This is a genomic window from Flavobacterium piscis, from assembly GCF_001686925.1.
In the GTDB taxonomy this organism is placed as follows: domain Bacteria; phylum Bacteroidota; class Bacteroidia; order Flavobacteriales; family Flavobacteriaceae; genus Flavobacterium; species Flavobacterium piscis.
In genome coordinates this window covers 57,672-115,342 of sequence record NZ_LVEN01000046.1, presented here as the reverse complement: position 1 = coordinate 115,342, position 57,671 = coordinate 57,672, and the positions used below count along the sequence as shown (strand labels likewise).

Below are 57,671 nucleotides of genomic sequence, written 5' to 3'. Positions count from 1 at the left end.
GAAGCTGCGACAACATTTTATCCGCTTTGGGCAAAAATAAGCACGCCTGAACAAGCAGAGATTTTGGTAAAAAAGGCACTCCCAAGATTTAAAATGAAAGGTGGAATTGCCGGAAGTACCAAAGAATCAATCGCTGAATTAGATCACAATTCGCCAATTCGCCAATGGGATTATCCTTTTGGCTGGGCGCCGCATCAAATGCTTTTGTGGGAAGGATTATTGAATTATAATTTTCATGAAGAAGCGCAAGAAATGGTCTATCGCTGGCTTTGGCTGATTACCAGAAATGCCGTTGATTATAACGGAACGATTCCGGAGAAGTTTGATTTATCGATAAGTTCACACAAAATTTTCGCAGAATACGGAAACGTAGGAACCGAATTTGATTTTATAACCGAAGAAGGTTTTGGCTGGATGAACGCCTCTTACCAATACGGATTGACGATTTTAGAAGATAATCTAAAACAAAAATTATCAGATTTAGTTGATCCTGAGGATTTGTTTTAAATAGCCACAGATTAAACGATTTTCACAGATTGTACTAGTTTTCAAATAATAAACCCGACAGGTTTTTTAAAATCTGTCGGGTTTATTGTATGTTAAATTTTTTTGCCACGAATTTCACGAATTTCACCAATTTAATTAGGATAAAAATTCGTGGAGATTTGTGAAATTCGTGGCAAAAAAAAATTCTAATCCTTTTAATCTGTGGCAAAAACTTACACTTTTCTTCCCATTAAATTCTCTCCAAAAGTCCTTAAAATAGCTTTCTTTTCTGCATTAAGATCCATTTTTTCTAAAGTTTCAAAAGCTTTAAAAGTATACATTTCTATAGCATCCTGTGTCGCTTTTGAAGCACCCGATTCATTAAAAATTGTTTTTGCAGTGGCTATTTTCTCCGTATTATCATCTAATTGTAAACTGAATAATTTTTCTAGTTCAAAAGCTTTTTCAGCTGATGAAAACTCGCGGGCTTTCAGGTATAAATAGGTTTTTTTATTCACCATAATATCGCCGCCAACTTGTTTTCCAAAAGTTTCAGGATCTCCAAAAGCATCCAGATAATCATCCTGAAGCTGGAAAGCCAATCCTAAATTCAACCCGAAATCATAAATAAAATCAGCTTCTTTTTCAGTGGTTTTCGCTACAATGGCACCCATTTTCATGGCTGCGGCAACTAAAACAGCTGTTTTGTATTCGATCATTTTCAGGTATTCCGGAATGGTAACATCGTTTCTTTTTTCGAAATCGACATCCCATTGTTGTCCTTCGCAAACTTCAAGAGCAGTTTTACTGAACAACTTTGCTAAATCTCTAAAAACGGTTGGTTCGTATTGTTCAAAATATTGATAAGCCAGAATCAGCATAGCATCTCCGGAAAGAATTCCGGTATTCAAATCCCATTTTTCATGTACTGTTTCCTGTCCTCTCCGCAAAGGCGCATCATCCATAATATCATCGTGAACCAATGAGAAATTATGAAAAACTTCAACTGCCATTGCTGCAGGAAGTGCTACTTTATAATCAGTGTCAAAAACTTCTGACGCCATTAAAGTAAGTACAGGGCGCATGCGTTTTCCGCCAAGACCTAAAATATATGCAATGGGTTCATAAAGATTTTTGGGCTCTTTACTAATGCTTTGTTTTTCTAAATAATGGATAAAAAATTCCTGGTATTGGCTAATATCGTGCATAAAATATAATCTGAATTGCGAGCTCCAAAGATACGATTCATTATGAATTATTCTTTCTTAAAGTTTTAAATGACAGTTTCCACCTCAAAATGACCACAAAACCTTTAATTATTAGGGAGTTGAAATTATTTTTGAAAAAACTTGGAAACTTTTTTGGTGTTTAGAGTTTCCTGTCTATATTTGCATTCTTAATTGGAAACTCTGAACACTGTAAAAGTTTCCGTTGGAACTTTTAATGATTTATAAATTCACTAAAATCAAATATTTATGAAAACAACATGGACCTTAGATTCTAGCCAATCAGATGTTTTAATTAAAATGAGACATTCGATAATTGCTTACATGGGAGGAACTACAAATAAATTTGATGGTTATGTGAACATCGAAGACAATGAAATTGAAGATGCATCGGTTGAGTTTTCTTTAGATATCAATAACAAAAAGGATAGTTTTCAACAAATCGATACCTACTTACAACTTCAGGACTTTTTTGATGTAAACGAACATCCGATCATTAGTTTTAAATCGACTTCTTTTCAAAAAATAAACAATAATATCAATTTCTTTAAAGGCGATTTAACCATAAAAGATGTAACCAGAGTAGTAGAACTTGATGCTGAGTTTATTGGAGTTAACACTTATAATGGCGAGAAAAAAGTTGCTTTTGAAATAAAAGGAGATATCAAACGTCAGGATTTTGGTTTAGATTATAATTCGTTCAATCATAACGGAGGTTTAGCTTTAGGAAAAGATATTAAACTGATTGCTAATTTAGAATTCAGTATATAATCTTACATAATGAATAAATTAATGTAAAATTATTACAAATGTTACGGAAACTATTTTTCTGATTTTAGTTTCCTAAGTATATTTGTAATACAATTTGAAAATTAAGATGAAAGAGAAAATTATATCAAAAGCAAGTGAGTTATTTTTAAAACTTGGTTTTAAGAGTGTTACGATGGACGATATAGCAGGTGAAATGTGTATTTCGAAAAAAACCATTTATAAATATTTTTGTAATAAAGAAGTTCTGATCGAAGAAAGTACTTCGACCGTTCATCAACAAGTACATGAAGTTATTGACACTATCGTTGCGAAAGACTATAACGCTATTCATGAGAATTTTGAAATTAGAGAGATGTTTCGTGACATGTTTAAAAATGCAGCGGACACTTCGCCTCTTTACCAGTTAAAAAAACATTATCCTGAAATCTATCAAAATATAATGACGCACGAGATAGATCAGTGCAACCATTATTTTAGGGATAATATTTTAAAAGGAATCAATGAAGGTTTGTACAGACCGGATTTGAATATCGATTTATATGTAAAATTTTATTATACCCTGATTTTTCATATTAATGAAACTACTATCTCAGAAAGAGAAGCACAAAAAATAGAATTAGAAGCACTGGAATACCACACAAGAGCTATGGCAACTGAAAAAGGAATACTGGAATTAGAAAAACAACTTAAAAAAATTACAATTTAATCATCAATCTATGAAACGAATAATTCTTATATTTTTGTGTTCAATTGGCTTGTCTGCCAACGCACAAGTCAAAACACTAACCCTAAAAGATGCAGTTGTATACGCGCTTGAAAACAAAGCCGATGCAAAAAAAGCAAAATTACAGGTTGAAAATAGTGAGTATAAAATTCAGGAAATACGTTCAAGAGCGTTGCCTCAGATTTCTGCAAACGGAAATTTAACTTACAATCCTGTAATTCAGACTACAGTTATTGACGGAGCAGGATTTGGTGCGCCGGGAACTACGATTCAGGCAGCATTTGGTCAAAAATGGACTTCAACTGCAGGGGTTTCATTGACTCAGACAATCTTTGATCAATCTGTTTTTACAGGATTAAGAGCGGCAAGATCTACTCGTGAATTTTATCAAATAAACGATCAGTTGACTGAAGAGCAGGTAATAGAAAGAGTGGCCAACAATTACTACTCAGTTTACGTACAGCGTGAAAGATTGGTTTTATTAGATAGCAGTTATGTTAATACGACTAAAGTTCGTGACATTGTAAAAGGACAATTTGATAACGGTTTGGCGAAAAAAATTGACTTAGACCGTATCGTAGTTAAAATGTCGAATATTGATACAGAACGTCAGCAAGTAAAAAATCAAATTACATTACAGGAAAATGCTTTGAAGTTTTATATGGGAATGCCTATTGAAGCTCAAATCGAGATTCCAAAAGAAGAATTTGAAGTTGTTCCTGCTGCACTAACCGAAGTACCAAACACAGAAAACAGAACAGAATACCTTCTTTTGAAAAAACAAGAAGAGCTTTTAGTGTACAATAAAAAAGCTGTTGAAGCAGGATATTATCCAACACTTTCTTTATCTGCTGGTTACAATTATATTGGTCAGGGGCCGCAAATGCCTTGGTTTGCAAAACCATCAGATGGTGTGTATTGGTCAGATTTCTCTGCAATTGGGTTAAATCTACATGTGCCAATCTTTACAGGATTTGGAACTCGTGCCAAAGTAAGACAAGCCGATGTAGAAATCAGATCGCTTCAGGAAGATATCAAAGACACGAAACTTTCGCTTGATTTAGATTACAGAAATGCAATGGCTCAAATTGATAATAACCTTATTACTATCAATAATCAAAAAGAAAATATGCGTCTGGCGATTGAGATCTTAAGCAATACAAAAAACAATTACCTTCAGGGATTAGCATCATTAACAGATTTGTTAGATGCTGAAAATGCATCACTTGAAGCTCAAAATAACTATACCAGAGCAGTCTTGAATTACAAAATTGCCGAAGTAGCACTAATCAAATCAAAAGGCGAACTTAAAACTCTTATTAAATAACTAAACAAAATGAAGAAAACTATTTTAACAATCGTAATCATAATCGCAGCACTGGGTGTGATTGGATATGTCTTAAATAATAATAAGAAAGAGAATAAAGAAAAAACAGATATCGTAGCAGAAAAAAATGCTGCAGTTTCAGTAAAAGTATCTCCTGTAAAAACAGAAGAAGTTTCATTGGATTTCGTTGCAAACGGAAATTTCCAGCCTATTCAACAATTGACTTTCTCTGCTGAAAAATCAGGAAAAGTAATTAGTGTTTTGGCTAAAGAAGGAGATTACGTAAAAGTAGGTCAGACTTTATTGACAATGAGAGGTGATGTAATCAATGTAAGCGCACAACAAGCTCAGGCTGTTTACCAAAATGCAAAATCTGATTACAGCCGTTACGAAAATGCTTTTAAAACGGGTGGTGTTACAAAACAACAATTAGATCAGGCAAAATTAGCATTAACCAATGCGCAGTCTAGCTTAACACAAGCCAACATTAATGTTGGAGATACAAGAGTAAAAGCTCCTATTAGCGGATTCATCAACAAAAAATACATTGAGCCGGGATCTATCTTGACTGGAATGCCAGCAACTGCTTTGTTTGATATCGTAAACGTTTCTAAATTAAAATTAGTAGTTACAGTAAACGAAAATCAGGTTGCAAGTTTAAAAGTTGGAAATACTATTAATGTAACAGCAAGTGTTTATCCTGATAAAACGTTCTCTGGAAAAATTACTTTTATTGCTGCAAAAGCAGATGAGACTTTAAATTTTCCGGTTGAAATTGAAATTACAAATAATGTAAACAACGACCTTAAAGCGGGTATGTACGGAACGGCAAACTTTGCATCAAACCAACAAAAACAACAACTTATGGTTGTGCCAAGAAATGCTTTCGTAGGAAGTGTGAGCAGCAACGAGATTTTTGTAGTTGAAAATGGTATTGCAAAATTAAGAAAAGTAACTGCAGGAAGAATTTTAGGAGATCAGGTGGAAATTATCAAAGGATTATCTGACGGAGAAACTGTAATTGTTACAGGTCAAATTAACTTACAAGACGGTAATACTGTAGAAATTATTAAATAATTTAAAGCATTAAGCCAGACGCCATAAGCATTGAGCTTATTGCCTAAAGCCTACAGCCTAAAGCAAAATATATGAAATTAGCCGAAATATCCATAAAACGTCCGTCGTTGGTAATTGTATTGTTTACAATTCTAACACTTGGTGGATTGTTTAGCTACAGCCAGTTAGGCTATGAGCTGATCCCGAAATTTGAACAAAATGTTATTACCATTTCTACAATTTATCCTGGAGCTTCTCCAAGTGAGGTAGAGAATACCGTAACCAAGAAAATAGAGGATGCGATTGCATCTCTGGAGAATGTAAAGAAAATTGACTCGAAATCTTACGAAAGTTTATCTATTGTTTCGATTACATTAACATCAAACGCAAAAGTCGATTTCTCTCTAAATGATGCACAGCGTAAAATAAACGCGATTATTAGTGATTTACCGGACGATGTAAAAACGCCGGCACTAACCAAGTTCTCGCTGAGTGATTTACCAATTATGACATTGGGTGCCAACGGAAAAATGGACGAAGCAGCATTTTATGACTTAATTGACAAAAAAATTGCTCCTATTTTATCCCGTGTACAAGGTGTTGCTCAGGTAAATATCATTGGTGGTTCAGAACGTGAAATTCAGGTGAATCTTGATGCGATAAAAATGCAGGGTTATAATTTGTCTGTGCCTCAAGTACAACAAACTATTTTAACCTCAAATTTAGATTTCCCAACAGGAAACGTTCAGACCCGTAATCAAAAAATATTAATTCGTTTAGCGGGTAAATATAAAAGTGTTGAAGAATTAAGAAATTTAGTAGTTTCTTCTCAAAACGGAATTCAGATTCGTTTAAGTGATATTGCAGATGTTCAGGATACTCAAAAAATTGCTGAAAAAATATCACGTGTAGATCAAAAAAGTGCCATCGTTTTACAAATTGTAAAACAATCTGATGCGAATGCCGTAGCGGTAAGTGAGCAATTATTAAAAACAATTGCAGTTCTTGAAAAAGATTATAAAGTAAATCAGTTAAAACTTGAAGTTGCAAAAGACAGTACTGTTTTTACTCTTGAAGCTGCAGATTCTGTAGTACACGATTTATTAATTGCGGTAGTTTTGGTAGCATTTGTAATGTTGTTCTTCCTACACAGTATTAGAAACTCGTTGATCGTAATGGTTTCTATTCCGGCATCGTTAATTGCTACTTTTATTGGTATTTATTTAATGGGATACACTTTGAACTTAATGAGTTTATTAGGACTTTCTCTGGTGGTAGGTATTCTGGTCGATGATGCGATTGTGGTCCTCGAGAATATTTACAGGCACATGGAGATGGGTAAAAGTCGAATTCGTGCCTCTTATGACGGAACTGCCGAAATTGGTGGAACAGTAACGTCGATTACATTAGTAATTGTGGTGGTGTTCTTGCCTATCGCGATGAGTTCTGGTTTGGTTTCTAATATTATTACACAATTTTGTGTTACCGTAATTATATCAACATTATTATCACTTTTAGCTTCGTTTACAATCATTCCGTGGTTATCATCTCGTTATGGTAAATTAGAGCATATTGAAGGGAAAAATGTTTTCGGAAGAGTAATTCTAGGCTTCGAAAGTTATTTAACACGTTTTACCAACTGGGTTTCTGAGTTGTTAACATGGTGTTTAGATCATTATTTTAAAACTCTTGCGGTCGTTCTTGTATTATTCTTCGGATCTACAATAGGATTAATGGGTGGAGGTTTCATTGGAGGTGAATTTTTCGCTTCTTCTGATAGTGGAGAGTTCTTGGTTCAAATCGAAATGCCGAAAGATGCTTCATTAGAACAAACGAACTTCATGACGCAAAAAGCCGAAGCTTATTTAAAAGCTCAGGAATACGTTCACAGTCAAATTACAACCGTAGGACAAACTTCTGAAGGTTTTGGAGCATCACAGGCTACAGCTTACAAAGCAGAGATTGACGTAAAAATGATCGAACAAAAAGATCGTACTGATGATGCTAACGTTTACGCAGCAAAAATCAAACGTAAACTTGAAAAAGTATTGGTTGGAGCAAAAGTAAAAACCGTTCCCGTAGGTATTTTAGGAACTGCTGAAGATGCTACGTTAGGATTAATCGTAACAGGTCCATCTACAGAAAGTGCTATGGCATTTGCTAAATTAGCTGAAGCTGAATTACGCACAATTCCTGGAACAACAGAGATTAAATTAACGGTTGAAGACGGAAACCCTGAAATCAACGTTAAAGTAGATCGTGATAAAATGGCTGCTTTAGGGTTGACACTTCAAACAGTGGGTTTAACCATGCAAACTGCTTTTAGCGGAAATACAGATGGTAAATACAGAGCTGGTGAATACGAATACGATATCAATATCAGATACAACGCTTTCGACAGAAAAAGTATTACTGACGTTAGTAATTTGATTTTTGTAAATGCTGCGGGACAACAAATTAAGTTATCTCAATTTGCAGATATTACAGAAGGTTCAGGACCTAGCCAGTTAGAGCGTAGAGATAAATCTGCCTCTGTAACGGTAAAAGGACAAAACGTTGGGGTTCCTTCTGGAACAATTGTACAACAATGGCAGGTTAAATTAGACAAGCTGAAAAAACCAGCCGGAGTAAATTATATCTGGGGTGGTGACCAGGAGAACCAATCTGAAGGATTTGGTACTTTAGGAATCGCTTTATTAGCCGCAATTATTTTGGTTTACTTAGTAATGGTGAGTTTGTACGACAGTTTCGTTCACCCGTTTGTAGTATTGTTTGCTATTCCGCTTTCTTTTATCGGGGCGATGTTAGCACTGGCTTTAACAAACAACTCATTAAATATCTTTACCATTCTGGGTATTATCATGTTAATTGGTCTGGTGTGTAAGAATGCGATCATGCTTGTCGATTACACCAACCAAAGAAGAGCAGCTGGAGAATCGATAAGAAATGCATTAATTCAGGCGAATCACGCTCGTTTACGTCCGATCCTGATGACAACAATTGCGATGGTATTTGGTATGTTCCCAATTGCATTAGCATCCGGAGCAGGAGCTGAATGGAAAAACGGATTAGCATGGGTAATTATCGGAGGATTAATTTCTTCTTTATTCTTAACCCTGATCGTAGTTCCTGTTATTTATAACATCATGGAGAAAATTATTGCCAGAGTGAGCAAAGGAGAAAAAATCGATTACGAAGCTGAAATGGTTGCTGATTATACGCCAACAGAGGTTAGTGAAGATGGTTTTAATCCTAAACATACGCATTAAGAAATTCCAATATAAAAAATTCCAAATTCCAGTTTTTTGGAGGAATTTAAAGCTAAAAAAATCCCAAATTCCGATTAAGGAGTTTGGGATTTTTTTATTGAATTTTTTCAGATTTGGAATTTGGAATTTTATAATTTCAAATACAAATAATGATTATAATAATCAATAATCGCTTTTCCTTCCAATAAAACATCAGCACCAATAATACCGTGAACAGCTTTTGCTTTGTGGGCTTCTAAAGCTTCATTTACATGCGAAAGATCAAAAATAACCAGATTGAAATCCTGATTTTTCCAGCTGCCAAGTTGTAATTTATTATGAGACGAAATTTGCGTTTTCATTCCTGTTCCTCCGGCTCCCGAAGCTCTAGTTTTGGATTTTTTGGCATTCAGTTCAAAACGTTCTATACTTTCAAATCCTACACACGAATTTGAAGCTCCTGTATCTAAAATAAAATTTCCTGAAACGTCATTTATTTTGGCTTTTATTAAAAGATGTTGTGTCTTGATAACTTTGAATTTTATTTTTTTGTATCTCTCTTTTTTGAGAACTTCGTGAAGATTTTCCATTTTCGATAGGGATTGAAAACCAAAAATAAACCAATTACAGTCAATAAACTAATGATGTAATAGATATAATTCGCTGATTTTTCTTCTGCCGAAATAGATCCATAATACACAAAAGAGCTCCAGTAATAAGGTGATTTCTTTGTGTTGGGGATTGACTTATCCTGTAAAAAAGCAAGTTTTGCATTCGTATTGGCCTCAAAATAAGGAACGTCATTTTTAATGTTTTTATAAAAATCTGCCATAAAAACCGATGTCGTATAATCGTTTACCTTCCATAAAGAAAACAGTAGATTTTGTGCTCCGGCAAACTGAAAACCTCTTGCTACGCTCATCGCACCTTCGGCTTTATAGAGTTTACCAATTCCGGTTTCGCACGCACTTAAAACCACCAAATCAGGATTGATGTTGAGGTTGTACAATTCAGAATATAAGATTTCCTGATCGTAAAATTTAATGCTTGCCGGAGTTTCAATATCGCCCGAAGAGGCATGTGTACTTAAATGCAAAATCGAATATTGGTTGGCATTAATTTTAAAATTTGAAAAACTTGCGTCTGCATTTTCTAAATATTTTCCTTTGAAATTACTTTGAATAGATTCCAGTTCCTTTTTCGAATAACTCAACTCAAAAGCTGTTTTTTCGAAAACCGGAAAAATCCCCAAAACAGTTTTTTCAGATTTTAAAACAGGTTTTGAATTCAGATAATTGTTAGCCGAATTATTATATCCAATCTTGAAATCATTCAACAAATAATGCATTTTGGCAAAATTTGTTGTAGAAGATTCCTGAGTTATCAAAGCTTCAAAAGGAAGAAAATTCAAAATGCCATCAGGAACAATGATGAGGTTTTTGTAGATCACATTTGAAGGTAACTTCAATAAATCATAAACTCTTTTTCCATAATAATTATAGCCGGAAATATCGTTGGTAATCGCATCTGCGCCATTAAAATAATCAATAAATTTTACAATTTCGAGCATGGATCTATGTGCCGTATAAAAATGACTAAAATTGATTCTGTTATTTTGTAAAGTGAAATAAAACAAATTTTCATTTCCCATAAAATAATAGACCATAACGGCTTTATCTTTTTCCAGTTTTGAAAACAAAGACTTTATATCGCAATTTTCAGGAATATAATCCGGGTTTTCAGACTGCATTTTCTTCAGCGAAAGCATCAGTTCATTTTGTTCTTTTATAAGCTGATTTATTCTTGAAATATTAGCCAAATCTCCTTTTTGCTGTTCTTTTATAATAGTGTTATTGACATTTTGAAATTGCTGTATCATTTGTTTTTCTTTCGCGGAAGCGCTTTTAATATTCGAACGATAGCTTTTTAATATTCCGGATTTGGTTTTTTCAGCCATTTGAAAAGCCTCTTTTAAATACTGCAACTTGTTTTCTTCCTGATACAATCGATCATAAATCAAAAGACATTTTTCAGTTCGATTTCTCGCCCTGATCTGGGTAATAATTTTAGAGTTTTCATAGACCAAACCATTTATGAATAGATCTTCGATATGAAAAGAAAGACTAAATGCTTCAAGAGCTTTTTTGAGCTGATTTTGTTTAAAGAATAATTCGGACTGTAAATCTAAAACATCAATTAAAACCGTTTCTGCATACAACTGATTCTGATTAGGAAGATTATTTTTTGAATTGTAATTCGGAATTAAAATTTTAAAAATAACCTGAATCTGTTTCTCGCTTTCATCATATTTTGTTTCATCAAAAAGTAATAATGCCTTTTCATAATATAGTTTTGCCAATTTTCGAGGCTGTTGATTCGGGATCTCTAAAAATAGTTTTTCTGCTTTTGCTAAATAAGAAGCAGCGATATCAAATTGTTGTCTCTGACGATTGAGCGTTGCCAGATTTCGATAAGAATTGGATAAAGTTTCTGATTGTTGTTTTTCATTTTTCAGATAATTTATGGCAGACTCAAAAGCATTTTCAGCTTTTTGATAGATTTCAGGATGCATTAAATTTCCAGCTGAGCTCAGGATGTAACTATTCCCCAGATTATTCAATAAAATCCCTTTCTGAGAATTCGATAATTTTTCTGTTTTTAGAGTACTTTCTAATAATTCAATCGCCAGAGAAATCTTCCCGGAACTCTGATACACATTCGATAAATTCAAAATCGCAGCAAACTTTTGCCTTTGAGCATCAGGATAATTTTTGGAAGTATTTATAATGAAAAAGTATTGCTTAATGGTATTTTCGGCACTTTCATAATCGCCTAAAATAGTATATAAATTGCCTAAAGGTTTCAGGCAAAACTCAATAATATCGTAATCGCCAAGTTTGTTTTTCTGATAAACCTGCCAGGCTTTCTCGTAACTCGCAATCGCTTTTTCGGTTTGCCCAAATTGGTTTTCATAATACGCTTTATTACAGTTCAAAACCACAATGGCCAATAATTCGTCTTTGGTTTTTGGTTTAGGATTTTTCCAAAAAGCAGTTTCAAGATGGGTTAAATTTTGTAACGCTTTCGCGGAAGGATGAGCAACAAAAACATCAACTGCATTGTATATTTTGTCTTCCTGATGCTGTCCAGATAGAATCAGTGTTGAGAAGAATAAGATATAGCAATATAGTTTTGTCATATTTTTTTGTTTCACAGAGATTTGCGGAATGTGTATAACGTTTTTTCGCCACGAATTCACGAATTATTTATAATTGATTGAAAAAAATTCGTGAATTCGTGGCTAACTTTTTAAAATTAGTAAAACTTAAAATTTCCATATTCCGTAAAACTGAAAGTAATTAAAATTTTGTTCGAAATTCATAACATAGCGCGCGCCTAAACTCGGACCAATTCTTGCGAAGCCTAAAGTTAAGTCAAATAAAAGTCCTGTTTTTAAATTGACAAATGAATTTTTTACTGAACTTGATTCGGTTCTCATATCCATTAAAAACTGATCGGTTCCGCCTTCAAAACTTTCGATTTTTTTGCTGGTAGTTTGTTCAGACGAAACATCAAAATTAGCCTGAACTCCTGCACCAACGCCAATATAATTATTGATGTTGTACCGAATTAAAATTGGAATTTCCCAGTTTACGCTTTTGTTTTCTGTAGTTGTTGTCGTGCGCTGAAATTGCTTCACTCCGTTTGGGTTTACCACATTTTGATCGACGACTGTTGCAGCACTTTCGTATTTATTAATAGCATTGAGCCATTCGGCCTGCCAATAAAAGCGATACGATTTAAAAGGCGAAATTGTGGCACCTACAAAATAACTGGTCGATTTTTCAAGATCAGGATATACATTATAACCCGCTTTTGCGCCAATCGAAATTCCGGGCAGGAATCGGGTAGTGGCGTAGTTGGTTGTGATAGGTTCATTTTTATCGAAGATAATTGCGGTTCTGCTTCGGGTTTTTACCTTATGAAAATCCTCCGCAAATTTCATGGAGTATTTTACAAAACCTTTGGTAGAATCTTTTTCATGTACATTTTTCTGTTCGCTTCCAGGTAAATATATATTCTTGAAAGTAAAAAAGATTTGATTTTTTTTGATAATCGTATCGAGACAACTTACAGTAGGAACTTCATCTTTTGGACAAATGGGACATTTTGGATACATGTCCTCGACCTTAAATGTTTTCTTGTCGAACATATCCGGAACATCAGTTTCTAACCGAATCATTCTCGCCGGACCTTCGCCATTGTTTTGAAAACGGGTTTTAAAATTTACTCGTTTAAAACGCACCAGCCTATAATTCATAAAACTTCCGTTAGATCCCATTTTGTTCGGATCGTGAGAAGTTACGATTTCCATTTCGAGGTTTTTTATCTTGTGGTTTTTATAACTTCTGTTGGGTACAAAAATCCCACGCATGGTAACCGTTGCGCTGGTATCTTTGATCATTTCCGGAGTCGTTTTAAACGTATAAAACACATTGCGGGTTGCTCCGGGATTGGCATCATCAAATTCTAAGATCGAAACATTATGATAGGTTTTATTGGCTTCTAATAATGATGCGCCGAGATCTTCCTCGGTAGTCGTGTTTCTGTATTTTTTGGTTCTGAAATTACTTTCGGCGGAAGCCAGATAATTATTAGAATCATCAAGATCCGTAACAGCAGCAATGTTTTTTTCTTTTATTTCACGCTCGTTTGCATAGGTTCGAAAGTCTGTTAATTCGAAATTATTGTTTTTAAATTGTTTCTCATTATAGAACAAATACAACTTTCCGCTCGCTACGTAATTCTCCAGATTTTGATAACCTACTACGACTACCATTTCCTGATCCGGAATAGGATCGCAATTTTTGAGGATCGCAAAACCATTTTGATCTGCTATTGAGGCAATGTCTTTATAGTTAGTATCGGTAATGTCATTTACGGCGACTTTTTTTGGTCGTGTTGCAGGAGGTTTTCCGTTGTCATAGTTGTTGGTTACCGCCAGTCTTGTGGTGTAGGTTCCTTTGTTTTTATAAACGTGCTTGGGTTCGGCTTCTTTGCTGTAATGTCCGTCGCCCAGTTCCCATAAATAGGAGTAACTTGGTTTTGGTGCTCCTGCAATGGGTATCAACGGCGGGGTTTCGGGTTTGTAGGTAACGGCATTTCCGTTCTGAATAAGAACAATATTGGCTCGACGGGTTATGGTGTCTTTTACTTTGGTTTGCGCTATTGAGAAAATAGAGAATAGAATAAAGAAAATAGACAGTTGTGGTTTCATAACTAGACAGTTTTGGGTTCTAAAATCATGATTGTTAATTTTAAAACTGGATTAAATGTAAAAAAAAGTGATGAGCAAATCACCACTTTTTCTTAAAAGTATTTTGTAAGTTACTGAATAGCATTGATTGCGGCTATCAGTTGAGCTTCGGTGCCGACTGTTGTTTCGGCTAAAGTAAAGGTGTAAACATCGTTGGCAGCAACGGTTACGGCTTTGATTGCATAACGCCATTGACCATTAGATTCGGTTACAAAAATCACGTGACATTTTAAACCAATCGGAATTTGACCATAGTGTTCGCTGAATAATCCTGCAGGCGTATAAGTATCTAATTTTGCTAATGCATTTGTTCCTTCGCCATCGTATGACAGGTAAACGGCGCTATTGTTGTTGTCGTAACCAGTAGGAGCAGCCACAAGAAGGGTAGTTTTAGGTCTTGGATCGCTGTAAAAACGGTCTACATTTGTCCATCCAAAGTTGCCAAAAGTTACGTAATAATTTGCTCCTTCGCCTTGTACACCACCTTTTCCGCCGCCAGTTCCGTCAGCATTTGGTTTATTCTCTCTCCAGGCCAGTTCTCCATTATCATCGATTGTACCATTCCATAAAGTCATTGCATTGTCTAATCCATTTGTTAAAGCTGTTGGAACTATTAAATTCATGCTGCAAGAAGTTTTAAGTTCCACGCCGCCTTGTGTGGCTTTGATGAAGAATTCTCCGCCTGAAATCAACAAGTTTTTCTTTCCGTCAGGCATAATTCCCATTGTTGGTTTGTTAGTAATTAACATCGTTCCTTTGTCGAAAAGTTCGATGTATTCGATGTCTACGGCTCCGGTTACAGCAACTCCGTTTTTGGTCAGACAATCACCGTTGATGTTTAGTTTTACTCCTTTTGCAGATGTAATGGTTACAACACCAGTTCCGGCTGTAATGGTAAATTTTTGTTTGTTTGCTGATACTCCTTTTTCGCTAATGCTTTTAAAAGCTGCTCCGGTTGGAGGCAAAATAAGATTGTCTGTATTATTGTCATCGCCATTGTCGCAGCTGATGAAGGTGATAACTAATAAAAATAAAAGTCCGATTTTTTTAAGATTTGTGTTCATAATTTCTAGTTTTTATAAATCTGTCCTGATGGTTTCAGGTGGTTTTCAGATTTTGGTTAATTATATTCTTATATCAATTTGGGTTTGATATTGTTACCCTTAATTTTAAATATTTTCTTTTTAATTGCTGTTCTGATGTTATATCAACTGGCTTATAAAATTGTTACCCTGTTTTTGATTTTTTTTTAATTTTCTTTTGAAGGGCATTTGTCTTCAAATAAATTTCCGTCTTCATCTATGGCTACCAGAATGTTTTTCTTCCGCGAAAGCGTAATACTCAAATAAATCCAGACAATCGCCCAAAGACCCAATGTGATACAGCTAAGAAACAAATGAAGAGGATGTTTGATTGCTTTTTTTTCTTTGGATAAAACCACGTAAGGCAGTTTCTCATTATGCTCTGTGATGACAAAGCCATTTCGGGTTTTGGCAGAAATCATTTGGTTAAACTGGTCTAAGTTTTTTTCGGTTACAAATTGATAAGTTTCCATTTCTCTTAATTTTATTATTGTTTTTAGAAAAGGTTTTTTCCACAAACTCCACGAATGAGCACGAATTTTAAATTTCAATAATTAGAAAATCTGTGACAATCTATTTTTGATCCGTTTAATCTGTGGGTCATCTGATTACATTTTATTAATGCTAAAAGACTTTTGTTACATTATATCAACCTCATATGTTAATTGTTACCCTATATTGTGAAATTTATTTACAATTGTTTTTTAAATTAGCTACAAAAAGTTTTTTTTATGGGCAAAACGAAAATTCATCCTGATCAAATATACATTGAGGGACTTGCGGCAAATGACTCGGCAATTATTCAGGCGATTTACAAAAAGTTTGTTCCAAAAGTGGTAATGTTCATTATGAATAATTCAGGTGATAAAGAACATGCACAGGATGTGGTTCAGGAAATTATGATTTTACTTTTTAATCAGGCCAAAGCCAATACACTACAATTGACTTGCCCTTTTGATGCTTACTTTTTTTTATTGTGCAAAAGAAAATGGCTTAACGAACTCAAAAAAACATCGAATAAAGGGGTAACAATAAATGAAGATGTTTTATCTATGAATGAATCTGCATCTGAACTGATTACACACACAGAAGAATTTGATGAAAAACAGCAGCTTTTTGACACCATGTTTTTAAAATTGGGAGATAAATGCCAGGAATTATTAAAACTGAGTTTCACCACTAAAACTATGGAAGAAGTGGCCGAGAAACTGAATGTAACTTACGGTTATGTTCGAAAAAAGAAATCGTTATGTGTGGGACAGTTAACGCAGTGGATTCACGAAGCCAAAAATTTTAAATCGCTAAAAAACTAATTAGTCATGAACGAAGAACGCTATATATTATTCGATCAATATCTTCAGGGAGAAATGACTGTTGAGGAAAGAAATAGTTTTGAAAAACAATTGGCCGAAGATCATGAATTGTCCTCGGAATTTGAAACTTTCAAAGAAGTACAGTTGCGCCTTAAAACCAAATTTGAACATGAAGAGGAGAGAGAAGCGTTTAGAGCAAATTTAACCACGATCTCAGACAAACATTTTAATACCAGCAAACCAAAAGTGGCTCTAATGCGACCTTGGTATTTAGCCGCGGCCGCATCTGTTATTATTTTGTTCGGATTGTTCTTTTTTGATTACAATAATCCGTCTTTTGCCGATTACGATAACCCCGAAACAGCTTCGTTTGTAGAAAGAGGAGATTCAAACGCAGCATTAATAGGAGCGCAAACCGCTTTTAACGATGGGAAATATGCAGCAGCGATTCCGCTGTTTGAGGAAATTTTAAAGGAAAATCAAACACCTGAAATTCAGTATTTTTATGGCGTTTCTTTATTAGAAGAAAGTAAATATCCAAAAGCCGAGGCAGTGTTTAATGAATTGAGATCAGGAACATCTGCTTATAAAGATAAAGCAACGTGGAGTCTCGCTTTGTCTAAATTGAAACAAAAGAAATATACAGAGTGTAAAGAAATCCTGGAGACTATTTCGCAGGATTACGAAAACTACGATGAAGTAGAACATTTATTAGATGAACTGGATTAAGACATAAGTTTCGCAGAGATTCACAAAGAATGACATTGAAATTCGCAAAGAGTTAAAACACTTTGCGATTTTTTTTTGCAAAAACCACACAACAAGAGAAAAATCCGTGCACATCCGCGTTTTCACAAAGTGAATCCGTGTCATCCGTGTGCCATTGACTTCGCTCAATCAAAGATAACCAAGCCAACAAGAAAAAATCCGTGCACATCCGCGTTTTCACGAAGTGAATCCGTCTAATCCGTGTGCCATTTTACCGCCACAAACATTCAAATTGGGAAAGTTTTTAATATTGTCGTAATTTTGAACCTTTAAAAAAAACACACCATTGAATTCAAAACCCATAATTACCGATACGCATACACACTTATATTCTGAAGAGTTTGATCAGGATCGTGACGAGATGATGCAAAGAGCCATTAATGCCGGAGTAACACGCTTTTTTATTCCCGCCATTGATGCTGCTGCAACGCAATCTATGTACGATTTAGAGCAAAACTATCCTGATAATGTATTCCTCATGATGGGTTTGCATCCCACTTACGTGAAAGATAATTACGAAGACGAGTTAAAGCACGTAGAAACTGAACTTGCCAAAAGAAAGTTCTATGCTGTTGGCGAAATCGGAATTGATTTGTATTGGGATAAAACACATCTTAAAGAACAGCAAATTGCTTTCAAGAGACAGATTCAGTTAGCGAAACAATACAAATTGCCTATTGTAATACATTGTCGTGAAGCTTTTGATGAGATTTTTGAAGTGCTGGAAGAAGAGAAATCAGATGATTTGTTTGGCATTTTTCATTGTTTTTCCGGAACGCACGAACAAGCGCTTCAAGCGATATCTTATAATATGAAATTGGGAATTGGTGGAGTGGTAACATTTAAAAACGGAAAAATCGATCAGTTTTTAAACCAAATCGATTTGAAACATATCGTTTTAGAAACAGATTCTCCTTATTTAGCGCCCATTCCGTATCGCGGAAAACGTAATGAAAGCAGTTATTTAGTAAATGTTATTGCTAAGTTGGCAGACCTGTATGACGTTTCTGAAGAGGAAATTGCACAACGAACAACACAAAATTCTGTAAACGTTTTTGGGATTTAATTTATACCTTACAATAGTTTAATTTTTTTTTTGTTCTTTTGCCCACTTAAAACCAATATAAATAATGCAGAGATTTGATGCCATTCGACCGTTTTATGATTCTGAAATAAATGAAGCCCTTCATGCTGTTGCCAATCATCCGATGATGAAAGCCATGATGAACTTTACTTTTCCGGAAGTAGAAGATCAGGTTTGGAAAGAGCAATTGAAGAAAACACACTCTATACGTGATTTTCAATGCAACTTTATTTATAACACCGTACAAAAAGTTCTGGAAAAAAGCTCTGAAGGACTTACAACTTCAGGTTTCGAGAAACTGGAAAAAAACACCTCTTATTTATTTGTTTCTAATCATAGAGACATTCTTTTAGATACAACCTTATTAAACGTTTGCCTTTTCGAACATGGTTTAGTCATGACAGCATCAGCAATTGGAGACAATTTGGTTAAAAAAGCATTCCTGAGCACTTTGGCAAAACTGAATAGAAACTTTTTAGTTTTAAGAGGTTTAACACCCAGAGAAATGCTGCAAAGCTCAAAATTATTGTCTGAATATATAGGACAGTTATTGCTTCGCGAAAATCGTTCGGTTTGGATCGCACAAAGAGAAGGCCGTACCAAAGACGGAAATGACGAAACCAATCCCGGAGTTTTAAAAATGATCGGAATGGGTTCTGATGAAGCCAATTTGATGGATTATTTTAAGAAATTAAAGATCGTTCCGGTTTCTATTTCGTATGAATATGATCCTACAGATGTACTGAAAATGCCACAATTAATGGCAGAAGCCAATAATGAGGTTTATATTAAAGAAAAAAATGAGGATTTCATGACCATTTTAAGTGGTATCATGGGAACCAAAAAAAGAATACACATTTCTGTTGGAGATGTTCTCGATACAGAAATTGATCAGATTGTGGCTGAAAATGACAATGCCAACAAACAAATTCAGGCTTTGGCCCAAGTTATTGATGATTCGGTTTTAAAGAATTATCAGTTATGGCCAACTAATTTTATCGCTTACGACATTTTAAACGGAACCAATAAATTTGCACATTTATATAAAGAAAGCGAAAAATCACTTTTTGAGCGTCGTTTAGAAATGCGTATCGGAAGCGATAATCCAGTTACCAGACAAGGATTTTTATCTATGTATGCCAATCCTGTAGTCAATAAATTAAAATACCAGGATGTCATCTAAAGCTAAAATATTGCTGATTTATACCGGTGGAACCATCGGTATGAGCAAAGATTTTGAGACAGGCGCACTCAAAGCGTTCAACTTTGGAAAATTATTGCAAAAAATTCCTGAAATCAAACAATTAGATTGTGAGATTGAAACGGTTTCATTTGAAAATCCGATAGATTCATCCAACATGAATCCTGCAGAATGGACAAAAATTGCCGAGATCATCGAAGAAAATTACCTTTCTTTTGACGGATTTGTTGTCCTTCATGGTTCAGATACTATGTCGTATTCTGCTTCGGCATTGAGTTTTATGCTCGAAAATTTAGCAAAACCAGTAGTTTTTACAGGATCGCAATTGCCAATTGGAGATCTTCGTACCGATGCTAAAGAAAACCTGATTACGGCCATTCAGATTGCGTCTCTTCAGGAAAACGGAAAACCTGTTATTACTGAAGTTTGTTTGTATTTTGAATATAAATTGTACCGCGGTAACAGAACGTCAAAAGTAAATGCCGAACATTTTAGAGCGTTTACAGCACCAAATTATCCTGAATTGGTAGAATCTGGCGTTCATCTTACATTAAACAGACATTTATTTCTTCCTATAAAAGAAAATGCCAATTTAATCGTTCATAAAAACTTAGACAATCACGTTGCCATCATAAAAATGTTTCCCGGAATGAGCGAAGTCGTTTTATCTTCAATCCTTGCTATTAAAGATTTAAAAGGAATCGTTCTGGAAACTTACGGTTCAGGAAATGCCCCAACCGAAGATTGGTTTTTGAATTTGATTCAGAAAGCTATTCAATCTGGTTTGCACATCGTCAACGTAACACAATGTTCCGGCGGAAGTGTCAATATGGGACAATACGAAACCAGTACTGCCTTAAAATCTCTTGGCGTTATCTCCGGAAAAGACATTACTACAGAAGCGGCAATTACAAAACTAATGTATTTGTTAGGTCACAATATTCCAAAAGAAGACTTTAAAAATATTTTCGAAACGGCTTTGAGAGGAGAAATTTCGTTGTAAATAGAAAAAAATCCAATATTTTGAAATTCCAAATTCCAAGACGTGAGAGTTATATCTCAAGATTGGAATTTGGAATTTTTTTAGTAATTGGAGTTTCCTTTTTCACTTTCAAAGTTTTCACTATATAAGTTATATAAGTTCATTTAATTAAAGTGCTTTATATCCAGTTTGTCATTTCGACGAAGGAGAAATCCTCGCAAGTAGCTCCGTTCCTAAAAGCCAATCTTTGTCGAGTTTCTAGTGTGATTTCTCCTGCGTCGAAATGACAAAAACAACGCAAAGAAATACAGTAACCACAATCTTGTCATTTCGACGCAGGAGAAATCACACGAGGAACTCCGTTCCTAAAGTTTTAATCTTTGCAGATTTACGCGCGTGATTTCTCCCTCCGGTCGAAATGAGAAGATCGTGGATAATTGGAATTTGGAATTTAATTTTTGGAATTTCTAAATTGAACCTGACAACTTTCCAATTCTTCCTCACAACTATGTCTTTTATAATACACATAAACAATCACTGAGAGAATACAAATAATTCCCTGAATCGCCACTGTATTTCTGGTTCCTATAATATGTGAAACATAGCCAATAATCAAACTTCCCACAGGAATCATTCCCTGATACGCCATCAAATAGTAACTAATACTTCTGGAACGCATGTTTACCGTACTTTGTGTCTGAATGTAAATGTTTATAGATGAGGTTTGTGCCATCATACCCACACCGCTCAATGCCATGCAGATAAGCGCAACAGTTAAACTGTTTGAATACGCCAGTATAATGATGCTAAAACCTAACAGTAAGCTTGCAGCGATCATTATTTTGCCCATGTTATCTGCTTTTTTAAGATTCGCCAAATAAATAGCTGATAGAATAGAGCCAATTCCGGCGGCACTTTCGAACCAACTAAAGGTTTGGGCATTTCCGCTAAAAATATCTTTTGCAAAAACCGGCATCAAAGTATTAAAAGAAATTACGAACAAACTGCTGCACATTAACATCAAAAGCATTTTTGCCATTTCGGTTTCTTTTTTCACATAATCCAGACCTTCGATAAAATCATCGTACATTTTCATTTTATCGGTGGCTTTGATATGCGGTGTGATTTTCATCATCAATAAAGAAATTAAAACGGGGATATAGCTTAAGAAGTTTCCAATAAAACAAATGTCTTCTCCGTAATTGTGCAAAATAATTCCGGCTAATGCAGGACCGGCAATTCGGGCAAAATTATTTAAGGTGGAGTTTAAGGCGACAGCGTTTGGTAAATCTTCTTTATTGTCTACAATATCAATCATCATGGTTTGTCTGCAAGTCATGTCGAAAGAATTGATGATTCCCTGAATTAAACTTAAGGCCAGAATAAAGTTGATGTTGTATATCTTTAAGTAAATCATTAATGCCAAAGCTCCGGCTTGCAGCATCGCCAAAGATTGTAATAAAATCATGGCGCGGTGTTTATCATAACGCCCAATAATGCTTCCGGCTAAAGGTGCCAGAAATAAAGACGGAATCATACTTAAAAAAGTCGCTAATCCTAATAAAAAAACAGACCCCGTGACGCTGTAAACCATCCAGCTTACTGCCGTTTTTTGAAGCCACGTACCAATTACCGAAACGGATTGTCCGTAAAAGAATAACTTGAAGTTTTTTGATTTTAACGCTTTAAACATAATGCCTAATATTTTTTTACAAAGTTCGGGATTAGTATTTCATTAGAAAAATTAATAATTTTACTGATAATGAGTAGTAAAACTTATCGATATGGAAATTTATCAACTAGAATATTTTATTAAAACGGCTGAAGTACTGCATTTTACAAAAGCGGCTGAATTGTGTTTTGTCACACAATCTGGCTTGTCGCAGCAAATAAAAAAGTTAGAAGAAGAACTCGGAATGCCTTTATTTATAAGGATTGGAAAAAAAGTACAGCTTACAGAGGCAGGTTCTGTATTCTTGATTCACGCTAAACAGGTAATCGAAAATGTGCAAAGTGGGAAACAGGCGATCGATGATTTGAACCAAATGATTGGCGGAGAATTACGAATTGGCGTTACCTACATTTTTGGACTTTTGGTTTTGCCTATCGTCAACTTGTTTGCCAAAACATATCCCAATTTAAAGATTGTGGTTGAATATGGCTCAACGGAACCTTTAGAAACGAAGTTATTAAATAATGAACTGGATTTGGTTTTGGTCATTTCATCCAAAGAGATAAAAGAAACAATTCAGAAAATCCCATTATTCAGGTCGAATCTGGTTATGGCAGTGGCAAAAACACATCCGCTGGCGACTTTAGATAAAATTTCTTTTAAAAAAATTGGAGAATATCCGCTTGTTTTGCCTGTAAGAGGATTTAGTTCGAGAGAATTCCTGGATGAATTGTTTTTAAAAAATAACATGAAACCAAAAGTTTCGATCGAATTAAATGCAGTTCATGCGCTTTTGCAATTGGTAGAAGAAAGCGATTGGGTTACTATTGTAACCGAGAAAGCGTTAAAAGGCTGGGATAATCTAAAAGCAATAGCCATTACAGGAGTTCCGACGCAAAGAGATTCTTTTATGTTAACGATCGAAGGAGCCTATCAAAAAAAGGCCGTAAAATTGTTTATGGAAGAATTTAGAAAAAGTATGTAAACTAATATCAGATTTTGTTTTTCTAAGTCAGATTTTTTTGTGTTCTTTGCAGACCAATTTAGAGAGGTGTCCGAGTGGTTGAAGGAGCTAGCCTGGAAAGCTAGTATATGGGTAACTGTATCGAGGGTTCGAATCCCTTCCTCTCTGCAATTTTTTTAAGTTAAATAATACCAAACCTCGAAATCTGTATTTCGGGGTTTTTTTATTAACTTTCTCTAATTATTAGATCAATATTTTAAAATGTCAGAGCTTTTATTAAAGACAAGTTGTTACCAAACATATTGTAAATGTTTTCAGAGAGGGTTTGGAAGAAAAAAGCAATGTGCAAATTTTGCACATTCTATTTCTTAAATCCATTAAGTTATAATTATTAAACTTATAGTAGTGTGAGTGATTTTATTAATAAAAGAATGGCAAAAGGAAAAAGTATAAATGTTGCAGGAAACCAAATTACTATTTTATCAAAAGATGGTAAGAATGAATATATTTCCTTAACTGATATGGCCCGTAGTTAATTGCAAGAAGTTGTAATCATAAAATGGCTGAGTCTTAAAAGTACAATCGAATATCTTGGAGAATGGGAAGCATTGTACAATCCAGATTTTAATTATACCGAATTCGGTATAATTAAAAATGAGGCAGGCAGTAATAATTTTGTGCTTTCGGTAAAGCAATGGATTGAGAATACTGGTGCAATTGGGCTTAATGCCACCGCTGGACGATATGGCGGAACTTATGGACATAAAGATATAGCCTTTCATTTTGGAATGTGGATTAGTCCTAAGTTTCAATTGCTGTTGGTGAAAGAATTTCAAAGACTTAAAGAAGAAGAAAATGAAAGACTGAACCTAACTTGGAATTTACAGCGAACTTTGGCAAAAGTAAATTATAAGATACATACTGATGCTATAAAAGAGAATTTGATTCCTCAATTGCTTACTAAAGAAAAAATAAATTTTATATATGCAGATGAAGCAGATTTATTAAATGTAGCACTGTTTGGAAAAACAGCAAAACAATGGCGTATTGAGAACCAAAATGTAACAGGAAATATAAGAGATGAAGCCACAATAGAACAGCTAGTTGTACTTAGTAATATTGAAAGTATTAATGCCGTACTAATAAACAAAGGGATTACACAAAGCCAACGTTTAGAACAATTGAATGCCATTGCTATAACACAAATAAAATCATTATTAGGTAATATAAACCTTGAAAAGCTTAAATAGTGGCAATAAAATAAAAAACCCGTAAACTCATTTATAGTTTCACTGTTTTCCTTGGCAGAAATTGCTTGCTGATTTGTTTCCCAAAGATTTTGAAAGTGGTTTTTGTTTCATGTCTTTAATTTCTTAAATACAGTTTTCATTTTTACACCACCGGAATATAAATATCAAATTTAGCTCCGTGATGCAGTTTGCCGGTTGCGGTAATAACCCCATTATGATTTTCGACAATTTTTTTCGAAATGGCAAGACCAATCCCGGTTCCTTTATAATCGGTTTTATTGTTGAGCTGCTGGAACATCTCGAAAACGCGGCTTTCAAACTGAGGGTCAAATCCAATACCGTTATCGCTTATAATAATGTGGCAATAATCAGCGGATGATTTATTTTTCTTTGTTGTTGGTTTTGTATAAACACTTTCGATCGTAATGTGAGGTGCTTTTTCTTTTGTGGAGAATTTCAGAGAATTACTTACTAAATTGTATATCAATTGATAAAACTGCGACGGAATTATAAACGCGCTACAATTTCCGGATATTTCGACAACAGCTTTTTTAGTTATGATTTCTTTTTTTAAATCTTCTAGGACTTTATCTATAATAGTATTAAGATTGACGTTTTCAAATTTCTTTTCGGTTACACTAGTTCTAGAATAAGTCAATAAATCGTTTATAAGTGCCTGCATATGAAAGGCAGCAACTTCTATTCGTTCAAAATAATATTTTCCTTTATCTGTTAGATTTTGATGTTCATCAGTTGAAATTCGGTCTGCGAAAACCTGTATTTTTCTCAAAGGTTCCTGCAAATGATGACTTGAAATATAGGTAAAGGCTTCAAGTTCGTTGTTGGCGAGGATTAATTCGGCAGCGCGTTTTTCTTTTTCATTGTTCTGGAAAGTAAGTTCTGTGTTAGCTGTAAGAAGTTCAGCGGCGCGCTTTTCTTTTTCCTTGTTCTGATACGCCAGTTCTTTATTTGCAATCACCAGTTCTGCGGCTCTTTTTTCTTTTTCTTTATTCTGAAAAGTTAGTTCTTTATTGGCAATAACAAGTTCAGCAGCGCGATCTTCTTTTTCCTGGTTTTGGTAGGCCAGTTCTGTATTTGCAATAACCAATTCAGCAGCACGCTTTTCTTTTTCTTTATTTTGATATAAAAGTTCAGAATTGGCAATGCTTAATTCATCTGCCCGTTTTTGTTTCTCTTTGTTTTGGTAGGCGAGTTCAGTATTTGCAATAACAAGTTCGGCAGCGCGATCTTCTTTTTCCTGATTTTGATACGCCAGTTCTGCATTGGCAATAAGAAGTTCTGCAGCGCGTTTTTCTTTTTCTTTGTTCTGATATGCCAGTTCTGTATTGGCAATAACCAATTCTGCAGCACGTTTTCCCTTTTCTTGATTCTGAAAAGTTAGTTCTTTGTTCGCAATAATAAGTTCAGCTGCGCGGTCTTCTTTTTCCTGGTTTTGGTAGGCTAGTTCTGTATTTGCGATAACCAGTTCGGCCGCACGTTTCTCTTTTTCTTTGTTTTGAAAAGCAAGTTCTTTATTAGCAATAATCAACTCTGCAGCGCGTTTTTTTCGTTCTTCTATTTGTTGGGCGAGTCTTTTATTAACCAACAGCAATTCGTCATTGTGATTTGTTTTATTCTTGTCAGGAAAAGTATTTTCATCAGCTGGAATAATTTTTTTTTCACTCATGTTTTTTGGCGCATTTATCCAAATGTAACCTAACTGAATTTAATGTTCTTGTTTTAAATGTCCTAACTGAATTTATAATAGTAAAATAGCATAATCAATCGAACAAAAATTTTCATTATGAGTTTTTTCTTTCATTATAAATAATTGATTTTTATTAATTCTAAAAAAAATCCGACTGACTTACAAGAGTAACGTTTGTATAGTACTTTATTTTTATAAGAAAATATTTACTATTTTTGCGTTTTAAATGGAAGATAAAAAATATGGAAATCAAAAATCAAGTATTAGATGCTATAAAAAAAGCTGCCCAGCCTGTAAATGCAGGTAAAGTAGTCGAATTAACTCAATTAGATCGCAAACAAGTTGATAAGGCAATGAAAATGTTGAAGGACGAAGGCTTAATAGTTTCTCCTAAACGTTGCTTTTGGGAAGCAAAGTAATTTGAAAAAAAACTAGTATAAAAGACAGACCTAACGGGTTTTTAAAACCTGTTAGGTCTAAATCTAAATTTTAAAGTTTAATCTCAAACAAACTAAAAGAACCTTCTTTATAATGCTCCGGTAGTTCGCTTGTCCATTCGATTGTGCTGATTCCTTTATAATTAAATCCGCAGCTTGTGTAGTATTGGTTTATTCTTTCGTTTCCGCTATGTGTGTCAAGCCGAATGTATGCTTTACCGTTTTCTTTGGCATATATTTTTACCCATTCAATGATTTTTTTTACATATGATTGTCCTCTGAATTTTGGATTTGTAGCAATACGATGAAGATATACTGCGGGATCTTGTGCCGCTTGTTTCCAAATAATTAAATCATTAAAAGTAAGTACAAATGTGCAGGCAACTTCGTCTCCTTCTTTGATTATAAAATGACGGTTTTCGGCAATTTCTTTTTCAATTAAAGCTCTTTCAAAACCTCTCCAGCTTTTATTGTTAACCGTTTTTTGATAAGATGTCGCTTGATTGTAAATATCGAAAACAGCATCGATATCTTCATTTGTAGTTTTAAAAAATTCCATTATGGGCTTGTATTCTTTGAATTAATGAATCCTGCAAAGGTAGATTTTCATGGGCGTAAAGGCGATAAAAATTTTCATTTTAACTTTTTTTATCAGATTGTAGCCAAACCACATTTTGTTCAGATTCATGATTTTGCCCAATAATATCGCGGTATAATTCTGGTCTTCTCGCTTTTATGTAACGATTTCCTCCAGCCTGAATGTTTTTTTCTGGAGTAAGAATTGCGGTTGCAAAAGAGTCATCAAAAGAACGGCATTCGGCCAGAATATCTCCAAATGGATCAATAATCATTGAGCAGCCATTTTTTAACTGATCGTCATCCATGCCAATTGGGTTCGAAAAAACAGCATAAATAGCATTGTCATACGCTCTTGCCGGCAACCATTTCATGAGCCAGTCCCTACCTTTCATTCCGTCGAATTCCAGTCGTAAAGAAGTAGGATCGGTTTCGCGGTTTTCCCAAAGTTCAGGTCCAACAAAACCGGCGCCAGGTCGGGTAGAAGGTGTGCACATTGTAACGTGAGGCATAAAAATAATATCGGCGCCTAAAAGTTTTGTCGCACGTACGTTTTCGATAATATTATTGTCGTAGCAAATTAAGATGCCGCATTTCCAGCCTTTAATTTCAAAAATACAATAACGATTTCCAGGCGTTAAATATGGGTTTATAAACGGATGCAGTTTTCTGTATTTGGCCACCAGACCATTTTTGTCGACACAAACATAAGCCTTGAATAAATTGTCGTTTTCATCTTTTTCAAAAAGTCCGGCAAGAATTACAATGTCATTCTTTTTAGCAATTTCAGTAAGTTTAAGGATGCTTTCTCCAGAGGGAATAATTTCGGCTATGTCCAGCATTTGTTCTTTCGATAAATGTCTTGTAAAAGTATATCCGGTAATCGAACATTCGTGAAACGAAATTACATCGCAACCTTCATGCGCTGCTTTTGCAGAAAGTTTTTCGATTACAGATAAATTATAGTTTTTATCGCCACTTTTATTCTCGAACTGAGCTGTGGCTATTTTTAGATTTTTCATATTGTACGCTATTAATGAAAGTCAAAAGTAGCGTTCAGAAAATACTATAAATTGTATAAAACCGACATTTTAAAATAAACCTGAAAGAGAAGTTTTGATGAGGTTGTTGGTTAACTTTCCGGTGCTCACTAAATATTCTTTCGGCGTTATTCCGGTATGTTTTCTAAATTCTTTTATCAGATGGGATTGGTCAGAGAATCCGGCATCATAACAAATTGTCGTCAGATTGGTTTCCTGAGATTTATCTTTTAGCAGTTTTAGGAAATGATGTAGCCTTATAACGTTGCCAAATTTTTTCGGGTTTAACCCAATGCATTCTTTGAACTTTCTTTCCAAATGTCTTTCGGTATAACCGGTATAATCCACCAATTGTTTTAGAGTGAAATCTCCTTTATTCGCCACAATAAAATCTAAAGAATGATTGATGATGAACTGATTTGAAATTGGTTTTGAACTGATTAAAGTGCCAAAGAACTGATTTAAAAGTTCCACTCTTCCTTGATTATTTTGTTCCGATAATTTCTCCTGAAGTAAAGACGCTTTTTGCCCCAATACATCTTCAACCGGAAAAATAGCATCCTGAAATTCATTGGCAGGAATTCCCAATAACTGATGTATTCCGTTGGGTTGAAAAACGACAATTAGTAATGAAATTTCATTATCAGAATAAATGTCTTTAAAGCCATGGAGTTGTCCGTATATAAAAGAAGTTGGCAAATAATTCTTTACTTCATAATTGTCAAGACCAGCAATAAGTTTGTTTTTTAAAGAAAATACAAGGCCGGTATTACCATCAGAAAACAAGCGTAGTTTTTGTATAGCGGTTGCTGCACTATCCAAAAAAGATAATGTTTTATGTAAGGCGCTAATGCTTTTGATGGAGAAACCTGCATTTTTAAATTGTTGAATGAAAATTGTTTGTATCCGTTTTTTGTAGTTTGAATGTAAACAATCGGCTTTTGGCAAATTTAGATATTTTACGGATTATAATTGACGGTTATGGTTTTGAAAATGATTCAATATCAAATTCTTTCTTGTTAAAATTATCTAAAAATATTATATATTTGGTCCCGTATATAAATATTTTGATGGATTTACCCCCTTATTCACCGGGCTTACATAAACTAGTCACTTTACATGTCACTGAAACTCAAAAACTAACAGATAGTCAGGGTTTTGTTGCGATTACGAATTCAATTTTAGAGCAATACAATCTCGAGAAAGTAGGCGTTATTGTTCATGATTTCGATAATGACAGTTTCACGATTTCGTTTTGCCTGAAAGAATCTCATATTTGTATACACACCTGGCCAGAATACAATCAGCTTACTTTAGATGTTTATTTGTGTAATTACCAGCAGGATAATTCACAAAAAGTACGAGATGTTATGGCAAATTATATTACTTATTTTGAAGGAACAATTATAAAAGATTTTGAAATTAACCGTTAGTATATGAAAGTTCCTTGTTACAATTGTGATACTGTTACCGAACTGGAAGTTGGTTTTAAAGTAGTAAATTTTGTCTGCCCCAATTGCCACAGTTTGTATTGGGCAGATAGCGAAGGACAGCTTCGTTCACGATCGAAATTTAAGCCTGAGGTAAATTATTTTGATTTTAAAATTGGCGATAAAGGGCTTCTAAAAGGCACGGAATACATGGTTACGGGTGCCATAACCAAAAAAGTCAACGGAGGTTATCATTGGAGAGAATATATCTTAAAAAATGATGCCGGTGATTTTGTTTATCTTTCTGAATCAGACGGGCATTGGATATTTTTGACCGAAATGGAAGAGAAATTCGATGTACGAATGCATCCAAAATCGATAACATACGACAGCAGTTCTTTTCATCTTTACGAATATTCTGATACCGATATAGACAATGCGGCAGGTTTTTTTGATTTTGAATTACCTGTTAAGAGAGTCCATCTGACAGAATATATCCAGCCGCCTTTGATGATTTCGATTGAAAAAATGAACGGTGTCGAAACCGCTTTTCTGGGGGAGTATATTAGCAAAAAAGAGGTTAAAAAAGCATTCCCGCAAGCTGATTTGCCGTATCAAAGAGGCGTAAGTATTGTTCAGCCCTACTATTTTGATGTAAATAACACGGCCATAATATTTTGCATTTTTCTTTTAATGATCATTACGGCAAACTGGTATATTTATAAAGATCAGGCAGAGCAGATTGTTTTTGATAAAGCCATAGCTTTTACTGATTTTAACGATAAAGAAGTTACAAGTGAATCATTTGTTCTAAAAGGAGGTTCTGCTCCCATTACCGTTCACGTGTCAACAGACGTCGATAATTCGTGGGCGAATGTAGATGTTGCGCTGGTAAATGAAACAACCAATGATGAAATTCATGCCAATAAAGATATCGAGTATTATCACGGTTACGAAGATGGTGAAAGCTGGACCGAAGGCAACTGGTCTGAAAAATTTAATATTTGCGGAGTTAAAGAAGGAAAATACCACCTTTTGATTAAACCGCTAAAAGCACCGGAAGACAATAAAAATACGGCAATGAAAGTAAAAGTGGTGTGGAATCAGCCCTCGAGTCGAAACGTATGGATTATTGCTATATTCATGATTGTAGTGTATGTCGTGATACGATATTTTAAAATAAATTTTGAAAAGATGAGATGGGAAGACAGTTCTTATTCTCCTTATAGCGAATAATAGATATGAAAAGCATTTTTGATTTTTTTAAAAATAATATAGCCGCACTTGCAATAGGATTATTTTGCTTTGCCGCCTATTTGTACTTTGCTTATTCCGGAAACCGGATTTGCGATTGCGAAACAACAGAAAAATATAGTACGTCAGGAAGTCGTAGTTCAGTTAACCATTTTTATCATAAATAAATTTCTAAAGTATGGATTTAATACATTATCAGCCCATCGTTAATTCGATCATTTATTCAGTTTTAGGGTTCGTTATCTTGATAGCAGCTTATTTTATTATCGAAAAAATGACTCCCGAAAATACCTGGAAAGAAGTTGTCGAGAAAAATAATATTGCTGTTGCTATTGTTTTGGCAGCATTTATCATTGGTATTTCAATGATTATTAGTGCCGCAATTCATGGGTAAAAAGTTTATTAAGTTTGAATTTTTATTGCTGTTTGCCGTATTTGTTATTGCGACCTGCGGGCTTATTTATGAGCTTGTTGCGGGAACTTTGGCCAGTTATTTATTAGGCGATTCAGTAAAACAATTTTCATTTATTATTGGAGTTTACCTTTTTTCAATGGGTATTGGCTCTTTTTTTTCTAAGTTTTTTCATAAAAATTTACTGAACACTTTTGTCGAAATCGAGATATTGGTCGGTTTAATTGGCGGTTTGAGTTCAGTAGTTTTATTTTTATTGTTCGAAAGTGTCGAGTACTTTCAGTTCATTTTGTATTTATTGGTTTTCATAACCGGATTTTTGGTCGGGTTAGAAATTCCATTATTAATGAATATCCTGAAAGACAAAGTCGAATTTAGAGATTTGGTTTCTAATGTTTTTACCTTCGATTATATTGGGGCTTTATTAGCATCGATATTGTTTCCGTTAATACTGGTTCCAAAATTAGGAATCATGGGCACTTCGCTGTTCTTCGGGATGATCAACGTAAGTATTGCCATTGTTTTGTGTTTTCTTTTAAAAAAAGAATTAAAGAATAGTTATTTCTTAAAAGCAAAAGCCATTTTTTCGTTTGCGATTTTATTAGGCGTTTTTATCTTTTCGGATAAAATTTTGGCTTATTCAGAAGGAAAGCTTTACGGAGAAAATATCATTTATACCAACTCAACTCCTTATCAGAGAATCGTTTTAACGCACAATAAGAGCGATTACAGGCTTTATCTAAACAACAACCTACAATTTAGTTCAGCCGATGAGTATCGTTACCACGAAGCCTTAGTGCATCCCGTAATGTCGATTGCCAAAAATGTCAAACATGTTTTGGTTTTGGGCGGAGGCGATGGTTTGGCAGTTCGTGAAATTTTAAAATACAAAGATGTTGAAAAAGTAACTCTGGTCGATCTTGATCAGGGAATGACAAAGTTGTTTAAAACCAATAAAGTGCTAACAGATTTCAATAAAGGCTCGCTGAATAATCCAAAGGTAAAAGTCATCAATACCGATGCTTATATTTGGGCAAAAACGTGTACCGAAAAGTTTGATGTCGCGATTATCGATTTTCCCGATCCGTCAAATTATAGTTTAGGAAAGCTGTATTCTTTGAATTTTTATCAAACCCTAAAAACGATTCTGCAGCCCGATGCAGCCGTTGTTATTCAGACTACTTCACCTTATTTTGCGCCAAAATCATTTTGGTGTATCAATAAAACCGTAATGCAGGTTTTTCCTCAGGTCGATGCCTATCATGCTTATGTTCCTTCGTTTGGAGAATGGGGTTATACGATCGCCATCAATGGTTTTGGAACTACTTTTAACAATGTAAACAGAAAAGCTGCCGGATTAAGATTCTACAATTACCAGTTCGACAGATTCAATTATTTTACCAATGATATGATGTCAAATGAAATTGAAATCAATCGATTAGACAACCAAATTTTAGTACGCTATTTTGATGAAGAATGGGGAAAATTACAGTAAATCAAGACGCAGTTTTGTAAAAGGAATTGGAGCTTCTTTATTGTTAATTCCGTTTCTGCAATTTTGTTCCGATAAAATTATCCAGCTGCTGCTTCGTTTGTCCGGAACCAATCATCTTTTGGGACATCGTTTATGGGTAAAAGATTTCCCAAAACCAACAACTCAAATTCATATTCCGTATCTCATTGTTGGTGGCGGAATTTCTGGTTTAAGCGCTGCAAGACAATTTCATAAAAAAGGAATTTCTGATTTTTTGATGCTTGAATTAGAAAGTCATTTGGGCGGAAACTCTTCAAACGGAGAAAATAAGTATTCTAAATTTCCATTAGGAGCACATTATTTGCCTTTGCCTAATTTTAAGGATAAAGAATTGTTACAATTTCTTGAAGAAGAAAAAATCATATTAAGTTACGATGCAAAAGGATTGCCTGTTTTTGATGAATTGCAATTGTCTTTTGCTCCTGACGAACGTTTATTTTACAAAAACAACTGGCAGGAAGGCGTTGTCCCAAAAGAAGGGAATTCTAAAGATCAGGATTTGGAATTCCAGCGTTTTTTTAAAGTAATGGATGCTTTTCGTGAAGGAAAAGGAAAAGATGGAAAGTACTTATTTGATATTCCGCTTCGTCTTTCTTCAGAAGATATTCAGACGAGAAGTTTGGATAAAATCACGATGAAGGAATGGTTTGAAACCAATAATTTCGCAGCAACACCACTATTTGATTATATTGATTATTGCTGCAAAGACGATTTCGGACTCGGAATAGATTACGTTTCTGCCTGGGCTGGAATTCATTATTTTGCCGGACGAAAACAAGATGCAGCTTCAGATAAAAAAGAAAGCGTTTTGACCTGGCCGGAAGGAAACGCCAGATTAGTTTCTCATCTCAAAAAATATACCGACAAAAAAACGTTGAAAAATCATTTGGTTTATGAGGTTAAAGTCGAAAACAATAAAGTGGTTGCCAAAGCTTTTGATGATGTCAAAAAAGTTTCGGTAGAAATTATTGCTGATAAAGTAATCATGGCAACGCCACAGTTTGTGAATCAGTATGTGATCAAAGACCGAAAAGAATTTACAAAAGAGTTTCATTATACGCCCTGGCTTTTGGCAAGCTTAACCGTGACGGATTTAGCCGATAATTTTAGTTTTCCGCTTTCGTGGGATAATGTTATTTACGATGCAAAAGGTTTGGGTTATGTGTATGATCAGCACCAGTCTTTAAATCAGATTCAGACCAAAAAAGTAATCACATACTATTATAGTTTCTCTTCAGCCGATTTAAGAAAATCGCGAAAGGAATTGTATAAAAAGAATAAAGAATATTGGAAGCAATTCGTTTTTGATGATCTTAAAATTGCACATCCGGATATTGAAGAATGTACCGAAGAAATGGAAGTTTTTCTTTTAGGCCACGGAATGGTAAGTCCTGCACCGGGTTTTATTTTTGGCAAAGCCAAAGAAGAAGCTTCAAAAAGTATTGAGAATCGTATTTATTTTGCCCATACAGATCTTTCGGGAATTTCGATTTTTGAAGAAGCTTTTCATCACGGAATTAATGTCGTAAACCAAATTTTAGATGAAACAACCCTGGATTCATAAAGCCAAAACCGATTTGAGTTTCATCATTGGTCCGTCCTTTTTTGTGATGGCCATTATATTTTTGTTTCAGGATTATATTACTGAAATAGAAAATAAGTATTCGTTTTATACCTGGCTTTTTCTGATTGTTTTTATTGATGTGGCGCACGTTTACGCGACCTTATTCAAAACCTATTTTGTGGCTGATGAATTCAAAAAGAATAAAAAAAGATTATTGCTTTTGCCAACAATTTGTTTCGCCATTGGGATTATTCTTTTCTCTTTTGGAAGTTTGGTTTTCTGGTCCTTTCTGGCGTATGTCGCTGTTTTTCATTTTATTAGGCAGCAATATGGCTTTATGAGATTGTATGCGAGAAACGAAGAAAAAACGAAACTTTCTGTAGTTATTGACAATCTGGCCATTTATGCTTCAACGGGTTATCCTATGTTGTATTGGTTTTTTTCTTCCGAAAGGAAATTCAATTGGTTTGTGGCAAATGAGTTTTTTCGTTTTGAGAATGCCTTTTTACTACAAATATTGTTTTGGATTTACGTTTCGATTTTATTGATCTATGTAAGTTACACCATTCATAAAAGTATAAAAAACAGGTTTTTCAATATTCCTAAAAATGCCATTATTTTGGGAACAGCGCTTTCGTGGTATTTTGGAATCGTGTATTTTAATGACGATCTTATTTTTACTTTACTAAATGTGGTTTCACACGGAATCCCTTATATGGCATTGGTTTATTTTAGGGAAATCGAAAATAAACCGAACCATAGTTCAGGAGTTTTTAGTTATTTAAAAAGCTATAATGCGATTTTTATATATGTGCTGATTTTAATGGGAATTGCTTTTACAGAAGAATTTTTATGGGAAGTTCTGGTTTGGAAAGAAAACTTCTCAGTAGCAGCTATTGATTTTTCTTCCTGGCAATTTTTAATAGTTCCGTTGTTAAGCGTACCTCAATTTACCCATTATTTACTCGATGGATTTATATGGAAGTCTAATAAAAGCCCAGTCAAAAGTTCTTGAAGTTGGAAAAAATGGACACGAATTGCACCAATTGACACAAATTTTAATACTTAACGTAGTTTGTGAAATTAATTCCACGAACTTATCCGTGCAAATTCGTGCAATTCGTGTTAGCTTTTAATTAGGTAAAAAACTAATCCTGTAAAATCATTTTTGCTTTAGGAACAATACGATCAACAAATAATTTATAGGCAGTTTCCGAAGGATGTAAACCATCTGAAGCGACTAAATTACTGGTGCTTTGGCGTGTAATATCTGTGATCGAAATAAAAGTTACGCCACTGCTTGTGCACGTATTTTCGGCAAAAGTATTGTATTGATCAATTTCATTTGAAATTTCTGTTCGTTTTGCGCTGCTATAGCCCGAAGCAAATGGCGTGTAAGCATAATCAGGAATCGAAACTACGATTACGTTTTTCTTATCACCTTTTGCCAGTTGTATGGCTTTGTTGAGTAATTGCGGAAATTCTTTTTGATAAACCGAAATGTCAATGTGCTGATATTGATTGTTTACACCAATTAAAAGTGTAACCAAATCATAAGTAGCATCGGGATTTTCGTTGTTGATAGCCGAGATTAGGTTTGAGGTAGTCCAGCCTGTTCGGGCAATGACTTTTAATGAAAAATCGGCTTGAGGGTAAATTGTTTTTAAACTTGATTTTAGTTGTTCAGGAAAGCGACAAGTTTCGCAAACACTTTGTCCAATAGTATAACTGTCGCCTAAAGCCAGGTATTTTACAGAGCCTGAAATTGGAGTAGTTGGGACTTCTGTTTTAGGTGGGATAACGGGCAAAGGAGGCGCGACCGCAGTTTTTGAAGCTGAGTCGTCAGAACTGCAGCTTAAAAGAAATATAGAAAGGATAACAATAACTATTTGTTTGAAATGTGATTTCATAATTTGTTTAATTAGATTCAGGATCATTTTAAACAAATAGTTACGTTATATAACTTGTTTTGGTTTTTAAACCATTTCAGTTTTCATCATTATTTCTTCTTCGATGGCATTCCAAAGTCCGATTCGTTTTTCTAATGCAAGGATCGAAATCTCTTCCACTTCTTTCCATTTTTCGGCATCGTCTTCGCATAAATCAGAGATCATTTGCATGGCCATTGGTCCGTGTTCATCGGCATCTAATTCTATATGTCTTTCGAAATAATAAAGCAGTTTGCTCAAATCAGTCTCCGGAAGGTTTTTTTGAAAGTTTTTTAGTATTGCGGTAAACATACTAGGTATTAAATCTTCTCTTCCAAAAGTAAAGGCAGCAGCAATTTCATGCGGTTTTCCTTCTTCAATCACTCTAAAAGTAAAATCTAAAAAGGCTTTTGTATCCGGGTGTAATGTACTTTGTTTGATGGCAACAAAAATATTATGCAGCGAATTTACTTCAGACAAAAAGGTATTGATTCCGTTTGTATCGGCTCCACAATCCTGCATTGCTTCAATATACATTTCATAATGACTTTGTCTTCTTCCGTCAATGCTTAAATCGGTTTCTTCGGCAAGAACAATTTCGTTGATTAAATATCTTGTTTCAGGATTTTTTGTAGCAAACCAAGGAGTTGTAGTGCAAGTAAGTTTGGCTTGCAGGGCTTTTAGTAATGACATAAAATCCCAAACAGCAAAAACATGGCTTTCTAGGAAACTATGTAAGTCGTCGATGCTTTGAATTTTATTGTATAAAGAATGTTGTAAAAGTTGATCTTTTTGAGGTTGAATGCTATTGTGGATAGTTTCAATATTCATTTTCGTAATTTTTTGTCAAAGATAAAAAGCTTCCCGGTTAGAAGAAGCTTTTTAATATTGTTTTTGTATATATTTTAATAGTTGTTTACTATTTAAAAGCTGGAATTCCAGTTACATCCATTCCTGTAATCAGTAAATGTATGTCGTGAGTTCCCTCATAAGTAATCACACTTTCGAGGTTCATCATATGGCGCATGATCGAATATTCGCCTGTAATTCCCATTCCGCCCAGCATTTGTCTGGCTTCGCGGGCAATATGAATGGCCATATCGACATTGTTACGTTTTGCCATCGAGATTTGAGCCGTTGTAGCTTTTCCTTCATTTCGTAAAACACCTAAACGCCAGGTTAGTAATTGTGCTTTTGTGATTTCGGTAATCATTTCTGCGAGTTTTTTCTGCTGTAATTGTGTTCCTCCAATTGGTTTTCCAAACTGAATTCTTTCTTTAGCATATCTTAAAGCTGTATCGTAACAATCCATTGCAGCACCAATTGCTCCCCAGGCAATTCCGTATCGTGCTGAATCTAAACAGCCAAGCGGTGCGCCCAGACCGGATTTATTGGGTAATAAGTTTTCTTTAGGAACTTTTACATTATCAAAAATCAATTCTCCGGTAGATGATGCACGAAGCGACCATTTATTGTGTGTTTCCGGAGTTGTAAAACCTTCCATGCCGCGCTCAACAATCAATCCGTGAATTCTTCCTGATTCATCTTTTGCCCAAACAACAGCAATATCTGCAAAAGGAGCGTTCGAAATCCACATTTTGGCACCATTTAAAAGATAATGGTCTCCCTTGTCTTTAAAATTGGTAATCATGCTTCCCGGATCAGAACCATGATCAGGCTCTGTTAAACCAAAACAGCCCATGAATTCTCCTGTTGCCAGTTTTGGTAAATATTTCATACGTTGTTCTTCGTTTCCGTATTTCCAGATAGGATACATTACTAAGGAAGACTGAACAGATGAGGTCGATCTTACGCCAGAATCGCCGCGCTCGATTTCCTGCATGATTAAACCGTAAGAAATTTGGTCTAATCCTGCGCCGCCATATTCAACGGGAATATAAGGGCCAAAACCACCAATTTCTCCAAGTCCTTTAATAATTTGTTTAGGAAATTCTGCTTTTTGAGCATATTCTTCTATAATAGGAGAAACTTCTCTTTTTACCCATGCACGAGCTGATTCACGAACTAGTTTGTGTTCGTCTGTTAGCAAATCGTCTAGGTTATAATAATCGGGAGCTTGAAATAAATCTGGTTTCATTTGTGATAGTTTTTACAAAAACAAATTTACGTAATAAAAATATAACAAAACTAGGTTAAATTGTTATATTTTTTCAACGCATAAAGAAGAAAAATAGTATAAACCTTAATTTATTTTAGTTTATTGAAAATTTATAAGCTATTTTTGAGATTCCAAAAAACAAATTTAATGAGGCTGATCATCTCTTTTTTACTTTTTTTTGTTCTGAATACGGCAGTTTCGCAACAGAAAAATGCTTTAACAGAACAAGAGTACTTATTATTGCAAGATAAAATTAGGCTAACTGCAAATGCCAATGTAGATAGTGCCATTGTGTTTGCCAATCAAATGGTAAAATCTAACAACAATAAACACCTGGCTTTTGCAAATGGAGCATTGTCATATTTAGTTCAGTTAAAAGGAAATTCAGCCCAATCCAAACAAAAATATAAGCTTGCATTAAGCTACCTCGATAAAATGCCGGAGACACGGGATAAAAAACAATTGAGATCTATTTTATACAATTATCAGGGTTTATCAGAATGGAAAAGAGGAAATTTTAGCGGAGCGATAGAAAGTTATCAGCAAGGTATTAAGCTTTCTATAGAGATTGGAGATATTATTCAAATTGTAAAATTTAAAAACAATATCGCCTCCATCAATGTAGCCGTGGGGAATTACTTATTGGCTATTAAGGACTTAAGACAGCTTAATGATTTTGTTGATAAAAATGAAAGAGTCTATACCAAAGAGCAATATTTAAATAATAAAAGCAATATCAATCTGATTTTGGCCGGTTCGTATGAAGTTTTTTATATGAAAGATGTCAAGAAAAAGACTTTACTGGATTCTGCCGAATATTTTTATAAAAAGACAATTAGTTATTCTCAAAATTTTCCCGATAATAAAATTGTAGCCAAATTAAGTTTAGGTAACATTTACAGCTGGCAAAAAAATTATGCAAACGCTGAAAAAACATATTATGACATCGTTTTTTTAGCTCATCAAAATAATATGCCAGAGATACTATGTACAGCAAATTATAATTTAGGAGATCTTTATTTCACCACAAAAAAATACGATAAGGCGTTGGTTTTTTTTAAAAAATCAGATTCGATAGCGGCGAGTACTAAAACCAATCAGGTAGATTATCTGAAATCAAATTATTATCAGGCAAAAATTTATAACATTCTAAAAGAGCCTGAACTTGCGTATAAACATTCTAAAATTTATTTGGATAATTACGAAAAATCGGAGTCAAAATTAAATGAAGAAATCCTGGAAGTAAATTATAAGCTGGGGGTTGGAGATTTGACTAATGAAATGGTGACTATTCAGGAAAAATATAAATACGATGTTTTTATCAATAAAGCATTGAAAGTTTTTTATGTCATTTTATTTGTTTCAATTGTTTTTTTATTGATTAAAAACATCAGGGACAAAAACAAGGCTCATAAAAAAATGAATGACCTGATCGAGGAATTCAAAGCTAATTTAGAAAAGAAAGCACATTATCCTGAACAAGAAGAAGAAATAACAGAAGAAGTTTTTGAGCAGGAAGAGGTTTTACTTAAGAAAGAAAATGCTAATTTAAGTATCGATGAAGCCAAAGAAAACAAAATAGTCGAAAAATTACTCGCGCTCGAAAACAAACTCGAATACCTGAATGCTGATTTTACGTTGCCTTACGTAGCAAAAAAAATAAAAACAAATACCACCTATTTATCTTATGTGGTAAATAAACGATTTGGTAAATCTTTTGGAGAATATTCAAACGAGCTTAAGATTAATTATGTAATCAACGAAATGATCACCAATCATATGTATCGTAAATATTCGACTCAGGCCATCGCAGAAAGTGTTGGGTTTAAAAATGCAGTTTCATTTGCTAAATCTTTTCGCAAAAGAACTGGAGTGTCTCCAGCTCAGTTTGCGAATAATATTTAATACATCACAGAATACTATTTTTTGATTCTTTCCTTCTATGATATTTGTTTTTGCATTCTTAGAAAACTATTATGAATGTAGAAAAGGCGTTTTTTTTTTTTTAATCTTTAATCAAAAGTGTAAATTCTAACTCTCAAAAATATTTACAGGACTGTATTTCCTTTTCCATCTCCTTTTGAAGGGTCAATTGGATCCTCACCTCCCGAAATGGTTTTTTGTTGTTTTTTAGATAACATTAAAATTTCAAAATCACTGATGTTTAATTTTTGATTTGCCATTTTCTTTAAGGATTAAATTATGGATGTAAAAGTTTAATTTTTTTTTGAATTGTCTTATATCAGGAATTCTAAATCACGGTTTCGGATTTTGAGTTCTGTTAGTGCTTGCTACCGTATTTCCTTTTCCGTCTCCTTTTGATGGATCAATTGGATCATCACCTCCTGAAACTGTTTTTTGTTGGCTTTTAGATAATTTTTCTGTTTGAAAATCGCTGATATTTAATTTTTTATTAATCATTTTTATGCTTTTTTTTGAGTTAAGTTGTTGATTTATAAGTTAAGGTTGTATTCTAATCTTAGATTATGGTATTGGGTTTTGATTGGGAACGGGTACTGTACTTCCTACTGTATTTCCTTTTCCGTCTCCTTTTGATGGATCAATTGCTTCATCTCCTCCTGAAACTGTTTTTTGTTGTTTTTTAGATAATTTTTCAGATTCGAAATTGCTGATATTTAATTTTTGATTTGCCATTTTTTCTTTAATGATTTATATAAAGTCGCTCTTAAAATCAGAGCAGCTTTGTTTGTTATTTTTAATAAATTTCCAGATTATTTTTTGTAAGAAAAAGCAATATGTTTTGTGCGATCTTAATATTGAAAATGCATTTCACAATTACATACTTCCTTTTCCGTCCCCTTTAGATGGATCAATAAAATCATCACCTCCCTGAATCGTTTTTTGTTGGTTTTTAGCTATTTTTTCTGTTTGAAAATCTGTCAATTTTAATCCTTGATTTGTCATGTGTTTGAGTATTAGGGTTTATGATTTATCAAAACTAGACAAAAAGGAAAACCCTTAATCGAGATTCGTGTTTTGAAGCTTTTATGCGAAATATAATTGATATAAGTGTCTGTTGTTCAATTATTTGAATGATTCATTCAGCCTGCTATAATTTATAAATTGTATGTAGTATAATTGATAAAATGTGTGTTCATGAAGTTTTTTTTCGAATAAAAACAGCAATATTTGTATTGTAATTATGATTTTAAAGACTCAAAAGAAATGTTAAAACTTGTCCAAAAATTTCTACAAATAAACAGGTACTCAGAAATTAAAAATGAGTTTAAGGATTTGTTTCTTTCTCATCCCAATTACCCTAGTTTATTTGCCATAACAGATTCTCTGGATTTGCTATCTGTAGAGAATGCTGCAGTAAGAGTTTCGAAAGAACAAATTGTTGATTTACCATCTAATTTTTTGGCCTACTTTAAGGAAGAAATTATATTAGTCGAAAAAGCTAAAAACTTCGTTCGTATTAATACTTTAAAAAAAGGAAGCTTAAAAATGTCTTACGAGAATTTCCTTTTAGACTGGAATGGAGTAATCGTTGCAATAGAACCAAATAATGTTGTTGCCAGAGAAAATTTAAAAGTAGAATTCAGTTGGTTAAAATTTACTTTACCGCTTTTGCTTGTAGTTGGATTATCTTTTTTTTATAATAACTATACGCTGTTTAGCATTATATTTTTAGCAACATCAGTTTTGGGGTTGATAGTAAGTATTTTTATAGTTCAGGAAAAATTAGGTTTTAAAAACAGTATCATTTCAAAATTTTGTAACCTTAGTTCAAATTCTTCCTGTAATTCTGTTATCAATAGTAAAGAAGGAAATAATAAATGGATTGGTTTTTCAGATTTGCCTCTTATTTTCTTTGGGGCTAGTTTAATCGCTATTTTAATACAGCCGCTTTCATCGGCAATTTTTATTGGTTTTTTAAGTTTATTGGCCATTCCGGTAATTGTTTCCTCCATTTGGATTCAAAAGTTTGAGATTCAAAAATGGTGTGTAATGTGCCTGGCTGTTTCGGCCTTAATATTTGTGCAAAGTGCGATATGGTTTGCATCAGATTTGTTTACGTTAAGTTTTAGTTTTCAGGAAATTTTTCCTTTTGTATTTTCTGTTGTCCTTCTTATCCCAATTTGGTCTGTTTTAAAAACAATGGTAAAAAATGTTCTGGAGAATGAAAATTCACTGAAAGAGATGAAAAAATTCAAAAGAAATTACTCTTTATTAAATTTTTTGTCAAAAAAAGTGCCTTATCCAAATGGTTTAGAAGATTTAAGAGGATTGAATTTTGGAAACCGAAATGCAGCTGTCAAACTTTCTATCATTATAAGCCCAAGCTGCGGACATTGTCATAAAACATTTCAGGAGGCATTTGATTTAGTATTGAGATTTCCGGATAAGATATTCCTGAATGTACTATTCAATATTAATCCTGAAAATGCCGAAAATCCGTATAAGCCAGTTGTAGAAAGACTTTTGGCCATCAACAGAGCTACTCCCGGAAAAACCGTTGAAGCAATATCTGATTGGCATATAAAAAAAATGGGCCTGAAAAAATGGTTAAAAAAATGGCATGTTGATACTGTTAGCATCATGATAAATCAGGAAATACAAAAACAATACGAATGGTGTTCTAAAAATAATTTTAATTATACACCGGTTAAAATTGTCAATGATAAAGTATTTCCAAGTGAATATGAATTAAGCGAATTGAAATATTTCTTAAATGATTTTGTTGAGGAGACTACTACTAGTGAGGTTTTTGAAAAAATAGCCTAATAGTTCTAAAATATAATCTTATATACAATAGACATAAGCTTCAAATGTCTTTAATGATTGAAGTATAACTCACCAATAAACCCGTGCATTATGTTAGAAAAAATTTTAAATCAAGAAGGAACAAAAAAATTAACAACAGACGAAAAAAAGAAAATTGAAGGAGGAAGTGGCCCTTGTCCTCCAAATCAGGTTTATTATGGTAATAAATGTTGGGATAAAGTTCCTGATTAATTCTAAAACGCTAAAACCTATATTATGTTAAAAAATATTTTAAGCCTTGAAGGCGCAGTAGAATTAAGCGAAAATGAGCAAAAAGTAATAGCTGGAGGCAATGCTCCGGTTTGTAACGAAGGTTCTTTTGCGAAAAGATGCAACGAATTTGGAACCGTGCCTTATTACTGGGCCTGCGTACCAAACGGAACAAAATCTTGCTAATTACAGCATAATCAGAATAGAATGAAGTTGATTGTAATTAGTAACAAAAAACAAAAAACAGAGTTATGATAAAAAACATTTTAAACCTCGAAGGTGCCCAGCTGTTAAGTACAGATGAGCAAAAAGTTATACAAGGAGGACAGCCTATAAAATCATCTACTTGTCACTGTTTTTGCAGTACTGGCAGTGCGTCCTGTTTTACTTATTGTCCAGATGGATCAATTCCGGGCTTAAGTGAAGGAAGTACAGGTAATTGTAAGTTTCCATTTGAATAAATCACTAGTTTTTATAACACCCTAAATTAAAATATTATGTTAGAAAATATCTTAAAAATAAAAGGAGCAGAAGTATTAAGCGCAAGTGAGCAAAAAAGTATTACAGGAGGAAGTGTTCCGCCGGATGGTGAGTGTGGAGAATTTGTGGTGTTTTATGCTACACAAGCACAATGTTTAGCGTATCCGCGTAACTTAAGACCAGCATATATAGGAAATAATCAATGTTCTATATTAATGGCTCCGTGTTAATAAGAGGAACTTATTGATAATATTATTTGACTGAATAAATGAATGATATCTCATAAAGATGTTAAAAAAAATTTTGAATTTAGAAAATGCTCAAAGAATAACAAAAGTGGAGCAAAAAAATATATCAGGCGGAATTCCGGAATGCTGGATTTATGCTATTGAGGCTGGTTGTGTTTTAATACCGGCAGGCGGAACTTGTCCTGTAAATACATCTTCAGGCATATGTGAAACAAGTCGCCTTTGTTGCTAATTTTTAATCGTTTTAATAGAAATACAGTATAGCCTTTTTTAGAATTTAGTCATGTTTTTTTTAATTTGTAGGCGCTCGATCGTGGAACATTGAGCAATTTCCCCACATTGATGATTGGTGTTGGGATTCTTTAGGAAAATTGGCCACTGAGTTGATTTTAATTGGTTAGGGTTAACCAGTGCCATCTCCTACAGAAATTGTATTTCTAATAAATATGGTTTATAAATACCCTAACAGAGAAGATATCAATCTTCTCTGTTTTTTTTTCACACAATGAAATAGTAGGATAGTTTTTTAATAGACAGACGCTTCGACTGTCTTAAAGTGATTGAAGTACTAACAAATCAAAAAACAAATTATGAAAAAATTAAAAAATTTAATTGGAGTAGAAGTTTTAAGTGCTGTTGAAAAGAAAAACATCAATGGCGGAGGTCCGGGAATTGAGGCTTGTTATTGTCCTGATGGCACTTTTGCAGGGATCATACATCCTGGGGAAGGTGAGGTTTGCTCATCAGTTATTGAGGAAAGTTGTTTACTGGATAGCTAATTTTTTATAATTTAAAATACAAAAAACCGCCTCATATTTTTTATTTGGGCGGTTTCTTTTATACAGATCCTAACGGTATTTTGAATGATATAGAATGATCGAATAAATTGATTTAAAGATTAAATAGAAATTGGATGCATTGAAATGTAATCGGTTTAAAATAAGTTGTTTAAATTGATTACAAAAAGAGAGAATAATTAATTTAATAGTAAATATCATATTTTTGTTAAATAAAGAAATTTAATCTTAAATTGCTCTGAAATAAATGAATATAAGTTGAAAAAATTCACCAATTATAAGCAGGCTGATTATAAGGATTGTGGCCCGACATGTTTAAAAATAGTAGCGAAACATTACGGAAAAACAATCAACATTCAGGAGTTGAGGGACATTAGCGAAACAACTCGTGAAGGTAGTAACTTGCTTTTTTTAAGCGATGCCGCAGAGAAAATTGGTTTTAGGACTTTAGGTGTAAAATTAAATTTAGAAAGATTACACGAGGCTCCATTACCTTGTATTTTGCATTGGAATAAGAACCATTATGTAGTACTTTATAAAATCAAAAGAGGAACCTATTACATCTCTGATCCGGCTTTTGGTTTAATCGAATATAATAAGCAGGATTTTATTAAATTCTGGATAGGTAATAATGCAGACGAATTTACTCAGGAGGGAGTTGCATTACTGATGGAAGCCGCACCAAAGTTTTTTCAGTCTGAATTTGATAAGGAAGAAAATAAAGGTTTAGGTTTTGCATTATTGTCACAATACGTTTTGCGGTACAAATCATTTCTAATACAACTAAGCATAGGGCTGCTGGCCAGCAGTTTGCTGCAGCTAATTTTTCCGTTTTTAACCCAAAGTATTGTCGATGTCGGGATACAAAATCAAAACATTCATTTTATTTACTTAATTCTTTTCGCGCAACTATTTCTTTTTGCCGGAAAAACAGGTCTGGAACTCATCAGGAGCTGGATATTACTGCATCTTTCTACCCGGATCAATATTTCGCTTATTTCAGATTTCTTTATTAAATTAATGAATCTGCCTATTTCTTTTTTTGATGTGAGAATGACAGGAGATATTATGCAGCGTATTAATGATCATCGCAGAATCGAAAAAATTCTCACCACATCATCATTAAATGTTTTGTTTTCTGTAATTAATATGTTTGTACTGGGCGGAGTACTGGCTTATTTTAATGTTCAGATATTTTTTGTGTTTTTTGCGGGAAGTATTCTTTATTTTGGCTGGATCACTTTATTCTTAAAACGAAGAGAAGTTCTCGATTATAAACGTTTTGCCGAGGTTTCGAACGAGCAAAACAAAGTGATGGAACTTATTAACGGAATGCAGGAAATTAAACTGCATAATGCCGAAAAGCAAAAACGCTGGGGTTGGGAGTATATTCAGGCCAGACTTTTCAGGGTTTCGATAAAAGGATTGGTTTTAGAGCAAACACAAACTATTGGTTCATCTGTCATTAATGAACTGAAAAATATTTTCATCATATTTCTTTCTGCCAAACTGGTAATTGACGGTTCTATAACGTTGGGGATGATGCTGGCGATAAGCTCAATCGTAGGAAGTTTAAACGGACCTATTACGCAGCTTATAGAATTTGTGAGAGAACTTCAGGATGCTAAAATTTCATTGGCAAGATTGTCTGAAATTCATGAGAAAGAAGATGAAACACAACAAGAAGTTCATCAAACAAGTGATGTTCCTTTTGATTCTGATATCGAGATAAAAAATCTTTCGTATCGTTATCTGGGATCAGATATTCCGGTTTTAGATGATTTGAGCCTAAAGATTCCCGCCAATAAAGTCACAGCCATAGTAGGTGTTAGCGGAAGCGGAAAAACGACTTTAATGAAGCTGCTTCTTAAGTTTTATGAACCTGAGAAAGGAGAAATAACGATTGGCAATACACAGTTTAAGAATATTTCGCAAAAAGCATGGCGATCCAATATTGGCGCCGTAATGCAGGAAGGTTTTATTTTTAGTGATACGATCGCTAATAATATTGCTTTTGGCGTAGATAAGGTCGATAAAGAACGCTTGGTTTATGCCTCAGATGTAGCCAATATAAAAGAATATATCAGCGGTTTGCCTTTGGGCTATAATACTAAAATTGGAGCCGAAGGAACAGGAATGAGCACCGGACAAAAACAGCGTATGCAAATAGCAAGAGCAGTGTATAAAAATCCTGAGATATTGTTTTTTGATGAGGCAACCTCAGCCTTAGATGCCAATAATGAAAAAGAAATTATGCGCAAACTGGATATTTTTTTTAAAGATAAAACTGTAGTGGTTATTGCGCACCGACTGAGTACAGTGATGAATGCAGATCAAATTGTGGTTTTAGACAAAGGAAAAATTATTGAAATTGGCAATCACTCTGCTTTGGTAGAACAAAAAGGAAATTATTTTGAACTGGTTAAAAATCAATTACAATTAGGAAATTAATCATGGCAGAAGATACTACATTCGAATTAAGAAGTGAGGAAGTGCAAGATATCCTTACCAGAGTACCCCACTGGATGATTCGCTGGGGAACCGTTTTGATATTTGTAATTATTTTTATGTTGTTTTTTGTATCCTGGTTCATCAAATATCCGGATGTTGTCAATACCGAAATTGTTATTACCACCAATATTCCGCCAGAGAAAATAGTATCAAAATCTTCCGGTCGTATCGAAGCGATTTTGGTAAAAAACAAATCGATAGTTTCTAAAAACAGTACACTCGCAATTATCGAAAACACAGCCAATTACAAAGATGTCTTTTTATTGAAAAAAATAGTGGATGAATATAATATCAACAATCCACAAAAAGCTTTTCCTTTTGCTTTGCTAGAAAATGCGCAATTGGGCGAAATCGAAAGTGCCTTCGCTGTTTTTCAAAAAGATTATCAGGCCGAAGCATTAAATAAAGATTTACAGCCTTTTCAGGTCGAAAACAGAGCGCAGGTTTCGGAGAAAGTACAGATAAAGGAAAGATTGGAAATTCTGCAGCAGCAAAAGATAATTAATGAAAGTGAATTGCAGCTTCAGAAAAACGAAATTGCCCGTTTTGAAACCTTATTCAATAAAGGAATTATTTCGGCTCAGGAAATGGAAGCCAAAAAACTGGGTTATCTTCAGGCACAGAAGAGCTATAAGAGTCTTTTAACGTCTATTTCTCAATTAAAGTCCTCTTTGATTGATAATTCAAAATTAAGTCAGAATTCGCAAATAAGCGGCACTAAAGAAGAAGTTACCTTAGGAAGAAACATGGCGCAGTCTTTTTATCAGCTTAAAAAAGTAATAAAAGATTGGGAATTTGCTTATGCACTAAACTCTTCTGTTAGCGGAGTGGTTACATTTTTGCAGGTTTGGACAGAAAGCCAAACCATAAATGTTGGGGATAATGTTTTCTCTATTATTCCGGATACTAAAAATGGTTTTGTAGGCAAAGTAAAAGCACCGGCCTTAAATTCCGGGAAGATAAAAGTAGGGCAAACGGTAAATATCCGATTAGCGAATTTTCCAGACCGCGAATTTGGCGTGTTAAAAGGAAAGATTCAGAATATATCTCTGGTTCCGGACAAAGATGGAAATTTATTATTAGATGTCGCGCTGCCAAACGGACTGCAAACTTCTTATAAAAAACAAATCGTTTTTCAGCAGGAAATGAAAGGAAGTGCCGAAATTGTAACTGAAGATCTTCGACTAATCGAAAGAATTCTGTATCAGTTTAAGAGTATTTTTGAGCAGGTTTAAAACTTTAGATAAAACTCTTTTGTCAATTCTATATATTCCGGAGTATAAACATGTCGGTCGATTTCGATTGTTAATTCGTCGATTTCGGGTACTGTAGTTTCATTTCGGCTAAAAGCCAATAAACTACGCTTTATCGTTGAGGTTGGAGTGCCTTTTACGTGTGTAATTTTCGTGGGATATAATTCTGATTCTTTCGCTAAAGCGATAAATTTTGCTTCTTCTTTAAAAGGAATAATTATAGCAAATATTCCGTTTTCAGATAAAAGCAAATCGGCAGCTTCAACCAGTTCTTCAAAAGGCATGGCATCCTGAAAACGAGCTAAATCACGTTGTTCATTTTCAGTTTTATAATCTTCGGCATAAAAAGGAGGATTTGAAACAATAAGATCATATTCATCTTCCGGTTCCTCGATAAATTCATCTAAGCCAGCATGAAAACAAAACAAGCGATCACCCCAAGGAGAATTTTCAAAATTATCAACCGCTTGTTCATAAGCATCCTCGTCAATTTCCAAGGCATCAATTTGTTCCGCATGCGTTCGCTGGGCAAGCATTAAAGCAATAATTCCCGTTCCTGCACCAATATCTAATACACTAAACGGATTATGATTTATTGGAGCCCACGAGCCTAGTAAAACACCATCTGTTCCTACTTTCATAGCGGTTTTGTCTTGTTCGATAGAAAATTGCTTAAAAGTGAATTTAGACATTGCCGAAAAATTTAAAATAGGTTTAAGTAAAGTGAGCAACTGAAAACTGTGACAGAAAACTGAAAACTTTTATAAGTACATTTCAACAAGCCCTTCAGGCAAATTCATGATAACTTTTTTATTCTCACGATCAATTTTTACAAGGAAATGATCGATCATCGGAATCAGCATTTCTACTTCGCCATTCAAAACTTCAAAAAGAGGTTGGGCGGTAGAATCGTTTACGGCAACAATTTTTCCAAAAACGCCTAAACGCTGATCTTCAATTTCAAAACCGATAACTTCGTGGAAATAAAATTTGTTGCCGGAAAGTTTTGGCAACATATTCAAAGGAAGATAAATGGCATTACCCATAATGGCGTCTGCATCTTCTTCGGTATTCATATCTTCAAAACGAATTCTAAGAAAGTCGTTTTTGTGCAATGAACTTTTTTCAATAAAAAAAGGAACCAAGTGTTTATTGCATTCAATAAACACTGATTCCAGATTTTCGTATAACTCAGGTTCGTCCGTGTCTAAATAAGCCAGAACTTCACCTTTGAAACTAAATTTTTTAGCGATTTTACCTAAATAAAAACAATCTTCTTTACGCATTCTCGCTAAGTATAATTATGCTTCAGTTGTTTCGTTATTTTCTTCAGCAGCAGGAGCTTCTTCAGTTGATTCTTCAACTTCAGCAACTTCTTCTTCAACTGCAGGAGTTGCAGCAGCGATAGCATCAGCTTCAGCCTGAGCTGCAGCAGCTAAACGTTTAGCATTAACTTCTTGCTCTGCTTTTAAAGATTTAGCTCTAGCATCAGCTTGCGCTTTTGTTAAACCTTCTTTTTTAGCATCAACTTTTCCAGCTTTAGCATCTAACCAATCAGCTAATTTTGCATCAGCTTGTTCTTGAGTTAAAGCACCTTTACGAATACCTCCATCAAGGTGGTGTTTCAATAAAGCACCTTTGTAAGAAAGAATTGCTCTTGCAGTATCAGTTGGTTGTGCACCATTGTGTAACCATTTTACAGCGCTATCAATGTTTAATTCGATAGTTGCAGGGTTTGTGTTAGGATTGTAAGTACCGATTTTCTCTAAGTATTTACCATCTCTTTTTGAGCGTGCATCCGCAGCTACAACCCAGTAAAAAGGTCTTTGTTTTTTACCGTGTCTTTGTAATCTAATTTTTACTGACATAATCTTATGATTAAATTTTGAGGTACTCGACCTCTGTTAATTAAGGGCGCAAAGATATAATTTTTTTATGAATTATCCGTTCCAAACTTTATTAAATATAATTGATGCAGATTTTTGCTGTTTTTTAAGCCGTTTCAGAGTTTAAATTTTCATTTTTTGTATCAAATGAGGTATTTTTGCTTCAAATTCATGATTTTATGAAAAAATATATCTACTTGTTAATTAGTGTTTTTGTACTGGCATCCTGTACCGAAGATGTAAAATTTAATACTCCTGCTTTTCAGGGATTAAAAGACAATGTCTTTTGGAGATCGCAAAACTATACTGCTTATACAACAATGGATGGAGATTTATTTATCGAAGGAGGTTTAGGAGCTGAAAAAGTAAGTTTGAAATTACCTTCTACAACTCCTCAGACTTATATTTTGGGTGTTAATGAGGTAGCAACGGCTTCATATTCGAATATTTTTCCAAGTGAAACACCTCAATTTACTACAGGTACAAACCTGGGCAACGGTCAGGTGGTGATTACAAATTTTGATATTGAAAATAAAACCATTTCCGGAACATTTAAATTTACAGCAGTAAATGTTAGCGAAGGAGATAATGAAAAACCTGAGATACAATTTACTGAAGGTGTTTTTTATAAGGTACCCTATACCTCTAAGGTAAACTTCTAAATAAGTAAGTTTTTCATTTGCAATTGTTTGGTTTTGTTGATTTTTATTTTTTTAAATCAAAATAAAAACATAAATAAACTAATATATAGTAGATTACAGAAAAATAAGACTACATTTGCTACATTATTATAAATAAGTACATATGAACATTTTTGTTGGAAGCCTTCCATTCAGTATTGAGGAAGCAGATTTAAGAGAGTCTTTCGAGGCTTACGGAGCAGTAGATTCAGTTAAAATTATTACTGATAAATTTACAGGAAGAAGCAAAGGTTTTGGTTTCGTAGAGATGCCAAACGATGCAGAAGCTCAAAAAGCAATTGATGAATTGAACGGAGCTACTGTTCAAGGTCGTGCAATTGTGGTTAATAAATCTGAACCGAAACCAGAAGGCGAAAGAAGAAGCTTCAACAATAACAGTCGTGGTGGAGATTCACGCGGAGGTTATGGTGGAGGAAACAGCCGTGGTGGAAATGACCGTGGTGGTAACAGAGGAGGATATTAATATTTTTTTCTAAATATATAAAAGGGATCAACGCAAGTTGATCCCTTTTTTTGTGGGTAAATTTTGTTTCATGTTTATTTTGTTTCAAGTTTCAAGTTGGAAAAACCTAACAATTTTGTTTGCCATTTTTAAGGATATTTTTCCGTAGAGATGCACAGCAGTGCATCTAACGCAAAGCGAAGACGCATTAAGTGCGCCTTAAATGAAACGAAATTTAACTATAAGTTTCAGATTTCATGTTCTAACAATAACTTGAAACCTGAAACCTGAAACAAATACAACTATAGATTCTCTACAAGCCAATCTCCAACCTCGCTGGTTTTGTATGCTTTTGATCCTTTTGTTGCTAAATCTTCTGTAACTATTCCTTGTTCTAATGATTTGTTTACAACGGCTCTGATAGCTTCGGCTTCATCTTTTAATCCAAAAGCATCTTCGAACATCATCGCTGCAGATAAAATAGTTGCTAACGGATTAGCAATATTTAATCCTGTAGCCTGAGGATAAGATCCGTGGATTGGTTCGTATAATGAAGTATGTTCTCCAACAGACGCAGAAGGCATTAATCCCATTGAACCTGAAATTACAGAAGCTTCGTCAGTCAAAATATCTCCGAATAAGTTTTCAGTAATCAAAACGTCATAAGAGTTTGGCCATTGCACCAAACGCATGGCAACCGCATCAACAAATTCGTATGAAACTGTAACTTCAGGATAATCTTTTTCCATTGCCTGAACCGTTTCTCTCCATAAACGTGAAGTTTCCAAAACGTTTGCTTTATCAACACAACACAATTTTTTGCTTCTTGTCATGGCTAATTCAAAACCTTTTTTAGCCAAACGCTGTACTTCAGCTCTCGTATAAACGCAATTGTCAAAAGCTGTTTCGCCACCGTCTCTTCTTCCTTTTTCTCCAAAGTAGATTCCACCAGTTAATTCTCTTAAGAAAACCAAATCAGTTCCTTCAATTCTTTCTCTTTTTAATGGAGAATTATCTATCAAAGAAGGGAAAGTAAATGTTGGACGTACGTTAGCGAACAATCCTAATTTTTTACGCATCAATAATAATCCCTGTTCCGGACGAACGGGCGCACTTGGATCGTTATCATATTTTGGATGACCAATTGCTCCGAATAAAACAGCATCAGCTTTCATGCAAATTTCGTGTGTTTCATCAGGATAAGGAACTCCAACGGCATCAATTGCACAAGCTCCGGTTAAAGCTGGAGTCCAGGTTATTTCATGATTGAATTTTTTTGCAATAGCATCAGATACTTTTACAGCTTCATTAATTACTTCTGGTCCGATTCCGTCTCCGGCTAAAAGGGCTATGTTAAATTTCATTTTTTTTATTTTAAGGTTCTAAGGCTCTGAGTTGCTAAGGTTCTAAGTTTTATCTTAGTGAGTCAGAATTACTAATTTATAAATTTTTTAAGGTTCTAAGGTCTTGATTTTCTATGGTTCTAAGTTTTTTAAGATTATAAGTTCAAAGAAAAAATCTCAGAACCTTAGCAACTTAGCATCTTAGCCAATTACATTCAACATCTTTTGTGTCGCAATAATCGCTGCAACTGTTTGATCAGAATCTAAACCTCTTGTTTTAAATTCTTTTCCGTTGTTTACCCAGGTAATGATCGTTTCGCATAAAGCGTCGGAGCTACTTCCGGGTGGGATTCTCACGGCGTAATCAATCAATTTTGGAAGTATTAGTTTTTTGCTTTTGTAAATTTTTGAGAGCGCATTCATAAAAGCGTCAAACTGACCATCTCCCTGAGCACTTTCTTCGATAATTTCATCGTCGATTTTTAAGAGCAAAGTTGTCGACGGACGCATTCCTTTTGAATGCATTAATACGTAAGATTCAATTGTAATTTTATCTTCGTAAGTATGACTGTCCAAAACATCTGAAATGATGTATGGCAAATCTTCTTTAGTAACGGTTTCTTTTTTATCACCCAATTCGATAATTCTTTGGGTAACCAATTTCAAATCTTCCTGATTTAATTTTAAACCCAATTCCTGAAGATTTTTTTCGATATTGGCTTTACCCGAAGTTTTTCCCAAGGCGTATTTTCTTTTTCTGCCAAAACGTTCCGGAAGTAAATCATTAAAATATAAATTATTTTTGTTGTCGCCGTCAGCGTGAATTCCGGCAGTTTGTGTAAAAACATTATCTCCAACAATGGGTTTGTTGGCAGGAATTCTATATCCTGTAAAAGTCTCTACTAGTTTGCTTACAGTATATAGAGAAGTTTCTTTTATATTGATGCTTACTTCCGGTAAATAATCATTTATAACGGCAACTGTACTTTCAAGTGGCGCGTTTCCTGCTCGTTCTCCCATTCCGTTTACGGTAACATGAAGTCCGTTTATGCCAGCTTTTACGGCTTCCATAACATTCGCAATACTTAAATCGTAATCGTTATGCGCATGAAAATCAAAATGAATCTGCGGATATTTCGCTCTGATTTTTGAGATAAATTCAAAAGTCAAAGACGGAATTAATACGCCTAAAGTATCAGGGAGTAAAACTCTTTTAACGGGCTGAGTAGATAGAAAATCTAAAAACTGAAAAACATATTCGGGTGAATTTCTCATTCCGTTGCTCCAGTCTTCCAGATAAACGTTGGTGTCAATATTGTTTTCTTTCGCTAAAGCAATGATTTCTGCAATTTCAGAAAAGTGTTGTTCCGGTGTTTTTTTTAATTGATGTGTCAGGTGATTCATTGAACCTTTGGTCAATAAATTTTGCACTTTGGCACCTGCTTTTTTCATCCATTCAATCGAAACGCCTCCGTCTACAAACGAAAGTACTTCAATTCGGTTGATGTAACCTCGTTCTTCAGCCCAGGTAGTGATACCTTTTACCGCCTGAAATTCGCCTTCGCTTACGCGGGCAGAAGCAATTTCGATTCTGTCAATATTTAATTCTTCCAACAACAATTGTGCAATGGTTAATTTTTCTGCAGCAGAAAATGATACTCCCGAGGTTTGCTCACCATCACGAAGCGTCGTATCCATTATTTCAATTTTTCTTTTTTCCATTATAATATTGTTTGCTTTGAAAGCATGACTAATCTTAATATTTTATATTTTGGTTATCAGAACTAAACCTGTCGACCAACACATTTTTGTTAATTGAATGTCTTGTCTTTTTTCTAAATCCTGAATCAGTTTTTCGACATTTTTGTCGTGATTTACCGGCCAGTTTTTTTGAGGCAGCATATCATCAATTAAATAGATACCGCCTGAATTCAATAAGTTTAAAGTTTCGTCTAAAACTGCATATTTGCCCGGCCAGGCATCAGCAAAAATCAAATCAAATTTTGAATCTTTATAATTTAAAATCCATTGTTCGGCATCTTCACAAACGAAAGAAACATTTGAGTTCTGAAAATATTTCTTTGCAATACTTTGGTACTCTGCTGAATTATCAATTGAAATTAAATTTGAATTTTCACTCATTCCCTCAATCATCCATGCAAGTGACAATCCGGTTCCGGTTCCTAATTCTAAAAAGTGGCCGTCTTTTTTTGTTGCGGTTAATGTGCGAAGAAAACTTCCTGTTTGTAAATCTGACGGCATTGAAAACGTAATTTTTTCAGAATCACTTTTGATTTCCGAATAAAATTTTGGCAATACAATGTTGTTGTCGTTCATTTTTTAGAAAGAGTTTTTGATTCAAAAATTAAAATCAAAAGCAGTTACAAAGCCCAACTGTAGAATTGAAACTTACGTAACTGCATTTTAGTTGGTTGTGTTTAGTAAGGAAGTTTATCGGCGAAAGCCACGATATCTTCCTTAATATTTTGTAAATAATCAATGTCGTCAAAACCATTGATCATGTTGTTCTTTTTGTATCCGTTTATAGCAAAAGATTCTGATTGGCCCGTTGCCAATAAAGTAATCGTTTGATTTGGCAAGTTAATTTCCAATTCTGTTTTAGGATCAGCTTCAATTGCTTTAAAAATAGTATCAGCAAATTCAGGGCTAACCTGAACTGGCAAAACACCAATATTCAAACAGTTTCCTTTGAAGATGTCAGCAAAGAAACTAGAAACTACAGCTCTAAAACCGTAATCGTAAACTGCCCACGCAGCGTGCTCTCTTGAAGATCCTGAACCGAAGTTTTTTCCTCCAACCAAAATTTTTCCGCTGTAAGTTGAATCGTTTAAAACGAAATCAGCTTTTGGAGTATCATCTCCGTTATATCTCCAGTCTCTGAAAAGGTTGTCTCCAAAACCTTCGCGTTTTGTAGCTTTTAAGAAACGAGCCGGAATAATTTGATCCGTATCTACGTTCTCAATTGGCAACGGCACTGCGCTGCTGGTAAGTATATTAAATTTATCGTATGCCATTTTAATTTTAGATTTTTGGATTTTAGATTTTAGATTTTCTGAAAATGAGAATCTATATTAAACCTAAAAGCAATTTTATTGAATTTTTGAAATTGTTATTGCAATTGTCATTGACTAGAATAATTCCCTTGGATCAGTTAGTTTTCCTGTAACAGCAGCAGCGGCAGCCATAATTGGGCTTGCTAATAATGTTCTTGAACCAGGACCCTGACGACCTTCAAAGTTTCTGTTTGATGTACTCACTGCATATTTTCCAGCTGGAACTTTATCATCGTTCATTGCTAAACAAGCAGAACAACCAGGCTGACGTAATACAAAACCAGCTTCAGTTAAAATATCTAAAAGGCCTTCTTCTTTAATTTGAGCTTCAACTACGTGCGAACCCGGAACTAGCCAAGCGGTAACATTATCTGCTTTTTTTCTTCCTTTTACAATTTCTGTAAAAGCTCTAAAATCTTCAATACGGCCGTTTGTACAACTTCCTAAGAAAACATAATCAATTGGTTTTCCAATCATTACATCATCTTCTTCAAAGCCCATGTAAGCTAAAGATTTTTTGTAAGTTTCCTCTCCGCCTTCAACTTGGTTGGCATTCGGAATATGTTTAGAGATACCAATTCCCATTCCAGGGTTAGTACCATAAGTAATCATTGGTTCAATGTCTGAAGCGTTGATATTTAATTCAGCATCAAAAACAGCATCAGCATCTGTTTTTAGCGTTTTCCAGTATTCAACCGCTTTAGTCCAGGCTTCTCCTTTTGGAGCGTACAATCTTCCTTCAAGGAAATCAAAAGTTTTTTGGTCCGGAGCGATCATTCCACCACGAGCACCCATTTCGATACTTAGGTTACAAACAGTCATACGGCCTTCCATTGTCATATTTTCGAAAACATCTCCGGCGTATTCAACAAAATAACCTGTACCTCCAGAAGTAGTTAATTGTGCAATAATATAAAGTGCAACGTCTTTTGGACCAACACCTTTGCTCAATTGACCGTTTACGTTAATACGCATTTTCTTTGGTTTTGGCTGCATGATACATTGTGTAGAAAGCACCATCTCCACCTCAGAAGTTCCGATACCAAAAGCAATCGCTCCAAAAGCACCGTGAGTAGAAGTGTGTGAATCTCCACAAACAATAGTAGCACCTGGCAAAGTAATTCCGTTTTCAGGACCCACTACGTGTACAATTCCATTTTTAATGTGACCTAATCCCCAGTGTGAAATTCCGTACTCGGCAGCATTATCTTCAAGCGCTTTAAGCTGATTGGCAGATAGTGCATCTTCAACTGGTAAATGTTGGTTTATGGTTGGTGTATTGTGATCTGCAGTTGCAAAAGTACGTTCCGGGTATAAAACCTTAACGCCTCTGGCTTTTAATCCTAAAAAAGCAACAGGACTCGTAACTTCATGAATGAAATGACGATCAATAAAAAACACATCTGGTCCATCTTCAATTTTACGCACTACATGTGAATCCCATACTTTGTCAAATAATGTCTTA

Annotated in this window: 57 protein-coding genes and 1 tRNA gene (2 of these 58 cut by a window edge); 32 read left to right on the top strand and 26 right to left on the bottom strand. The window is 34.3% G+C overall.

What is annotated here, in order from left to right:
• Positions 1-507: the end of an alpha,alpha-trehalase gene (locus FLP_RS21630; protein ID WP_065451579.1), read on the top strand. 1,359 nt of this gene lie to the left of the window's left edge; 507 of the gene's 1,866 nt are visible here — the last part of the coding sequence; the start codon falls outside the window, past its left edge; it ends in the stop codon at positions 505-507.
• Positions 508-719: 212 nt separating this feature from the next.
• Here FLP_RS21630 and FLP_RS21625 read toward each other — a convergent pair whose 3' ends face one another.
• Complete coding sequence (locus tag FLP_RS21625; RefSeq protein ID WP_065451578.1) at positions 720-1,694, bottom strand: polyprenyl synthetase family protein; 975 nt, start codon at positions 1,692-1,694, stop codon at positions 720-722.
• A 267-nt stretch (positions 1,695-1,961) separates the two neighbouring features.
• Between FLP_RS21625 and FLP_RS21620 the strand changes: the two genes are divergently transcribed.
• The 5 genes from FLP_RS21620 (at position 1,962) to FLP_RS21600 (ending at position 8,859) form a co-directional block, all read left to right on the top strand.
• Complete coding sequence (locus FLP_RS21620) at positions 1,962-2,483, top strand: YceI family protein (RefSeq protein ID WP_065451577.1); 522 nt, start codon at positions 1,962-1,964, stop codon at positions 2,481-2,483.
• Between the two features lie 106 nt (positions 2,484-2,589).
• Positions 2,590-3,189, top strand: coding sequence for a TetR/AcrR family transcriptional regulator (locus tag FLP_RS21615; protein WP_065451576.1), 600 nt, complete (start codon positions 2,590-2,592; stop codon positions 3,187-3,189).
• Between the two features lie 10 nt (positions 3,190-3,199).
• Positions 3,200-4,534, top strand: coding sequence for a TolC family protein (locus FLP_RS21610; RefSeq protein ID WP_065451575.1), 1,335 nt, complete (start codon positions 3,200-3,202; stop codon positions 4,532-4,534).
• A 9-nt stretch (positions 4,535-4,543) separates the two neighbouring features.
• Positions 4,544-5,611: an efflux RND transporter periplasmic adaptor subunit gene (locus FLP_RS21605; protein WP_065451574.1), complete on the top strand. Its 1,068-nt coding sequence runs from the start codon at positions 4,544-4,546 to the stop codon at positions 5,609-5,611.
• Between the two features lie 71 nt (positions 5,612-5,682).
• Positions 5,683-8,859: an efflux RND transporter permease subunit gene (locus FLP_RS21600; RefSeq protein WP_065451573.1), complete on the top strand. Its 3,177-nt coding sequence runs from the start codon at positions 5,683-5,685 to the stop codon at positions 8,857-8,859.
• Between the two features lie 128 nt (positions 8,860-8,987).
• Here FLP_RS21600 and FLP_RS21590 read toward each other — a convergent pair whose 3' ends face one another.
• The 5 genes from FLP_RS21590 to FLP_RS21570 all read right to left on the bottom strand — a co-directional run bounded on the left by FLP_RS21590 (position 8,988) and on the right by FLP_RS21570 (position 15,710).
• Positions 8,988-9,428 carry a retropepsin-like aspartic protease gene (locus FLP_RS21590; RefSeq protein ID WP_065451571.1) on the bottom strand — a complete coding sequence of 147 codons (441 nt, stop codon included), beginning with the start codon at positions 9,426-9,428 and terminating at the stop codon, positions 8,988-8,990.
• Positions 9,380-12,037 carry a CHAT domain-containing protein gene (locus tag FLP_RS21585; RefSeq protein WP_065451570.1) on the bottom strand — a complete coding sequence of 886 codons (2,658 nt, stop codon included), beginning with the start codon at positions 12,035-12,037 and terminating at the stop codon, positions 9,380-9,382. The genes FLP_RS21590 and FLP_RS21585 overlap by 49 nt, the downstream gene beginning before the upstream one ends.
• Before the next feature lie 126 nt (positions 12,038-12,163).
• The gene (locus FLP_RS21580) at positions 12,164-14,116 is read right to left on the bottom strand and encodes a PKD domain-containing protein (protein ID WP_065451569.1); all 1,953 of its coding nucleotides are present in this window, start codon (positions 14,114-14,116) and stop codon (positions 12,164-12,166) included.
• A 110-nt stretch (positions 14,117-14,226) separates the two neighbouring features.
• Positions 14,227-15,219, bottom strand: coding sequence for a hypothetical protein (locus FLP_RS21575; RefSeq protein ID WP_065451568.1), 993 nt, complete (start codon positions 15,217-15,219; stop codon positions 14,227-14,229).
• Between the two features lie 185 nt (positions 15,220-15,404).
• Positions 15,405-15,710: a hypothetical protein gene (locus tag FLP_RS21570; RefSeq protein ID WP_065452003.1), complete on the bottom strand. Its 306-nt coding sequence runs from the start codon at positions 15,708-15,710 to the stop codon at positions 15,405-15,407.
• Between the two features lie 258 nt (positions 15,711-15,968).
• Between FLP_RS21570 and FLP_RS21565 the strand changes: the two genes are divergently transcribed.
• The 5 genes from FLP_RS21565 to FLP_RS21545 all read left to right on the top strand — a co-directional run bounded on the left by FLP_RS21565 (position 15,969) and on the right by FLP_RS21545 (position 20,606).
• Positions 15,969-16,550 (top strand): RNA polymerase sigma factor, encoded by a 582-nt coding sequence (locus tag FLP_RS21565; RefSeq protein WP_065451567.1) that lies wholly within the window; start codon positions 15,969-15,971, stop codon positions 16,548-16,550.
• 6 nt (positions 16,551-16,556) lie between these two features.
• Complete coding sequence (locus tag FLP_RS21560) at positions 16,557-17,279, top strand: tetratricopeptide repeat protein (RefSeq protein WP_065451566.1); 723 nt, start codon at positions 16,557-16,559, stop codon at positions 17,277-17,279.
• Between the two features lie 325 nt (positions 17,280-17,604).
• Entirely contained in the window at positions 17,605-18,384 is a 780-nt protein-coding gene (locus FLP_RS21555) for a TatD family hydrolase (RefSeq protein ID WP_065451565.1), read from the top strand.
• Positions 18,385-18,448: 64 nt separating this feature from the next.
• Positions 18,449-19,585 carry a 1-acyl-sn-glycerol-3-phosphate acyltransferase gene (locus FLP_RS21550; protein ID WP_065451564.1) on the top strand — a complete coding sequence of 379 codons (1,137 nt, stop codon included), beginning with the start codon at positions 18,449-18,451 and terminating at the stop codon, positions 19,583-19,585.
• Positions 19,575-20,606, top strand: coding sequence for an asparaginase (locus FLP_RS21545; RefSeq protein ID WP_065451563.1), 1,032 nt, complete (start codon positions 19,575-19,577; stop codon positions 20,604-20,606). Before FLP_RS21550 ends, FLP_RS21545 begins: the two co-directional genes overlap by 11 nt.
• 430 nt (positions 20,607-21,036) lie before the next feature.
• Here FLP_RS21545 and FLP_RS21540 read toward each other — a convergent pair whose 3' ends face one another.
• A complete protein-coding gene (locus FLP_RS21540) occupies positions 21,037-22,278 on the bottom strand; it encodes an MFS transporter (RefSeq protein ID WP_065451562.1) in 1,242 nt (413 codons plus the stop codon).
• 91 nt (positions 22,279-22,369) lie between these two features.
• On the opposite strand from FLP_RS21540, the gene FLP_RS21535 reads away from it, so the two are divergent.
• The 3 genes from FLP_RS21535 (at position 22,370) to FLP_RS21525 (ending at position 24,471) form a co-directional block, all read left to right on the top strand.
• On the top strand, positions 22,370-23,242 hold the full coding sequence (locus FLP_RS21535; protein WP_065451561.1) for a LysR substrate-binding domain-containing protein: 873 nt from the start codon (positions 22,370-22,372) through the stop codon (positions 23,240-23,242).
• Between the two features lie 60 nt (positions 23,243-23,302).
• Positions 23,303-23,389, top strand: a tRNA-Ser gene (locus tag FLP_RS21530).
• 368 nt (positions 23,390-23,757) lie between these two features.
• A complete protein-coding gene (locus FLP_RS21525; protein ID WP_425307113.1) occupies positions 23,758-24,471 on the top strand; it encodes a KilA-N domain-containing protein in 714 nt (237 codons plus the stop codon).
• Positions 24,472-24,613: 142 nt separating this feature from the next.
• Here FLP_RS21525 and FLP_RS21520 read toward each other — a convergent pair whose 3' ends face one another.
• Positions 24,614-26,158 carry a sensor histidine kinase gene (locus FLP_RS21520; protein WP_083195924.1) on the bottom strand — a complete coding sequence of 515 codons (1,545 nt, stop codon included), beginning with the start codon at positions 26,156-26,158 and terminating at the stop codon, positions 24,614-24,616.
• 263 nt (positions 26,159-26,421) lie between these two features.
• Here FLP_RS21520 and FLP_RS21515 point away from each other — a divergent pair, with 263 nt between their 5' ends.
• Positions 26,422-26,598: a MarR family transcriptional regulator gene (locus tag FLP_RS21515; RefSeq protein WP_065451560.1), complete on the top strand. Its 177-nt coding sequence runs from the start codon at positions 26,422-26,424 to the stop codon at positions 26,596-26,598.
• 70 nt (positions 26,599-26,668) lie between these two features.
• Here the strand turns inward: FLP_RS21515 and FLP_RS21510 are convergent, their stop codons facing one another.
• The 3 genes from FLP_RS21510 to FLP_RS21500 all read right to left on the bottom strand — a co-directional run bounded on the left by FLP_RS21510 (position 26,669) and on the right by FLP_RS21500 (position 29,054).
• Positions 26,669-27,175: a GNAT family N-acetyltransferase gene (locus FLP_RS21510; RefSeq protein ID WP_065451559.1), complete on the bottom strand. Its 507-nt coding sequence runs from the start codon at positions 27,173-27,175 to the stop codon at positions 26,669-26,671.
• Between the two features lie 79 nt (positions 27,176-27,254).
• Positions 27,255-28,214, bottom strand: a complete 960-nt coding sequence (locus FLP_RS21505; RefSeq protein WP_065451558.1) for a nitrilase family protein — start codon at positions 28,212-28,214, stop codon at positions 27,255-27,257.
• A 69-nt stretch (positions 28,215-28,283) separates the two neighbouring features.
• Complete coding sequence (locus FLP_RS21500; protein WP_243397532.1) at positions 28,284-29,054, bottom strand: helix-turn-helix domain-containing protein; 771 nt, start codon at positions 29,052-29,054, stop codon at positions 28,284-28,286.
• Positions 29,055-29,302: 248 nt separating this feature from the next.
• Here FLP_RS21500 and FLP_RS21495 point away from each other — a divergent pair, with 248 nt between their 5' ends.
• The 6 genes from FLP_RS21495 (at position 29,303) to FLP_RS21465 (ending at position 35,441) form a co-directional block, all read left to right on the top strand.
• Positions 29,303-29,665 (top strand): S-adenosylmethionine decarboxylase family protein, encoded by a 363-nt coding sequence (locus FLP_RS21495; RefSeq protein ID WP_065452001.1) that lies wholly within the window; start codon positions 29,303-29,305, stop codon positions 29,663-29,665.
• Positions 29,666-29,668: 3 nt separating this feature from the next.
• Positions 29,669-30,898, top strand: a complete 1,230-nt coding sequence (locus FLP_RS21490; RefSeq protein ID WP_065451557.1) for a DUF4178 domain-containing protein — start codon at positions 29,669-29,671, stop codon at positions 30,896-30,898.
• Between the two features lie 196 nt (positions 30,899-31,094).
• A complete protein-coding gene (locus FLP_RS21480; protein WP_065451555.1) occupies positions 31,095-31,310 on the top strand; it encodes a DUF350 domain-containing protein in 216 nt (71 codons plus the stop codon).
• A complete protein-coding gene (locus FLP_RS21475) occupies positions 31,303-32,823 on the top strand; it encodes a polyamine aminopropyltransferase (RefSeq protein WP_065451554.1) in 1,521 nt (506 codons plus the stop codon). Before FLP_RS21480 ends, FLP_RS21475 begins: the two co-directional genes overlap by 8 nt.
• The gene (locus FLP_RS21470; protein WP_083195923.1) at positions 32,798-34,426 is read left to right on the top strand and encodes an NAD(P)/FAD-dependent oxidoreductase; all 1,629 of its coding nucleotides are present in this window, start codon (positions 32,798-32,800) and stop codon (positions 34,424-34,426) included. The genes FLP_RS21475 and FLP_RS21470 overlap by 26 nt, the downstream gene beginning before the upstream one ends.
• Positions 34,404-35,441: a hypothetical protein gene (locus tag FLP_RS21465; protein WP_065451553.1), complete on the top strand. Its 1,038-nt coding sequence runs from the start codon at positions 34,404-34,406 to the stop codon at positions 35,439-35,441. Before FLP_RS21470 ends, FLP_RS21465 begins: the two co-directional genes overlap by 23 nt.
• Before the next feature lie 133 nt (positions 35,442-35,574).
• Here the strand turns inward: FLP_RS21465 and FLP_RS21460 are convergent, their stop codons facing one another.
• The 3 genes from FLP_RS21460 to FLP_RS21450 form a co-directional block, all read right to left on the bottom strand.
• The gene (locus FLP_RS21460) at positions 35,575-36,336 is read right to left on the bottom strand and encodes an SGNH/GDSL hydrolase family protein (protein ID WP_065451552.1); all 762 of its coding nucleotides are present in this window, start codon (positions 36,334-36,336) and stop codon (positions 35,575-35,577) included.
• A gap of 66 nt (positions 36,337-36,402) precedes the next feature.
• Positions 36,403-37,185 carry a DUF3050 domain-containing protein gene (locus FLP_RS21455; protein ID WP_065451551.1) on the bottom strand — a complete coding sequence of 261 codons (783 nt, stop codon included), beginning with the start codon at positions 37,183-37,185 and terminating at the stop codon, positions 36,403-36,405.
• A gap of 88 nt (positions 37,186-37,273) precedes the next feature.
• Positions 37,274-38,452, bottom strand: coding sequence for an acyl-CoA dehydrogenase family protein (locus FLP_RS21450; protein WP_065451550.1), 1,179 nt, complete (start codon positions 38,450-38,452; stop codon positions 37,274-37,276).
• Positions 38,453-38,620: 168 nt separating this feature from the next.
• Between FLP_RS21450 and FLP_RS21445 the strand changes: the two genes are divergently transcribed.
• Positions 38,621-40,378 carry an AraC family transcriptional regulator gene (locus FLP_RS21445; protein ID WP_065451549.1) on the top strand — a complete coding sequence of 586 codons (1,758 nt, stop codon included), beginning with the start codon at positions 38,621-38,623 and terminating at the stop codon, positions 40,376-40,378.
• Positions 40,379-40,521: 143 nt separating this feature from the next.
• Here FLP_RS21445 and FLP_RS25335 read toward each other — a convergent pair whose 3' ends face one another.
• From FLP_RS25335 to FLP_RS25320, 4 genes are all read right to left on the bottom strand, one after another.
• Positions 40,522-40,656, bottom strand: coding sequence for an rSAM-modified peptide (locus FLP_RS25335; RefSeq protein WP_121318313.1), 135 nt, complete (start codon positions 40,654-40,656; stop codon positions 40,522-40,524).
• Positions 40,657-40,729: 73 nt separating this feature from the next.
• The gene (locus tag FLP_RS25330; protein ID WP_123921693.1) at positions 40,730-40,894 is read right to left on the bottom strand and encodes an rSAM-modified peptide; all 165 of its coding nucleotides are present in this window, start codon (positions 40,892-40,894) and stop codon (positions 40,730-40,732) included.
• A gap of 63 nt (positions 40,895-40,957) precedes the next feature.
• Positions 40,958-41,128, bottom strand: coding sequence for an rSAM-modified peptide (locus FLP_RS25325; RefSeq protein WP_121318317.1), 171 nt, complete (start codon positions 41,126-41,128; stop codon positions 40,958-40,960).
• A 141-nt stretch (positions 41,129-41,269) separates the two neighbouring features.
• Complete coding sequence (locus tag FLP_RS25320; protein ID WP_089477440.1) at positions 41,270-41,398, bottom strand: rSAM-modified peptide; 129 nt, start codon at positions 41,396-41,398, stop codon at positions 41,270-41,272.
• A gap of 261 nt (positions 41,399-41,659) precedes the next feature.
• Here FLP_RS25320 and FLP_RS21440 point away from each other — a divergent pair, with 261 nt between their 5' ends.
• The 8 genes from FLP_RS21440 (at position 41,660) to FLP_RS21405 (ending at position 48,742) form a co-directional block, all read left to right on the top strand.
• Positions 41,660-43,222: a vitamin K epoxide reductase family protein gene (locus FLP_RS21440; protein WP_065451548.1), complete on the top strand. Its 1,563-nt coding sequence runs from the start codon at positions 41,660-41,662 to the stop codon at positions 43,220-43,222.
• 90 nt (positions 43,223-43,312) lie between these two features.
• Positions 43,313-43,453, top strand: coding sequence for a hypothetical protein (locus FLP_RS25595; protein WP_158596285.1), 141 nt, complete (start codon positions 43,313-43,315; stop codon positions 43,451-43,453).
• Positions 43,454-43,477: 24 nt separating this feature from the next.
• Positions 43,478-43,657: a hypothetical protein gene (locus FLP_RS21435; RefSeq protein ID WP_065451547.1), complete on the top strand. Its 180-nt coding sequence runs from the start codon at positions 43,478-43,480 to the stop codon at positions 43,655-43,657.
• 311 nt (positions 43,658-43,968) lie between these two features.
• Positions 43,969-44,181, top strand: coding sequence for a hypothetical protein (locus tag FLP_RS21425; protein WP_065451545.1), 213 nt, complete (start codon positions 43,969-43,971; stop codon positions 44,179-44,181).
• A gap of 73 nt (positions 44,182-44,254) precedes the next feature.
• On the top strand, positions 44,255-44,431 hold the full coding sequence (locus tag FLP_RS25590; protein WP_165606703.1) for a hypothetical protein: 177 nt from the start codon (positions 44,255-44,257) through the stop codon (positions 44,429-44,431).
• 358 nt (positions 44,432-44,789) lie between these two features.
• On the top strand, positions 44,790-44,978 hold the full coding sequence (locus tag FLP_RS21415) for a hypothetical protein (protein WP_065451543.1): 189 nt from the start codon (positions 44,790-44,792) through the stop codon (positions 44,976-44,978).
• Positions 44,979-45,254: 276 nt separating this feature from the next.
• Positions 45,255-47,447 carry a peptidase domain-containing ABC transporter gene (locus FLP_RS21410; RefSeq protein ID WP_065451542.1) on the top strand — a complete coding sequence of 731 codons (2,193 nt, stop codon included), beginning with the start codon at positions 45,255-45,257 and terminating at the stop codon, positions 47,445-47,447.
• Between the two features lie 2 nt (positions 47,448-47,449).
• Positions 47,450-48,742, top strand: coding sequence for an HlyD family secretion protein (locus FLP_RS21405; protein WP_065451541.1), 1,293 nt, complete (start codon positions 47,450-47,452; stop codon positions 48,740-48,742).
• Here FLP_RS21405 and FLP_RS21400 read toward each other — a convergent pair.
• The 3 genes from FLP_RS21400 to FLP_RS21390 all read right to left on the bottom strand — a co-directional run bounded on the left by FLP_RS21400 (position 48,739) and on the right by FLP_RS21390 (position 50,628).
• Positions 48,739-49,452, bottom strand: coding sequence for a tRNA1(Val) (adenine(37)-N6)-methyltransferase (locus FLP_RS21400; RefSeq protein WP_065451540.1), 714 nt, complete (start codon positions 49,450-49,452; stop codon positions 48,739-48,741). The genes FLP_RS21405 and FLP_RS21400 overlap by 4 nt on opposite strands.
• 69 nt (positions 49,453-49,521) lie before the next feature.
• Complete coding sequence (gene rimM, locus FLP_RS21395; RefSeq protein WP_065451539.1) at positions 49,522-50,046, bottom strand: ribosome maturation factor RimM; 525 nt, start codon at positions 50,044-50,046, stop codon at positions 49,522-49,524.
• Between the two features lie 15 nt (positions 50,047-50,061).
• Complete coding sequence (locus FLP_RS21390) at positions 50,062-50,628, bottom strand: 30S ribosomal protein S16 (protein ID WP_065451538.1); 567 nt, start codon at positions 50,626-50,628, stop codon at positions 50,062-50,064.
• Between the two features lie 197 nt (positions 50,629-50,825).
• Between FLP_RS21390 and FLP_RS21385 the strand changes: the two genes are divergently transcribed.
• Both FLP_RS21385 and FLP_RS21380 read left to right on the top strand, forming a co-directional pair.
• Complete coding sequence (locus FLP_RS21385) at positions 50,826-51,308, top strand: DUF6252 domain-containing protein (protein ID WP_065451537.1); 483 nt, start codon at positions 50,826-50,828, stop codon at positions 51,306-51,308.
• 142 nt (positions 51,309-51,450) lie between these two features.
• Positions 51,451-51,810: an RNA recognition motif domain-containing protein gene (locus FLP_RS21380; protein WP_026982652.1), complete on the top strand. Its 360-nt coding sequence runs from the start codon at positions 51,451-51,453 to the stop codon at positions 51,808-51,810.
• Between the two features lie 281 nt (positions 51,811-52,091).
• Here the strand turns inward: FLP_RS21380 and leuB are convergent, their stop codons facing one another.
• The 5 genes from leuB to leuC all read right to left on the bottom strand — a co-directional run.
• Positions 52,092-53,153, bottom strand: a complete 1,062-nt coding sequence (leuB, locus tag FLP_RS21375) for a 3-isopropylmalate dehydrogenase (RefSeq protein WP_065451536.1) — start codon at positions 53,151-53,153, stop codon at positions 52,092-52,094.
• Positions 53,154-53,333: 180 nt separating this feature from the next.
• Positions 53,334-54,854, bottom strand: a complete 1,521-nt coding sequence (locus FLP_RS21370; RefSeq protein ID WP_065451535.1) for an alpha-isopropylmalate synthase regulatory domain-containing protein — start codon at positions 54,852-54,854, stop codon at positions 53,334-53,336.
• A 42-nt stretch (positions 54,855-54,896) separates the two neighbouring features.
• Positions 54,897-55,469: an O-methyltransferase gene (locus FLP_RS21365; protein WP_065451534.1), complete on the bottom strand. Its 573-nt coding sequence runs from the start codon at positions 55,467-55,469 to the stop codon at positions 54,897-54,899.
• A gap of 101 nt (positions 55,470-55,570) precedes the next feature.
• A complete protein-coding gene (gene leuD, locus FLP_RS21360; RefSeq protein WP_026982656.1) occupies positions 55,571-56,167 on the bottom strand; it encodes a 3-isopropylmalate dehydratase small subunit in 597 nt (198 codons plus the stop codon).
• Positions 56,168-56,281: 114 nt separating this feature from the next.
• Positions 56,282-57,671, bottom strand: the 3' portion of a protein-coding gene (gene leuC / locus FLP_RS21355; protein WP_065451533.1) for a 3-isopropylmalate dehydratase large subunit. 5 nt of this gene lie beyond the right edge of the window; 1,390 of the gene's 1,395 nt are visible here — the last part of the coding sequence; the start codon falls outside the window, past its right edge; the stop codon is at positions 56,282-56,284.

Coding starts and splice junctions, on each gene's coding strand:
- FLP_RS21625 (WP_065451578.1), bottom strand. CDS start 1,694: ATGCACGATATTAGCCAATACCAGGAATTTTTTATCCATTATTTAGAA.
- FLP_RS21620 (WP_065451577.1), top strand. CDS start 1,962: ATGAAAACAACATGGACCTTAGATTCTAGCCAATCAGATGTTTTAATT.
- FLP_RS21615 (WP_065451576.1), top strand. CDS start 2,590: ATGAAAGAGAAAATTATATCAAAAGCAAGTGAGTTATTTTTAAAACTT.
- FLP_RS21610 (WP_065451575.1), top strand. CDS start 3,200: ATGAAACGAATAATTCTTATATTTTTGTGTTCAATTGGCTTGTCTGCC.
- FLP_RS21605 (WP_065451574.1), top strand. CDS start 4,544: ATGAAGAAAACTATTTTAACAATCGTAATCATAATCGCAGCACTGGGT.
- FLP_RS21600 (WP_065451573.1), top strand. CDS start 5,683: ATGAAATTAGCCGAAATATCCATAAAACGTCCGTCGTTGGTAATTGTA.
- FLP_RS21590 (WP_065451571.1), bottom strand. CDS start 9,428: ATGGAAAATCTTCACGAAGTTCTCAAAAAAGAGAGATACAAAAAAATA.
- FLP_RS21585 (WP_065451570.1), bottom strand. CDS start 12,037: ATGACAAAACTATATTGCTATATCTTATTCTTCTCAACACTGATTCTA.
- FLP_RS21580 (WP_065451569.1), bottom strand. CDS start 14,116: ATGAAACCACAACTGTCTATTTTCTTTATTCTATTCTCTATTTTCTCA.
- FLP_RS21575 (WP_065451568.1), bottom strand. CDS start 15,219: ATGAACACAAATCTTAAAAAAATCGGACTTTTATTTTTATTAGTTATC.
- FLP_RS21570 (WP_065452003.1), bottom strand. CDS start 15,710: ATGGAAACTTATCAATTTGTAACCGAAAAAAACTTAGACCAGTTTAAC.
- FLP_RS21565 (WP_065451567.1), top strand. CDS start 15,969: ATGGGCAAAACGAAAATTCATCCTGATCAAATATACATTGAGGGACTT.
- FLP_RS21560 (WP_065451566.1), top strand. CDS start 16,557: ATGAACGAAGAACGCTATATATTATTCGATCAATATCTTCAGGGAGAA.
- FLP_RS21550 (WP_065451564.1), top strand. CDS start 18,449: ATGCAGAGATTTGATGCCATTCGACCGTTTTATGATTCTGAAATAAAT.
- FLP_RS21545 (WP_065451563.1), top strand. CDS start 19,575: ATGTCATCTAAAGCTAAAATATTGCTGATTTATACCGGTGGAACCATC.
- FLP_RS21540 (WP_065451562.1), bottom strand. CDS start 22,278: ATGTTTAAAGCGTTAAAATCAAAAAACTTCAAGTTATTCTTTTACGGA.
- FLP_RS21535 (WP_065451561.1), top strand. CDS start 22,370: ATGGAAATTTATCAACTAGAATATTTTATTAAAACGGCTGAAGTACTG.
- FLP_RS21520 (WP_083195924.1), bottom strand. CDS start 26,158: ATGAGTGAAAAAAAAATTATTCCAGCTGATGAAAATACTTTTCCTGAC.
- FLP_RS21515 (WP_065451560.1), top strand. CDS start 26,422: ATGGAAATCAAAAATCAAGTATTAGATGCTATAAAAAAAGCTGCCCAG.
- FLP_RS21510 (WP_065451559.1), bottom strand. CDS start 27,175: ATGGAATTTTTTAAAACTACAAATGAAGATATCGATGCTGTTTTCGAT.
- FLP_RS21505 (WP_065451558.1), bottom strand. CDS start 28,214: ATGAAAAATCTAAAAATAGCCACAGCTCAGTTCGAGAATAAAAGTGGC.
- FLP_RS21495 (WP_065452001.1), top strand. CDS start 29,303: ATGGATTTACCCCCTTATTCACCGGGCTTACATAAACTAGTCACTTTA.
- FLP_RS21490 (WP_065451557.1), top strand. CDS start 29,669: ATGAAAGTTCCTTGTTACAATTGTGATACTGTTACCGAACTGGAAGTT.
- FLP_RS21480 (WP_065451555.1), top strand. CDS start 31,095: ATGGATTTAATACATTATCAGCCCATCGTTAATTCGATCATTTATTCA.
- FLP_RS21475 (WP_065451554.1), top strand. CDS start 31,303: ATGGGTAAAAAGTTTATTAAGTTTGAATTTTTATTGCTGTTTGCCGTA.
- FLP_RS21470 (WP_083195923.1), top strand. CDS start 32,798: ATGAAGAATGGGGAAAATTACAGTAAATCAAGACGCAGTTTTGTAAAA.
- FLP_RS21465 (WP_065451553.1), top strand. CDS start 34,404: ATGAAACAACCCTGGATTCATAAAGCCAAAACCGATTTGAGTTTCATC.
- FLP_RS21460 (WP_065451552.1), bottom strand. CDS start 36,336: ATGAAATCACATTTCAAACAAATAGTTATTGTTATCCTTTCTATATTT.
- FLP_RS21455 (WP_065451551.1), bottom strand. CDS start 37,185: ATGAATATTGAAACTATCCACAATAGCATTCAACCTCAAAAAGATCAA.
- FLP_RS21450 (WP_065451550.1), bottom strand. CDS start 38,452: ATGAAACCAGATTTATTTCAAGCTCCCGATTATTATAACCTAGACGAT.
- FLP_RS21445 (WP_065451549.1), top strand. CDS start 38,621: ATGAGGCTGATCATCTCTTTTTTACTTTTTTTTGTTCTGAATACGGCA.
- FLP_RS25335 (WP_121318313.1), bottom strand. CDS start 40,656: ATGGCAAATCAAAAATTAAACATCAGTGATTTTGAAATTTTAATGTTA.
- FLP_RS25330 (WP_123921693.1), bottom strand. CDS start 40,894: ATGATTAATAAAAAATTAAATATCAGCGATTTTCAAACAGAAAAATTA.
- FLP_RS25325 (WP_121318317.1), bottom strand. CDS start 41,128: ATGGCAAATCAAAAATTAAATATCAGCAATTTCGAATCTGAAAAATTA.
- FLP_RS25320 (WP_089477440.1), bottom strand. CDS start 41,398: ATGACAAATCAAGGATTAAAATTGACAGATTTTCAAACAGAAAAAATA.
- FLP_RS21440 (WP_065451548.1), top strand. CDS start 41,660: ATGTTAAAACTTGTCCAAAAATTTCTACAAATAAACAGGTACTCAGAA.
- FLP_RS25595 (WP_158596285.1), top strand. CDS start 43,313: ATGTTAGAAAAAATTTTAAATCAAGAAGGAACAAAAAAATTAACAACA.
- FLP_RS21435 (WP_065451547.1), top strand. CDS start 43,478: ATGTTAAAAAATATTTTAAGCCTTGAAGGCGCAGTAGAATTAAGCGAA.
- FLP_RS21425 (WP_065451545.1), top strand. CDS start 43,969: ATGTTAGAAAATATCTTAAAAATAAAAGGAGCAGAAGTATTAAGCGCA.
- FLP_RS21415 (WP_065451543.1), top strand. CDS start 44,790: ATGAAAAAATTAAAAAATTTAATTGGAGTAGAAGTTTTAAGTGCTGTT.
- FLP_RS21405 (WP_065451541.1), top strand. CDS start 47,450: ATGGCAGAAGATACTACATTCGAATTAAGAAGTGAGGAAGTGCAAGAT.
- FLP_RS21400 (WP_065451540.1), bottom strand. CDS start 49,452: ATGTCTAAATTCACTTTTAAGCAATTTTCTATCGAACAAGACAAAACC.
- rimM (WP_065451539.1), bottom strand. CDS start 50,046: ATGCGTAAAGAAGATTGTTTTTATTTAGGTAAAATCGCTAAAAAATTT.
- FLP_RS21390 (WP_065451538.1), bottom strand. CDS start 50,628: ATGTCAGTAAAAATTAGATTACAAAGACACGGTAAAAAACAAAGACCT.
- FLP_RS21385 (WP_065451537.1), top strand. CDS start 50,826: ATGAAAAAATATATCTACTTGTTAATTAGTGTTTTTGTACTGGCATCC.
- FLP_RS21380 (WP_026982652.1), top strand. CDS start 51,451: ATGAACATTTTTGTTGGAAGCCTTCCATTCAGTATTGAGGAAGCAGAT.
- leuB (WP_065451536.1), bottom strand. CDS start 53,153: ATGAAATTTAACATAGCCCTTTTAGCCGGAGACGGAATCGGACCAGAA.
- FLP_RS21370 (WP_065451535.1), bottom strand. CDS start 54,854: ATGGAAAAAAGAAAAATTGAAATAATGGATACGACGCTTCGTGATGGT.
- FLP_RS21365 (WP_065451534.1), bottom strand. CDS start 55,469: ATGAACGACAACAACATTGTATTGCCAAAATTTTATTCGGAAATCAAA.
- leuD (WP_026982656.1), bottom strand. CDS start 56,167: ATGGCATACGATAAATTTAATATACTTACCAGCAGCGCAGTGCCGTTG.